The organism is Saccharopolyspora sp. NPDC047091, from assembly GCF_040643635.1.
GTDB lineage: Bacteria > Actinomycetota > Actinomycetes > Mycobacteriales > Pseudonocardiaceae > Saccharopolyspora_C.
In genome coordinates, this window is sequence record NZ_JBEYUS010000025.1 from 1 (window position 1) to 56,211 (window position 56,211).

53 protein-coding genes (1 of these 53 only partly in view) are annotated in these 56,211 nt (G+C 72.7%); 24 read left to right on the forward strand and 29 right to left on the reverse strand.

Annotation, left to right across the window (positions count from 1 at the left end):
- Nucleotides 1–108 precede the first annotated feature (108 nt).
- Entirely contained in the window at nt 109–672 is a 564-nt protein-coding gene (locus tag ABZ805_RS13450) for a TIGR03086 family metal-binding protein (protein WP_358438893.1), read from the reverse strand.
- Between the two features lie 278 nt (nt 673–950).
- On the opposite strand from ABZ805_RS13450, the gene ABZ805_RS13455 reads away from it, so the two are divergent.
- A complete protein-coding gene (locus tag ABZ805_RS13455) occupies nt 951–2,147 on the forward strand; it encodes a macrolide family glycosyltransferase (RefSeq protein ID WP_358438896.1) in 1,197 nt (398 codons plus the stop codon).
- Between the two features lie 73 nt (nt 2,148–2,220).
- Here ABZ805_RS13455 and ABZ805_RS13460 read toward each other — a convergent pair whose 3' ends face one another.
- From ABZ805_RS13460 to ABZ805_RS13470, 3 genes are read right to left on the reverse strand one after another with little or no spacing between them, the layout of a single operon-like run.
- Nucleotides 2,221–2,421, reverse strand: coding sequence for a DUF397 domain-containing protein (locus tag ABZ805_RS13460; RefSeq protein ID WP_358438899.1), 201 nt, complete (start codon nt 2,419–2,421; stop codon nt 2,221–2,223).
- 5 nt (nt 2,422–2,426) lie between these two features.
- Nucleotides 2,427–2,639, reverse strand: coding sequence for a DUF397 domain-containing protein (locus ABZ805_RS13465; RefSeq protein ID WP_358438902.1), 213 nt, complete (start codon nt 2,637–2,639; stop codon nt 2,427–2,429).
- Nucleotides 2,614–3,468: a helix-turn-helix transcriptional regulator gene (locus tag ABZ805_RS13470; protein ID WP_358438905.1), complete on the reverse strand. Its 855-nt coding sequence runs from the start codon at nt 3,466–3,468 to the stop codon at nt 2,614–2,616. The genes ABZ805_RS13465 and ABZ805_RS13470 overlap by 26 nt, the downstream gene beginning before the upstream one ends.
- A gap of 197 nt (nt 3,469–3,665) precedes the next feature.
- Between ABZ805_RS13470 and ABZ805_RS13475 the strand changes: the two genes are divergently transcribed.
- Nucleotides 3,666–4,016 (forward strand): hypothetical protein, encoded by a 351-nt coding sequence (locus ABZ805_RS13475; protein ID WP_358438908.1) that lies wholly within the window; start codon nt 3,666–3,668, stop codon nt 4,014–4,016.
- A gap of 207 nt (nt 4,017–4,223) precedes the next feature.
- Here ABZ805_RS13475 and ABZ805_RS13480 read toward each other — a convergent pair whose 3' ends face one another.
- From ABZ805_RS13480 to ABZ805_RS13490, 3 genes are all read right to left on the reverse strand, one after another.
- The gene (locus ABZ805_RS13480) at nt 4,224–4,811 is read right to left on the reverse strand and encodes a nucleotide exchange factor GrpE (protein WP_358438910.1); all 588 of its coding nucleotides are present in this window, start codon (nt 4,809–4,811) and stop codon (nt 4,224–4,226) included.
- Nucleotides 4,812–4,814: 3 nt separating this feature from the next.
- Nucleotides 4,815–6,701, reverse strand: coding sequence for a molecular chaperone DnaK (gene dnaK, locus ABZ805_RS13485; RefSeq protein ID WP_358438913.1), 1,887 nt, complete (start codon nt 6,699–6,701; stop codon nt 4,815–4,817).
- A gap of 132 nt (nt 6,702–6,833) precedes the next feature.
- Nucleotides 6,834–7,379: a DUF1697 domain-containing protein gene (locus ABZ805_RS13490; RefSeq protein WP_358438916.1), complete on the reverse strand. Its 546-nt coding sequence runs from the start codon at nt 7,377–7,379 to the stop codon at nt 6,834–6,836.
- A 191-nt stretch (nt 7,380–7,570) separates the two neighbouring features.
- Between ABZ805_RS13490 and ABZ805_RS13495 the strand changes: the two genes are divergently transcribed.
- Both ABZ805_RS13495 and ABZ805_RS13500 read left to right on the forward strand, forming a co-directional pair.
- Nucleotides 7,571–8,335 carry a crotonase/enoyl-CoA hydratase family protein gene (locus tag ABZ805_RS13495; protein ID WP_358438919.1) on the forward strand — a complete coding sequence of 255 codons (765 nt, stop codon included), beginning with the start codon at nt 7,571–7,573 and terminating at the stop codon, nt 8,333–8,335.
- Complete coding sequence (locus tag ABZ805_RS13500; protein WP_358438922.1) at nt 8,332–9,078, forward strand: PaaI family thioesterase; 747 nt, start codon at nt 8,332–8,334, stop codon at nt 9,076–9,078. The genes ABZ805_RS13495 and ABZ805_RS13500 overlap by 4 nt, the downstream gene beginning before the upstream one ends.
- Before the next feature lie 51 nt (nt 9,079–9,129).
- Here ABZ805_RS13500 and ABZ805_RS13505 read toward each other — a convergent pair whose 3' ends face one another.
- Nucleotides 9,130–10,704 (reverse strand): long-chain-fatty-acid--CoA ligase, encoded by a 1,575-nt coding sequence (locus tag ABZ805_RS13505; RefSeq protein WP_358438925.1) that lies wholly within the window; start codon nt 10,702–10,704, stop codon nt 9,130–9,132.
- A gap of 546 nt (nt 10,705–11,250) precedes the next feature.
- Here ABZ805_RS13505 and ABZ805_RS13510 point away from each other — a divergent pair.
- Nucleotides 11,251–12,015 (forward strand): 3-hydroxyacyl-CoA dehydrogenase, encoded by a 765-nt coding sequence (locus ABZ805_RS13510; protein ID WP_358438928.1) that lies wholly within the window; start codon nt 11,251–11,253, stop codon nt 12,013–12,015.
- A 291-nt stretch (nt 12,016–12,306) separates the two neighbouring features.
- On the opposite strand, the gene ABZ805_RS13515 is transcribed toward ABZ805_RS13510, so the two are convergent.
- A complete protein-coding gene (locus ABZ805_RS13515) occupies nt 12,307–13,341 on the reverse strand; it encodes an aldehyde reductase (RefSeq protein WP_358438931.1) in 1,035 nt (344 codons plus the stop codon).
- A 134-nt stretch (nt 13,342–13,475) separates the two neighbouring features.
- Here ABZ805_RS13515 and ABZ805_RS13520 point away from each other — a divergent pair, with 134 nt between their 5' ends.
- A complete protein-coding gene (locus ABZ805_RS13520) occupies nt 13,476–14,312 on the forward strand; it encodes a helix-turn-helix transcriptional regulator (RefSeq protein WP_358438934.1) in 837 nt (278 codons plus the stop codon).
- 231 nt (nt 14,313–14,543) lie between these two features.
- On the opposite strand, the gene ABZ805_RS13525 is transcribed toward ABZ805_RS13520, so the two are convergent.
- A complete protein-coding gene (locus ABZ805_RS13525) occupies nt 14,544–15,194 on the reverse strand; it encodes a helix-turn-helix domain-containing protein (protein ID WP_358438937.1) in 651 nt (216 codons plus the stop codon).
- A 181-nt stretch (nt 15,195–15,375) separates the two neighbouring features.
- Between ABZ805_RS13525 and ABZ805_RS13530 the strand changes: the two genes are divergently transcribed.
- The 4 genes from ABZ805_RS13530 (at nt 15,376) to ABZ805_RS13545 (ending at nt 20,975) form a co-directional block, all read left to right on the forward strand.
- The gene (locus tag ABZ805_RS13530) at nt 15,376–16,911 is read left to right on the forward strand and encodes an acyl-CoA synthetase (protein ID WP_358438940.1); all 1,536 of its coding nucleotides are present in this window, start codon (nt 15,376–15,378) and stop codon (nt 16,909–16,911) included.
- 69 nt (nt 16,912–16,980) lie between these two features.
- Entirely contained in the window at nt 16,981–18,126 is a 1,146-nt protein-coding gene (locus ABZ805_RS13535) for an acetyl-CoA C-acyltransferase (RefSeq protein ID WP_358438942.1), read from the forward strand.
- Between the two features lie 191 nt (nt 18,127–18,317).
- Nucleotides 18,318–19,190, forward strand: coding sequence for an enoyl-CoA hydratase-related protein (locus ABZ805_RS13540; RefSeq protein ID WP_358438945.1), 873 nt, complete (start codon nt 18,318–18,320; stop codon nt 19,188–19,190).
- A 129-nt stretch (nt 19,191–19,319) separates the two neighbouring features.
- Nucleotides 19,320–20,975, forward strand: a complete 1,656-nt coding sequence (locus ABZ805_RS13545) for a class I adenylate-forming enzyme family protein (protein ID WP_358438948.1) — start codon at nt 19,320–19,322, stop codon at nt 20,973–20,975.
- Between the two features lie 66 nt (nt 20,976–21,041).
- Here ABZ805_RS13545 and fdxA read toward each other — a convergent pair whose 3' ends face one another.
- Entirely contained in the window at nt 21,042–21,359 is a 318-nt protein-coding gene (gene fdxA, locus ABZ805_RS13550; RefSeq protein ID WP_358439090.1) for a ferredoxin, read from the reverse strand.
- A 312-nt stretch (nt 21,360–21,671) separates the two neighbouring features.
- On the reverse strand, nt 21,672–23,051 hold the full coding sequence (locus ABZ805_RS13555; protein ID WP_358438950.1) for an NAD(P)/FAD-dependent oxidoreductase: 1,380 nt from the start codon (nt 23,049–23,051) through the stop codon (nt 21,672–21,674).
- A gap of 143 nt (nt 23,052–23,194) precedes the next feature.
- Between ABZ805_RS13555 and ABZ805_RS13560 the strand changes: the two genes are divergently transcribed.
- From ABZ805_RS13560 to ABZ805_RS13570, 3 genes are all read left to right on the forward strand, one after another.
- Nucleotides 23,195–23,419, forward strand: a complete 225-nt coding sequence (locus ABZ805_RS13560; protein ID WP_358438952.1) for a hypothetical protein — start codon at nt 23,195–23,197, stop codon at nt 23,417–23,419.
- A gap of 393 nt (nt 23,420–23,812) precedes the next feature.
- Nucleotides 23,813–24,469, forward strand: coding sequence for a response regulator transcription factor (locus tag ABZ805_RS13565; protein ID WP_358438954.1), 657 nt, complete (start codon nt 23,813–23,815; stop codon nt 24,467–24,469).
- Complete coding sequence (locus ABZ805_RS13570; RefSeq protein WP_358439092.1) at nt 24,466–28,059, forward strand: HAMP domain-containing protein; 3,594 nt, start codon at nt 24,466–24,468, stop codon at nt 28,057–28,059. The genes ABZ805_RS13565 and ABZ805_RS13570 overlap by 4 nt, the downstream gene beginning before the upstream one ends.
- Here ABZ805_RS13570 and ABZ805_RS13575 read toward each other — a convergent pair whose 3' ends face one another.
- Nucleotides 28,060–28,197, reverse strand: coding sequence for a hypothetical protein (locus tag ABZ805_RS13575; protein WP_358438957.1), 138 nt, complete (start codon nt 28,195–28,197; stop codon nt 28,060–28,062).
- A 234-nt stretch (nt 28,198–28,431) separates the two neighbouring features.
- On the opposite strand from ABZ805_RS13575, the gene ABZ805_RS13580 reads away from it, so the two are divergent.
- A complete protein-coding gene (locus ABZ805_RS13580; protein WP_358438960.1) occupies nt 28,432–30,375 on the forward strand; it encodes a cellulase family glycosylhydrolase in 1,944 nt (647 codons plus the stop codon).
- 34 nt (nt 30,376–30,409) lie between these two features.
- On the opposite strand, the gene ABZ805_RS13585 is transcribed toward ABZ805_RS13580, so the two are convergent.
- Nucleotides 30,410–31,477 carry a tartrate dehydrogenase gene (locus ABZ805_RS13585; protein ID WP_358438962.1) on the reverse strand — a complete coding sequence of 356 codons (1,068 nt, stop codon included), beginning with the start codon at nt 31,475–31,477 and terminating at the stop codon, nt 30,410–30,412.
- A 68-nt stretch (nt 31,478–31,545) separates the two neighbouring features.
- The gene (locus ABZ805_RS13590) at nt 31,546–32,481 is read right to left on the reverse strand and encodes a LysR family transcriptional regulator (RefSeq protein ID WP_358438965.1); all 936 of its coding nucleotides are present in this window, start codon (nt 32,479–32,481) and stop codon (nt 31,546–31,548) included.
- A gap of 81 nt (nt 32,482–32,562) precedes the next feature.
- Here ABZ805_RS13590 and ABZ805_RS13595 point away from each other — a divergent pair, with 81 nt between their 5' ends.
- Nucleotides 32,563–33,519: a PHP domain-containing protein gene (locus ABZ805_RS13595; protein WP_358438968.1), complete on the forward strand. Its 957-nt coding sequence runs from the start codon at nt 32,563–32,565 to the stop codon at nt 33,517–33,519.
- 131 nt (nt 33,520–33,650) lie between these two features.
- Here the strand turns inward: ABZ805_RS13595 and ABZ805_RS13600 are convergent, their stop codons facing one another.
- Nucleotides 33,651–34,442, reverse strand: a complete 792-nt coding sequence (locus ABZ805_RS13600; protein WP_358438971.1) for a class III extradiol ring-cleavage dioxygenase — start codon at nt 34,440–34,442, stop codon at nt 33,651–33,653.
- An 83-nt stretch (nt 34,443–34,525) separates the two neighbouring features.
- Between ABZ805_RS13600 and ABZ805_RS13605 the strand changes: the two genes are divergently transcribed.
- Nucleotides 34,526–35,014 (forward strand): MarR family transcriptional regulator, encoded by a 489-nt coding sequence (locus ABZ805_RS13605; protein ID WP_358438974.1) that lies wholly within the window; start codon nt 34,526–34,528, stop codon nt 35,012–35,014.
- Nucleotides 35,015–35,364: 350 nt separating this feature from the next.
- On the opposite strand, the gene ABZ805_RS13610 is transcribed toward ABZ805_RS13605, so the two are convergent.
- Entirely contained in the window at nt 35,365–37,227 is a 1,863-nt protein-coding gene (locus tag ABZ805_RS13610) for an ABC transporter ATP-binding protein (protein WP_358439095.1), read from the reverse strand.
- A 475-nt stretch (nt 37,228–37,702) separates the two neighbouring features.
- Here ABZ805_RS13610 and ABZ805_RS13615 point away from each other — a divergent pair, with 475 nt between their 5' ends.
- From ABZ805_RS13615 to ABZ805_RS13625, 3 genes are all read left to right on the forward strand, one after another.
- Nucleotides 37,703–38,539 (forward strand): GPP34 family phosphoprotein, encoded by an 837-nt coding sequence (locus ABZ805_RS13615; RefSeq protein WP_358438977.1) that lies wholly within the window; start codon nt 37,703–37,705, stop codon nt 38,537–38,539.
- A 220-nt stretch (nt 38,540–38,759) separates the two neighbouring features.
- A complete protein-coding gene (locus ABZ805_RS13620) occupies nt 38,760–40,295 on the forward strand; it encodes an APC family permease (protein WP_358438980.1) in 1,536 nt (511 codons plus the stop codon).
- Entirely contained in the window at nt 40,285–40,854 is a 570-nt protein-coding gene (locus ABZ805_RS13625; protein ID WP_358438983.1) for a GNAT family N-acetyltransferase, read from the forward strand. The genes ABZ805_RS13620 and ABZ805_RS13625 overlap by 11 nt, the downstream gene beginning before the upstream one ends.
- 10 nt (nt 40,855–40,864) lie before the next feature.
- Here the strand turns inward: ABZ805_RS13625 and ABZ805_RS13630 are convergent, their stop codons facing one another.
- Nucleotides 40,865–41,092 carry a hypothetical protein gene (locus ABZ805_RS13630; RefSeq protein ID WP_358438986.1) on the reverse strand — a complete coding sequence of 76 codons (228 nt, stop codon included), beginning with the start codon at nt 41,090–41,092 and terminating at the stop codon, nt 40,865–40,867.
- Nucleotides 41,093–41,380: 288 nt separating this feature from the next.
- On the reverse strand, nt 41,381–42,118 hold the full coding sequence (locus ABZ805_RS13635; protein WP_358438989.1) for an IclR family transcriptional regulator: 738 nt from the start codon (nt 42,116–42,118) through the stop codon (nt 41,381–41,383).
- Nucleotides 42,119–42,256: 138 nt separating this feature from the next.
- Between ABZ805_RS13635 and ABZ805_RS13640 the strand changes: the two genes are divergently transcribed.
- The 5 genes from ABZ805_RS13640 to ABZ805_RS13660 all read left to right on the forward strand — a co-directional run bounded on the left by ABZ805_RS13640 (nt 42,257) and on the right by ABZ805_RS13660 (nt 48,168).
- The gene (locus ABZ805_RS13640) at nt 42,257–43,576 is read left to right on the forward strand and encodes an MFS transporter (protein WP_358438991.1); all 1,320 of its coding nucleotides are present in this window, start codon (nt 42,257–42,259) and stop codon (nt 43,574–43,576) included.
- Between the two features lie 46 nt (nt 43,577–43,622).
- Nucleotides 43,623–44,645 carry an alcohol dehydrogenase catalytic domain-containing protein gene (locus ABZ805_RS13645; protein WP_358438994.1) on the forward strand — a complete coding sequence of 341 codons (1,023 nt, stop codon included), beginning with the start codon at nt 43,623–43,625 and terminating at the stop codon, nt 44,643–44,645.
- Entirely contained in the window at nt 44,642–45,856 is a 1,215-nt protein-coding gene (gene manD, locus ABZ805_RS13650) for a D-mannonate dehydratase ManD (RefSeq protein WP_358438997.1), read from the forward strand. The genes ABZ805_RS13645 and manD overlap by 4 nt, the downstream gene beginning before the upstream one ends.
- Nucleotides 45,857–45,918: 62 nt before the next feature.
- Nucleotides 45,919–46,845, forward strand: a complete 927-nt coding sequence (locus ABZ805_RS13655; protein WP_358438999.1) for a sugar kinase — start codon at nt 45,919–45,921, stop codon at nt 46,843–46,845.
- Nucleotides 46,846–47,133: 288 nt separating this feature from the next.
- Nucleotides 47,134–48,168 (forward strand): DUF3616 domain-containing protein, encoded by a 1,035-nt coding sequence (locus ABZ805_RS13660; protein WP_358439001.1) that lies wholly within the window; start codon nt 47,134–47,136, stop codon nt 48,166–48,168.
- Nucleotides 48,169–48,175: 7 nt separating this feature from the next.
- Here the strand turns inward: ABZ805_RS13660 and ABZ805_RS13665 are convergent, their stop codons facing one another.
- The 10 genes from ABZ805_RS13665 to ABZ805_RS13710 form a co-directional block, all read right to left on the reverse strand.
- Nucleotides 48,176–49,177, reverse strand: a complete 1,002-nt coding sequence (locus ABZ805_RS13665) for an LLM class flavin-dependent oxidoreductase (protein WP_358439004.1) — start codon at nt 49,175–49,177, stop codon at nt 48,176–48,178.
- Nucleotides 49,174–49,680, reverse strand: coding sequence for a MarR family winged helix-turn-helix transcriptional regulator (locus tag ABZ805_RS13670; RefSeq protein WP_358439007.1), 507 nt, complete (start codon nt 49,678–49,680; stop codon nt 49,174–49,176). The genes ABZ805_RS13665 and ABZ805_RS13670 overlap by 4 nt, the downstream gene beginning before the upstream one ends.
- 99 nt (nt 49,681–49,779) lie before the next feature.
- Nucleotides 49,780–50,577: an IclR family transcriptional regulator gene (locus ABZ805_RS13675; RefSeq protein ID WP_358439010.1), complete on the reverse strand. Its 798-nt coding sequence runs from the start codon at nt 50,575–50,577 to the stop codon at nt 49,780–49,782.
- Between the two features lie 83 nt (nt 50,578–50,660).
- The gene (gene pcaC / locus ABZ805_RS13680; RefSeq protein WP_358439013.1) at nt 50,661–51,044 is read right to left on the reverse strand and encodes a 4-carboxymuconolactone decarboxylase; all 384 of its coding nucleotides are present in this window, start codon (nt 51,042–51,044) and stop codon (nt 50,661–50,663) included.
- Nucleotides 51,041–51,802 (reverse strand): 3-oxoadipate enol-lactonase, encoded by a 762-nt coding sequence (pcaD, locus tag ABZ805_RS13685; protein ID WP_358439016.1) that lies wholly within the window; start codon nt 51,800–51,802, stop codon nt 51,041–51,043. The genes pcaC and pcaD overlap by 4 nt, the downstream gene beginning before the upstream one ends.
- On the reverse strand, nt 51,799–53,124 hold the full coding sequence (pcaB, locus tag ABZ805_RS13690) for a 3-carboxy-cis,cis-muconate cycloisomerase (RefSeq protein ID WP_358439019.1): 1,326 nt from the start codon (nt 53,122–53,124) through the stop codon (nt 51,799–51,801). Before pcaB ends, pcaD begins: the two co-directional genes overlap by 4 nt.
- 7 nt (nt 53,125–53,131) lie before the next feature.
- Entirely contained in the window at nt 53,132–53,701 is a 570-nt protein-coding gene (gene pcaG, locus ABZ805_RS13695; RefSeq protein ID WP_358439022.1) for a protocatechuate 3,4-dioxygenase subunit alpha, read from the reverse strand.
- Nucleotides 53,701–54,423 (reverse strand): protocatechuate 3,4-dioxygenase subunit beta, encoded by a 723-nt coding sequence (gene pcaH, locus ABZ805_RS13700; protein WP_358439025.1) that lies wholly within the window; start codon nt 54,421–54,423, stop codon nt 53,701–53,703. The genes pcaG and pcaH overlap by 1 nt, the downstream gene beginning before the upstream one ends.
- A gap of 13 nt (nt 54,424–54,436) precedes the next feature.
- Nucleotides 54,437–55,618 carry a thiolase family protein gene (locus ABZ805_RS13705; protein ID WP_358439028.1) on the reverse strand — a complete coding sequence of 394 codons (1,182 nt, stop codon included), beginning with the start codon at nt 55,616–55,618 and terminating at the stop codon, nt 54,437–54,439.
- Nucleotides 55,615–56,211: the 3' portion of a CoA-transferase subunit beta gene (locus ABZ805_RS13710; protein WP_358439030.1), read on the reverse strand. The gene runs 165 nt beyond the window's last position; only the last 597 of its 762 coding nucleotides appear in the window; its start codon lies beyond the right edge, outside the window — the gene reads right to left on this strand; it ends in the stop codon at nt 55,615–55,617. The genes ABZ805_RS13705 and ABZ805_RS13710 overlap by 4 nt, the downstream gene beginning before the upstream one ends.

A 56,211-nucleotide genomic window follows, 5' to 3' on the forward strand; every position in this document is an offset into this window, starting at 1 on the left:
GGGCTGGACGCGGTGATCGTGCGGCTGCGTGCGTGGTCGCTGCTCAGCGGCTTCGCCGCTGACAGGAAGGAGCCATGGCCCGCCGGGCGGGTTTTCGGCGTCGGGCGGTCAGGCGCGGCGGCCGAGGAGGGCGAGGAGCTGCACGGCCGGGTCGGGGCTGTTGGTGGGGACGGGGGTGGCGATGATGCCGAGGCCCGCCATCCGGTCGGCGTTGGGCCGCGCGTAGGCGAGGCCGAGGTCGACGGCGGCCGGGTCGAGGTCCTCGGGCTGCCCGGTGGCGCGCGCCAGGTCCCAGCCGTGCACGGTGAGGTCGATGAGCATCTGCTCGGCGTAGGTGGTCATCGGCGCTTCGCCGAAGGAGAACCGGGCGGTCCCGGACAGGTCGGCGGCCTCCCACGCCGCGCGGGAGTCGCGGGCGGCCGCGTCCCACGCGCGCACCGGGTCGTCGCCGAGGAGGTCGCCGTCGTAGCGGTCGCCGACCTGCTCCATGGTCTCCCCGGCGAGCAGGTGCGGGGCCCACCGGTGTTCGCCGACGAGATGGCCGACGAGGTCGCGGACGGTCCACGCGGTGCACGGCGTCGGGCCGCGCCACTGGTGGTCCTCGATCGCGTGCACCCGGGCGCCGAAGCGCTGCAGGGCGCCGGGGATCAACTGCTGGGCTGGTGTCGGCATGCCGGAACGCTACTCCGCGATCATGTTCCCGCCCGGGCGAGCCGGGTCGCCGTCCGGTTCGTCCGGCCTCGTCCGGGCAGCGGCGCGGATCACACCAGCCGCTTGAGGCTGGGTATTCTCGCAGGTCAACGGCTCACTGTCGCACTCCGCGCCGCGCCGTGAAAGTAATTGGTTGCGGAAAACACCTTTTTTCACCGGCGCGTTCGGAGGACCATGGGGTAGGTCGATCGGGCGCGGCGGTGATGGGCCGGTCCGGGCAAGCTTCATCCGAGGGGAACATGAGCAAGCACTTCGCGTTCGTCAGCATGACCGCGCACGGACACGTCAACCCGACGCTGCCGCTGGTGGAGGAACTGGTCCGCCGCGGCCACCGCGTCACCTACGCCATCGGTCCCGAATTCCACGACGCCGTCCAGGCCGCCGGCGCCACCCTGTTCGACACCGGCACCGTGATGCCCGAGATGCCCACCAACTTCGCGAAGTTCACGCCCGAGGCGATGGCCCCGATGCTGGAGTTCCGCATCGAGGACATCCAGCGGTCGTTCCCGAAGCTCGTCGAGCACTTCCGCCAGGACCTGCCGGACGCGGTGTGCTTCGACCAGGCCGAGGCCACCGGCCCGATGCTCGCCGAGAAGCTGGGCGTGCCCGAGGTGTCGCTCATCCCGCACTTCGCGGGCAACGAGCACTTCTCGCTGCGCGACCTGATGGTGAAGAAGGACGACGAGAACCCCTTCGACCCGAACCACCCGGTGCTCCAGGACTTCGCGAAGCGGATGAAGGAGCTCACCACCGAGTTCGGCGTCACCTTCGACCCGTCCTCGTTCGGCCAGGCGAAGCCGTCGCCGCTGAACCTGGTGTTCCTGCCGAAGAAGTTCCAGCTGCGGGCTGAGACCTTCGACGACCGCTTCGAGTTCATCGGCCCGTCCGTCGGGCAGCGCGGCATCGTCGACTGGAAGCCGAAGCACGGCGACCAGCCGCTGCTGTTCATCTCGCTGGGCACCGTGTTCAACCAGCGCCCCGAGTTCTTCCGGCTGTGCATCGAGGCGTTCCGCGACTCCGGCTGGCAGGTCGCGATGTCCATCGGCAAGGTCGTGCAGGAAGCCGACCTGGGTGAGATCCCGGAGAACTTCGAGGTGCGCAAGAGTTTCCCGCAGCTCGCGGTGCTCCAGCACGCCACCGCGTTCCTCACCCACACCGGCATGAACTCGACGATGGAGACGCTGTACTACGGCGTGCCGCCGATCGCGTTCCCGCAGATGCCGGAGCAGGAGGCCAACGCCGACCGCGCGCAGGAGCTCGGGCTCGGCAAGCGGTTGCAAGCCGACGAGGTCACGCCGGAACTGCTGCGCGCCACGGTGGACGAGGTCGCCGCCGACGAGCGGATCCGCGCCAACCTCGCCGAGATGCGCGAAGCCGTCCTCACCAGCGGCGGAGCCCCCGCGGGCGCCGACGCCCTGGAGCGCTTCCTCTCCTGATCACCGCCACCACCGCAGGTGAATGGCCCATTCGCCCAGTCTGCTGGGGCGGGTGGGCCATTCACCTGGTGGATCAGGGGGTGGGGTAGCGGTCGGACTTGAGCGCGGTGAGGAAGCTCGACCAGCGGTCGGGATGCACCGCGAGGTGTCCCGCGCTGCGGTCCTTGCTGTCGCGCACCGCCGCGAGATCGCCCGATCGGCCCACCTCCACGCAGTTCGTCTGTGCACTGCTGTAATTGGACTTCCGCCAGTTCGTCGACGGAGAGCTCGGCATGCTCGTCACTCCTGGCCGGTGCGTCGGCCGTCGAGCGAGCCGCGCTTGAGCGCGGTTCGGAACGCGGCGAACGCGGAGGGGGCGAAGATCAGTGGTGCTGCGCCGGGGTTCTTGCTGTCGCGGATGGCGCGGGTGCCGGGGACGTTGAGGGCGACCTCGACGCAGGTGCCGCTGGCGCCTCCGGTGCTGTAGCTACTCTTGCGGAACTCGAAGACCATGATCCTGCTCCTTCAGGTAGCTGGTGATCAGCTCGTTCGATTCATCCTGATCGAGGGCGACGTTGTCCAGATTGTTCAGGACTTGCTGGTAGACGTCCGTAGCTTCGCCGTCGATGAAAACGCCACTCGACTGGTTTTCATGGTATGCCACGTGGTGATCGTTCAATGCGTACAAGATGAAGGGACCTTCGCAGCCCCAATAAGCGCCTGCGGAGAACGGGATGACGCGAACCGATCTTCCGGGGCAAGCTGCTACTGCGAGCAGGTTGTGGAACTGCTGTGACATGGTCTTCTCGTCGGTCGTGACCTTGCGGCGCAGCGCGGTCTCGTCGAGAAAGGCGTTGTAGCTCCGCAGCGTCGACCTCCTGAGCGTGGCTTGCCGCTCCACGCGGTAGAACACGCCGCGTTCACGCTCGGCTGAGCCCAGCGGTGTGCTGCCGAAGAGCGCCCGCGCGTATGACGCTGTCTGGAGCAACCCCGGGATGACCGACACCTGGAACTCGTGAATCTCGTGGGCTTCCGCCTCGTAGGAGGAAACGGCGCTCAGTTGCGAGGTCACCGCACTCCCGACCCCCACCCACGTCTCCGACGTGTCACCCGCCAGCCGCAGCAGGCGTTGTTTGGCGGGGCCGGTGACGGCTAGGGCGGTGAGGATGGAGGCGACTTCGCCGACGTCCGCGCGGCGTGCGCCCGTCTCGATGCGGGACAGGGTGGATCGCGATATGTCCGTCGCCGCCGCCAACGTCTCCAAGGTCCATTCGAGTGAATCTCGGGCTCGGCGCATCTCAGCTCCGATCGCCCTTGCCTGGGAACCGGCGAACTTCGGCACTGCTGACCTCCCTCGGCGACCCGGTCGCGCGTGCAACCCCTGAACGTGTCGTGGTGATCTGCGATTTCCCGGCCGGTTCCGGCATTGCTACGTTCCCGGCGTTCCAGAAGCGGTGATCGTATCCGCGGCGCATCCCTCCCGATCGGGCGATATGTCCACAGTGGAAACGATGCACCGGTGTCCAGCTGAGGAGAAATGTGGAATCGACGAGCACGACCACCCCGACCGTCGAGGAGTTCCGGCGGGAGTTGGGGGAGTTGGTGGCCGCACACCGGCCGCGGTTGTTCGCGGTGTGCGAGGAGATCGGCGTGCGGGAGGACGGGTTCGTGCGGTGCTGGGGTCTCGACTTCGGCGACGCGGCCGAAGTGTTCAGCGCCGAGGACGGGCGCGGCCGCGCCCGGTTCCGGTCCGCCGACGCCGCGCGGGCCCACCTGGCCCGACACGACCAGGTGCACCTGATCTGGGCGGACGAACTCGGCTCTACCCGCTGCGCGGGGAACGACGGCGACGAGTCGGCGCACCACCCGCGCACCCGCGGACGCGAGTGAACGGACCGTTCGTCCGACCGGACGGGACGAACGGTCCGTTCACCCCGCCCGCGTCTGAGACCGTCGCACCGGCGCTCGGAGTGAACGGACCAGCCGTCCGGCCGGACGGAACGAACGGTCCGTTCACTCCAGCAGCCGGTGAGATCGTCTCGGGGTTGAGGCGGGTGAACGGACCGTTCGTCCGGTAGAGCTGGACGAACGGTCCGTTCACTCGGCAGCCGGGGCAGGGGCGAGGCGGACCAGCGCCGGGCGCAGCAGGTGGCCGTGCACGCGGTAGCCGGGCCGCAGCACCTCGGCGACCACGGCATCCGGTTCCGGTTCGCCGGGGCGCAGCGGCACGACGGTGGGCGGTTCGTCCGGCGCCACCGCCTCGTGCATGGCCGGGTCGAACGGCTCGCCCAGCGGGTCGAACCGGTGCAGGCCCTCGGCGGCGAGGGTGTGCTGCAGCTGCTCGTGCACCGGGCCCAGCGCCTCCGGGTTGTGCCGGGCGCCGATCTCCACCGCGTCGACCACCGGCAGCAGCTGGCTGAGCACACCTTCGGCGGCCCGGTCCAGGTGCGTGGTCTGCTCCCGCAACATCCGCTTGCGGTAGTTGTCGAACTCGGCCGTCACCCGGCGCAGCATCTCCAGGTGCGCGTCCCGCTCACCCTGCAACCGGACGATCTGCTCCGCCGGATCGGGTTCGGCGGCGGGCCGCTCGGGCTCGTCGGCGACGGGGGAGGAGGGCACCCCGCGCGGACGGCCGCCGCGCGGTATCGCGGGCACCGGCAACGAGTTCCGGCGATCGTCGTCCATCGCTCACCTCTTGTCGTCCGGATCGTCGACGATCTCCGCGTCCACCACGTCGTCGTCCCCCGATCCGGCACCGCCGGAACCACCTGAGCCGGAACCCGCGTCCGAGCCGCCCGCACCGGTCGCGCCCGCCGAGGGGTCCGCGCCGCCGCCGGCGTTGCCGTAGATCGCCTGGCCCAGCTCCTGCGACTCGGATGCCAGCTTGTCCACCGCCGCCCGGATCGCCGACACGTCGTCGCCGCGCAGCGCCTCCTTCGCCTCGCCGACCGACGACCGCACCCGCTCCTTCAAATCCGCGGGCAGCTTGTCGTCGTTGTCGGTGAGGACCTTCTCCGTCTGGTAGACGAGGGTTTCGGCCTGGTTGCGGGTCTCGGCCTCCTCTCGGCGGCTGCGGTCCTCGTCGGCGTGCGCCTCGGCGTCGGAGACCATCCGGTCGATGTCCTCCTTCGGCAGCGCCGAACCACCGGAGATCTGGATGGACTGCTCCTTGCCGGTGCCGAGGTCCTTCGCGTTCACGTGCACGATGCCGTTCGCGTCGATGTCGAACGACACCTCGATCTGCGGTACCCCGCGCGGCGCGGGCGGCAGGCCCGTCAGGTCGAAGCTGCCCAGCTGCTTGTTGTGCGCGGCGATCTCGCGCTCGCCCTGGAAGACCTGGATCTGCACCGACGGCTGGTTGTCGTCCGCCGTCGTGAACGTCTCCGAGCGCTTCGTGGGGATCGTGGTGTTGCGCTCGATCAGCTTGGTCATGATGCCGCCCTTGGTCTCGATGCCCAACGACAGCGGCGTCACGTCCAGCAGCAGCACGTCCTTGACCTCGCCGCGCAGCACACCGGCCTGCAGGGCGGCGCCCACCGCCACCACCTCGTCCGGGTTCACGCCCTTGTGCGGTTCCTTGCCGCCGGTCAGCTCCTTGACCAGCTCGGTGACCGCGGGCATCCGCGTCGACCCGCCCACCAGCACCACGTGGTCCACGTCCTGCACCGAGATCCCCGCGTCCCGCACGGCGTTCTCGAACGGCTTGCGGGTGCGCTCCAGCAGGTCCGAGGTGATGCGCTGGAACTCCGCGCGGGACAGCGTCTCGTCCAGGAACATCGGGTTCTTCTCGGAATCCACCGTGATGTACGGCAGGTTGATGTTCGTCGTCGACGAGCTGGACAGCTCGATCTTCGCCTTCTCCGCGGCCTCCTTGATGCGTTGCAAGGCCATCTTGTCCTTCGTCAGGTCGATGCCCGAGGACGCCTTGAACCGCTCCACCAGCCAGTCCACGATCCGCTGGTCCCAGTCATCGCCGCCCAGGTCGGTGTCGCCCGAGGTCGCCTTCACCTCGACCAGGCCCTCACCGACGTCCAGCAGCGACACGTCGAACGTCCCGCCGCCGAGGTCGAACACCAGGATCGTCTGCTCCTTCTCGCCCTTCTCCAGCCCGTAGGCGAGGGCGGCCGCCGTCGGCTCGTTGATGATGCGCAGCACGTTGAGGCCCGCGATCTGGCCGGCCTCCTTCGTCGTCTGCCGCTGCGCGTCGTCGAAGTACGCCGGGACCGTGATCACCGCGTCGGTGACGTCCTCGCCCAGGTAGGTCTCCGCGTCGCGCTTCAACTTCATCAGCACGCGGGCGCTGATCTCCTGCGCCGTGTACGCCTTGTCGTCGATCTCCGTCTTCCAGTCGGTGCCCATGTGCCGCTTCACCGACCGGATCGTGCGATCCACGTTCGTGACCGCCTGGTTCTTCGCGGGCTGGCCGGTCAGCAACTCACCGCTGCGGGCGAACGCCACCACCGACGGCGTGGTGCGCGCGCCCTCCGAGTTCGCGATGACGGTCGCTTCGCCGCCCTCCAGCACCGCCACCACGGAGTTCGTCGTGCCCAGGTCGATGCCCACCGCTCGCCCCATTGCGCCCTCCTCGCTCGGCTGCGCCGCAGCCCGGCCGTGCGGCGCCACCACGTGGCTCCCGCAGCCCAGCGTCAGACGTCGCCGCGGCACATCGGTAGGGGACAACGTCCCGGCCGACATCCCGAGACGAGCTCACCCGCCGGAATCGGCGAGGTCCAGCAGGCGGGTCACCGTCGACCAGTTCCGGGAGGTGGCGCGCAGGCCGAGGCGGCGTTCCCACCAGGACTGCGGGACCCGCGAGTTCCGCACGCCCTCCGGGCACCACACGTAGACCTCGCGCTCGCCGAACCGCACCACGTCCGGCGCGCAGCCCGCCACGTCCAGCTCCGCCAGCGCCGCCGGATCGGGGCACGCGGACAGGAACGTCACCAGGTACTGCGCCGGGATGCTCGCCACCTCGCCCAGCGGATCGGCCGCCACCACCGCCGCCAGCTCGTCGCGGGTGCGCACCAGCACCGGCACCTCGAATCCGAACTCCGCGGCGATGTCCGCCGCCACCAGCCGCTCCGACTCGGCCGGCGGGCAGGACGCGGTGAACACCGCGTTGCCGCTCTGCAGCAGCGTGCCGACCTCGCCGAAACCGCGACCGGCCAGCACCTCCCGCCACCGCGCCATCGGAATCCTGTTGTGCCCGCCCACGTTCACCCCGCGGAGCAGGGCGATCTGCCGTTGCCGCACCGCGCACCTCCTCCGGTCACGACACAGCATGCCCGCCACCACCGACGATCCGGTCCCGCGTGGGAGCATCGCGAGGTGGCCGACCGCACAGTGACCCGCGACGGTCTGCCTTGACCGTTTTTTCGTGGGCGAGTAACACTGCCAGGGAGAACGCCACCGCCAGGCGGCGCGGAGCAGGAGGAGAGCAGCACGTGAGCGAGAGCGTCCGCACCGAATTCGGCGACGGCATCGCCGTGATCACCATCGACCGGCCCGAAGCCCGCAACGCCGTCGACGCCTCCGTCGCCGAAGGCATCGCCGCCGCCGTCGACGAACTCGAAAGCCGCAGTGACCTCGTCATCGGCATCATCACCGGTGCGGGCGGCACGTTCTGCGCGGGCATGGACCTCAAGGCCTTCACCCGCGGCGAACGGCCGCACGTGCCCGGCCGCGGCTTCGGCGGGCTCACCGAACGGCCGCCGCAGAAACCGCTCATCGCCGCCGTCGAAGGCTGGGCGCTGGCCGGGGGCTGCGAACTCGCGCTGTCCGCCGACCTCGTCGTCGCCTCCCGCGAAGCGAAGTTCGGGCTGCCCGAGGTCAAGCGCGGACTCGTCGCCGCCGCGGGCGGGCTGCTGCGGCTGCCGAAGGCGCTGCCGTACCAGCTGGCCATGGAGATCGCCCTCACCGGCGACCCGCTCACCGCCGAGAAGGCGCACGCCCACGGCCTGGTCAACACCCTCACCGAACCCGGCGGTGCCCTCGACGGGGCGAAGGAACTCGCCGCGCGCGTCGCCGCCAACGGGCCGCTCGCCGTGCGCGCCACCAAGCAGATCGTCTCCGGTGCGCTGCGCTGGACCGACGCCGACGCGTTCGCCGAGCAGTCCGAGATCGCCGCACCCGTGTTCGCCTCCGCCGACGCGCAGGAAGGTGCCCGCGCGTTCGCCGAGAAGCGCGCCCCCGTGTGGCGCGGCGAGTGACCGCACCGCAGCACCGGAACGACCAGGAGACACCCGTCATCAGCGAATACCGCCAGTCCGACGCCGAACGCGAGCCCGACGGCTCCGGCGAGGACCACGCCCAGGACCGAGCCCGCGCCGCGCGCGAACTCGGCGACGCGCTCCGCGAACTCGTCCAGGCCGCCACCGGCACCGAAGTGGACGCGGCCACGCTGCGCAAGACCGCCGACCAGGCCCGCGATCTCGTCGGCCCGCTCACCGAAGCGAGCCGCACCCGGCACGTGCCGCCGACGCTCGACGAGGCCAAACCCGGCAGGCGGATGTACAACCCCGCCAGCGGGCCCGGAAACCCGATCGCACCACCGATGCGAGTGCGGGTCGCCGACGGCGTCGCCACCGGCACCTGCACGCTCGGGCTCGCCTACGAAGGCCCGCACAGCTACACCCACGGCGGGGTCAGCGCGATGCTCATCGACCAGATCCTCGGGCACGCGCACGCCGCCCAGGGGCGGCCCGGCATGACCGTGTCGCTGTCGCTGCGCTACCGCAGGCCGGTGCCGCTGGAAACGCCGCTGCGGCTCACCGCCTGGGTGCCGGAGGACTCGATCACCGAACGGCGCACCGGGCCGAAGGCCACCATCACCACCGAGGACGAGCCGGACCGGGTCCTCGTGGAGGCCAGCGGGATCTTCGTGATCCCCACCGCCGAGCAGGCCAACCGGATCTTCGGCGACAACCCGCCGCCACGGTGGTCCGAGGAGTAGCTCCCGCAGGTGGACGCCCCGCCCGACCCGCGAGCGGGCCGTCCACCCGGATCAGGTGTCCGGGAGTTCGCCGTCCGCGCGGGCGGTGCGCAGCTTCGTCTTGAGGATCTTCCCGCTCGGGTTCCGGGGCAGCTCCGCGATCACCGAGATGTGGCGGGGGCGCTTGTAGCCCGCCAGGTGCTCGCGGCAGTAGGCCTCCACGTCCGCGGGCGTCGGCGGATCCGCCGGATCGCGGGCCACCAGCACCGCCAGCGGGGTCTCGCCCCACCGCTCGTCCGGCACGCCGATCAACGCCACCTCGCCGACCTTCGGATGCCCGGCCAGCACGTCCTCCACCTCGGCGCAGTAGATGTTCTCCCCGCCCGAGATGATCATGTCCTTCTTGCGGTCGACGACGAAGTAGTAGCCGTCCTCGTCCTCCCGCACCAGGTCGCCGGAGTGGAACCAGCCGCCCGCGAACGCGTCCGCGGTCTCCGCCTCCTTGCCCCAGTACCCCTGCATCACCGTCGGGCCGCGGTACACGATCTCGCCGACCTCGCCGCGCGGGACGTCGTTCATCTCCTCGTCCACCACGCGGACCTCGACGTTGAGCATCGGCGTGCCCACCGACCCGATCTTGCGCAGCGCGTCCTCCCCGCGCAGCAGCGTCGTCACCGGGCTGCACTCGGTCTGGCCGAACGAGGTCACCACCTCGGCGTCCGGGAACAGCTCGATCATGCGGCGCAGCAGCGGAGTCGACGCGGGCGCCGCGCCCCACGACAAGCGGTGCAGCGCCGACCAGTCCCGCTCGCCCACGCCCGGCACCGAGCAGATCGCCTGCCACTGCGCCGGGACGAAGAAGCAGTCCGTGACGCGCTCGCGCTCCAGCACGTCCACCACCTCCGCCGGGTCGAACCGGCCCGAACGGGAGAGCACCGTGCAGCCCCCCAGCAGCACGTTCGGCATCATCCCGGAGACCCCGGCGATGTGGAACAGCGGCGCACCCGAGATCCCCACCCGCTCCCCGGCGGGCGTGCCCAGGTGCGCCATCATGCTGAACGAGTGCATCAGCAGGTTGTGGTGCGTCAGCACCGCGCCCTTCGGGCGGCCCGTCGTGCCCGAGGTGTACATGATGAACGCGGGCGACTCCTCGGCCACGTCGATACCGGGCGAGTCCGGGTCGGCCGCCGCCAGCGCCTCCTCGTAGCCCTCCGCGTCGGCGTCGGCCTCGCCGATCACCAGCACCGCGCGCAGCTCCGGCGCCTGCTCGCGCGCCTTGGCCAGCACCGGGGCCAGTGCCGCGTCCACCACCACCGCGACCGCGCCGCTGTCGGTCAGCGCGTACGCCACCTCGTCCGCCACCAGCCGGAAGTTGATCGGCACGCAGATCGCGCCGAGCCGGCCGCACGCGTGGTAGGCCTCCACCACCTCGATGCCGTTCAAGCCCAGCACCGCGACCCGATCGCCCGCCGACACCCCGCGTGCCAGCAGTGCGTTCGCCAGCCTGCTCAACCGCTCGTCCAGCTCCCGGTAGGTGCGGCTCGCGTCGCCGAACCGCAACGCCATCGCGTCGGGGATCTTGCGGGCGTGCCGCGCGATCTGGTCGCTGCTGGTCATTCCGGTACCGGTGGGGCGTGTGCTGTGCATCGGCGATTCCTCGGCGTTGACGACGGGTCCGGGTGACCTGAGAACAACGAGACGCCACCCCGAAATGTGTCGCCCCACCCCGCGGATCGGAGTGAACGGACCGTTCGTCCGATCTAGCTGGTTCAACGGTCCGTTCACCCGAACCCCGCCGGAGACCGTCTCGGCGGCGGGGTGGGTGAGCGGACCGTCCGTCCGATCTGGTTGGCAGAAGGGCCCGTTCACTCCAGTACGAGGGGGAAGTGGAGTGAACGGACCGTTCGTCCCATCTAGTTGGTCGAACGGTCCGTTCACTCAGCGAGCGGTTGAGATCATCTCGGCGATGGGGTGGGTGAGCGGACCGTTCGTCCGATCCAGTTGGTCGAACGGTCCGTTCACTCGTGCCTGGCGGGCTGGGTGAGCGGGCCGCTCGTCCGATCTGGTCGGTTCAACGGTCCGTTCGCCTCGGTTCGCGGCGGGTTCTTGCGGTCGGCGTGCCGGGTGCCGTAGAAAACGGTCATTGCTGACTGGTCGGGGCTCGGGTGGCCTCGCCGGGACGAGGAGGAGCGCATGGACATCGCCGGCGGCGTCGCAGTCATCACCGGAGGAGCGTCCGGGCTCGGGCTGGCCACCGCGAAGCGGCTGGTCGCAGCCGGTGGCAGCGTCGTGCTGCTGGACCTGCCCACCTCGGCGGGCGAGCAGGTCGCCGCCGAGCTCGGCGAGCGGGCTCGGTTCGCCGCCGCCGACGTGACCGACGAGGACCAGGTCGCCGCGGCGCTCGACGCCGCCCAGGAGCTCGGGCCGCTGCGGGTCGTCGTGAACTGCGCGGGGCTCGGCAACGCACTGCGGGTGGTGAGCCGCAAGCACGGCGCGTTCCCGCTCGCCGCCTTCACGAAGATCATCAACATCAACCTGATCGGCACCTTCAACGTGCTGCGCCTCGGCGCCGAACGGATGATCGCGCACGACCCGGTGGGGGAGGAGCGCGGCGTCATCATCAACACCGCCTCCGCCGCCGCCTTCGACGGCCAGGTCGGGCAGGCCGCCTACTCCGCGTCCAAGGGCGGCGTCGTCGGCATGACCCTGCCGATCGCCCGCGACCTCGCCGAGCACCACATCCGGGTGGTCACCATCGCGCCCGGCCTGTTCAACACGCCGCTGCTGGCGGGCGCTTCCGAAGAGGTCAAGGCCTCGCTGGGTGAACAGGTCCCGCACCCCTCGCGACTCGGCGAACCCGACGAGTTCGGCGCGCTCGCCGAGCACATCGTCGCGAACCCGATGCTCAACGGCGAAGTGATCCGCCTCGACGGCGCCATCCGGATGGCCCCGCGCTGAGCGAACGACCGTTCGCCAAAATACGGGCTGAACGGTCCCGTCACGCCGGACAGCGGGTCGTGCACGTCCGGTTGCGCCCGGGGTGGGGTGAACGGTCCGTTCGACCGACGGGAGTGGATGAACGGTCCGTTCACCCAGGTGCGCGGCGGGAGAGGGAGCGGGCCGCTCACCGGGCATCGGGTGAACGGGCCGTTCGAACAACCGGACGGCACGAACGGTCCGCTCACTCCGAGCCGAGCCGAGCCGAGCCGAGCCGAGCCGAGCCGAGCCGAGCCGAGCTTGATGTGCGGATCAGGGCTTCACCAGCGACTTCGCCACCAGGCTCTCCGCCGCCGCCACGATCGCCTCCTCGGCGCCGCGCGCCCGCCAGCCGAGCACGCGGCGGGCCTTCTCGCCGGACGCCTGGCGGGCGTAGCCGAGGTCGGCCAGCGCCGGCCGCAGCCCGGGGGAGAACACCGCGGCGAACCGCAGCAGCCCGCTCGGGATGCGGTGCCGCGGCACGTGCCGCGCCGCGTCGCCGAGGTGCTCCCGCAGCACCGCGCCGACCTGGGCGAGGGAGATCGGCGGATCACCGGCGAGCAGGAACCGCTCGCCCGCGGCGTCGGGCGAGGTCATCGCCGCGACGTGCGCGGCGGCCACGTCCCGCACGTCGACGAACGGGATCCACTGGTCCGGGAAGCCGCGCAGCGCCCCGTCCAGCACGCGCTTGATGATGTGGTTCGGTCCGGAGATCGCCTCGCCCAGCACCGGCCCCACCACGGCGACCGGCAGCATCGTCACCAGCTCCGTCGCCCCGCCTCCGGTGGCGATGAAGTCCCAGGCCGCCCGCTCGGCGAGGGTCTTGCTCCGCCCGTAGGCGTCCACCCCCGGCCCGTCGAGGACCGTCCAGTCCTGCTCGGTGAAGGTGCGCCCGGTCCGCGGATGTCCCCAGCCGACGGCGTGGAACGCGGAGGTGAGCACGACCCGCCGCACCCCGGCGTCGCGGGCGGCCCGCAGCACCCGCACCGCGCCCTCGCGGGCGGGGACGATCAGGTCGTCCTCGTCGGCCACCGGGCCGGGCCGCACCGGGGAGGCGACGTGCAGCACGAAGTCGCACCCGGCGACGGCCTCGGCCCAGCCCGCGTCGGAGGTGAGGTCGGCTTCGGCGAAGCTCAGCGCCTCGTCGTGCACCGCACCGGCCTCGGCGAGCACCGCGCGCACCGCCCGCTCCCGCCGCACCGACCGCACGGTGGTGCGCACCAGGTAGCCGTGCCGCAGCAGCTGGAGGATGCAGTGCCCGGCGAGGAAACCGGACCCGCCGGTGACGAGGACGCGTTGCTGAGTCATGTCGTTCGCTCCGAAGGTCGTGGAGTTGCCACCGACCACTATCCGACCGGTCCCGGTACCGGACCAGAGCCCTGCTCAGCGGGGGGACCGGCAGGACCCCGGCTGCGGTCCGGCCTGCGGCCTACGGTGGGGGAATGAGCGACCAGAACCTGCTCGGCGCGTTCCTGCGCGCCCGCCGCGAACTCGTCACCCCGGCGGACGCGGGCATCCCGGTGCTGGGCGTGCGGCGGGTGCCCGGGCTGCGCCGCGAGGAGGTCGCGATGCTGGCCGGGATCAGCGCCGACTACTACCTGCGCCTGGAACGCGGCCGTGACCGGAATCCGTCGGTACAGGTCCTGGAGTCGCTGGCCCGCGTGCTGCAGCTCGACGAGGACGCGCGGCAGTACCTGCTGGGCCTGGCCGCGGACAAGCCGCGCCGCACCCGCCGCCGCAAGGAGGTCGTCCCGGCGAGCACTGCGAAGCTGGTGGACTCGCTGCCGCTGCCCGCGTTCGTCGAGGGCCGCTGCTGCGACGTGCTCGCCGCGAACCCGCCCGCCACGGCGCTGTCCCCGTTCCTGACGGCGGGCCGCAACCGGTTGCACGACGTGTTCCTGGAACCGGGGGAGCAGGCGCTGTTCCCGGATTGGGAGGGTGCGGCCGCCGCGCTGCTGGCCGGGTTCCGCGAGGCCGTCGGTGGCGACGCGGACGACCCGCGCTGCGTCGAACTGGTCGGGGAGCTGTCGCTGGCCAGCCCGCTGTTCCGGCGGCTGTGGGCGCGGCACGACGTGCGGCCGCGGGCCGGGGCCGCGGTGCGGTTCACCCACCCGCAGGTCGGGGAGCTCACGCTGAACCGGGAGAAGCTGCTGATCAGCGGCACCGACGGGATCATGCTCGTGGTGTACCACCCGGACGCGGGCACCGACTCGGCCGACAAGCTGACCCTGCTCGCCGCCGCAGCACTCCCACCAGCCCCCTCCCGAGCCGAACCCTGATTCGCGGCCCGCGAACGCGCGCGCCGGTTCGTGCCGTCTTCCTGTCGGCGGCGAAGCCGCTGAGCCGACGACCACCGAAGACACCGGCATCGCCGCGCGTTCTCAGCGGGATTCTCGCGAGGGCGGCTTTTCCCTCATGGCGGAGCCACTCGGGAAAAAGATCCCGCAGCGCGAATCCCGCTGAGGTTCCGCCATCCCACCCCTACGCAACAGGATGGGCATCCCCGAAACTCAGTCCTCGTCGAACAGCAGCCTGCGCGCCAAGTCCTTCCAGAGCGCCAGATGCGGATCCGTGGCGGGCGACCGGTCCTCGAAGGCATAGGGCATCGCCGCGCCGCGCATGCTGGTGAACAGCAGTTCCCGCAGCAGCTCGTACCGCGGGTGCGCGCGCACCGCGGGGCCCCAGATCTCGTCGGTGGCGGTCCGGATCGCGGCGCGCAGCCCGCGTTCCTCCGGCAGCAGCGCCGCGCCGAGCGCCGGGTTCGTGCGTGCCGCCGTCCACAGCTCCATGGCCGCCCAGAAGTGCGGTTCCTGGAACGTCTCCCACAGCAGCTCGATGCACCGGTCCACCCGCGCGGGACCGTCCGGTTCGTCGGCGAGCTTCTGCTCGGCGTGCACGCTGGTCTGGGCGAGCCGCGTGTTCGCCAGGTGCTGCGCGGCCGCCACCAGCAGGCCGTCCCGGGACGGGAAGTGGTGCAGCAGCCGCCCGCGCGACACCCCCGCCTTCGCCTGGATCACCAAGGTGGAGGCGCCCGCGTAACCGTGCTCGATGAGGCAGTCCACCGCGGCATCGAGGATCAGCGCTCTGCTGTCGGCGGTGCGCTCCTCGCGGGTGCGCGGTGCGCCGGGAGCCGTCGTCTTAGCCGTATCGGACCGAACCACCCGGTCAGCGTACCCGGCGGGGAAACCGTCCCGTAGTCGTAGCAGTCGGCATTGACCGTCGTGGTGCGGCGGTGCCAGGCTCGGGCCGGGCCCGGTGCCCGCACCGGGTTCCGCCGTGGCCTCCGCCGCTTCGCCGGGTGGCGGAGGCCCGCGGCGTGGTCGAGGTTCGAGGAGGAACCGCATGTACCCAGGTGCCCACGCCGCGACCGACCCGGACCGGCCCGCCGTGATCATGGCGGGTTCGGGCGAGCGGCTGACCTACGGGGAGCTGGAGGAGCGGTCGATCCGGCTGGCGCACGCGCTGCGCGGTGCCGGGCTGCGCCGCGGCGACGTGGTGGCGCTGCTGACCGACAACACCCCGCCCGCGTTCGAGGTGTACTGGGCCGCGGTCCGCTCCGGGCTCTACATCACCGCCGTGAACAGCCACCTCACCCCGTCCGAGGTCGCCTACGTCGTCGAGGATTCCGGCGCCGACGCGCTGGTCGTCTCGGCCGCCCTGGCGGAGGTCGCCGCCGAGGTCGGCGCGTTGGTGCCGGGGGTGCGGGTGCGGCTCGCCTTCGGCGGCGAGGTCGCCGGATTCGCGGACTACGAGGCGGTGCTGGCCGCATCCTCGCCGCGCCCGCCGGACGATCAGCCGCGCGGCGCCGACATGCTCTACTCCTCCGGAACCACCGGGCGTCCCAAGGGGATCCGGCCCGAGCTGCCCGACCGGCAGGTGCACGAGGAAGGCGACGTGCTCACCCCCGTCGTCGCGCAGCTGTACGGGATCGGGCCCGGCTCGCGGTACCTGTCGCCCGCTCCGATCTACCACGCGGCACCGCTGCGCTACTGCGCTTCGACGCACGCGCTCGGCGGAACCGTGGTGCTGATGGAGAAGTTCGACCCGGAGCACGCGCTGCGCGCCATCGAACGCCACCACGTCACGCACAGCCAGTGGGTGCCGACGATGTTCGTGCGGATGCTGAAGCTGCCCGCGCAGGTGCGCAACCGCTACGACCTCTCCAGCCACCGCGTCGCGGTGCACGCGGCCGCGCCCTGCCCGGTGGCGGTGAAGCAGGCGATGATCGACTGGTGGGGACCGATCCTGCTGGAGTACTACTCCTCGACCGAGGGCATCGGCATGACGTTCATCGATTCCGCCCAGTGGCAGCGGAAACCGGGTTCGGTCGGCCGCGCGGTGCTCGGCGAAGTGCGGATCTGCGACGACGAGGGCCGCGAGCTGGCGCCCGGCGAGGTCGGCACGGTGTTCTTCGCGCGCGACGAGCAGGCCTTCGAGTACTGGGGCGACGCGGAGAAGACGCGTTCCGCGCGGCACCCGGCGCATCCGGGCTGGGCGACGGTCGGCGACGTCGGCTACCTCGACGACGAGGGCTTCCTGTTCCTCACCGACCGCAAGGCCTTCATGATCATTTCAGGTGGGGTGAACATCTACCCGCAGGAGGTCGAGGACCTGCTGGCGCTGCACCCGCGCATCGCCGACGTGGCGGTGATCGGTGTGCCCGATGCGGAGATGGGCGAGGCGGTGAAGGCCGTGGTGCAGCCCGCGATCGGCGCCGAGCCGGGTCCGGAGCTGGAGCGGGAGCTGCTGGAGTTCGTGCGCGCCCGGATCGCGCACTACAAGGCGCCCAGCAGCGTCGACTTCCTCGCCGAACTGCCCCGCACGCCGACCGGGAAGTTGGTGAAGGGCGCCCTGAAATCCCGGTACGCGTCCGCGTGACCGTCACGCCGGACCGTGCCACGTCGTTGACGGTCAGAGTTGACCGTTTTTATCGGTGGGAGGAACACCATGCGTGACGCGGTGATCGTGGCAGCCGTCCGCACCCCCGTCGGCAAGCGCGGTGGCGCGCTGTCCGGCGTGCACCCCGTCGACCTGTCCGCCCAGGTCCTCGGCGGACTCGTCGACCGCGCGGGCCTCGACCCCGGCGAGGTCGACGACGTCATCTGGGGCTGCGTCGGCCAGGTCGGCGAGCAGACCCTCGACATCGCCCGCAACGCCGTGCTCGCCGCGGGCTGGCCGGACACCGTCACCGGCGTCACCGTCGACCGGCAGTGCGGCTCCTCGCAGCAGTCCGTCCACTTCGCCGCCGCCGGGCTCATCGCCGGGCACTACGACGTGGTCGTCGCGGGCGGCGTCGAATCCATGAGCCGCGTCCCCATGGGCACCTCCGCGCAGGGCGCCGACCCCTTCGGACCCCGGCTGCTCGACCGCTACCAGGGCGACCCGCCGAACCAGGGCATCGGCGCCGAGATGATCGCCGAGCGCTGGGGGCTCAGTCGCACCCGGCTCGACGAGTTCAGCCTCGCCTCGCACGAGAAGGCCGCCGCCGCGCAGGACGCCGGTGCCTTCGACGCGCAGATCCTGCCCGTCACCGCACCCGACGGCAGCATCGTCGACCGCGACGAAGGGATCCGCCGCGGCGGCACCACCGACAAGCTCGCCGGGCTCAAACCCGCCTTCCGCGAGGACGGCGTCATCACCGCCGCCAACAGCTCGCAGATCAGCGACGGTTCGGCCGCCCTGCTCATGACCACCAGCGAGAAGGCCGCCCAGCTCGGGCTGCGCCCACTCGCGCGCGTGCACACCGCCTCGCTCGCCGGGGACGACCCGGTCATCATGCTCACCGCACCCATCCCCGCCACCCGCAAAGCGTTGCGGCGCAGCGGGATCGAGCTCGACCGGATCGGCGCCTTCGAGGTCAACGAAGCCTTCGCGCCCGTCCCGCTCGCCTGGCTCGCCGAGATCGGCGCCGACCCGAAGACCCTCAACCCGCTCGGCGGCGCCATCGCGCTCGGGCACCCCCTCGGGGCCAGCGGGGCCCGGATCATGACCACGCTCGTCCACCACATGCGGGACACCGGGACGAGGTATGGACTCCAGACCATGTGCGAAGGAGGCGGCCAGGCCAACGCGACTGTTCTGGAGTTGGTCTGAGGTCGTTCTGCTTCGGGGGTCGGGTGGCGGAACCTCAGCCGACTTCTCGCTGCGGGATCGATTTCACCGGTGGCTCCGCCACAGGAGAAATCGCTGTCCTCGCGAGAAGTCGGCTGAGAACCCGCGGCGGTGCGGGTTGATCAGGTGGTCGCTGCTCAGCGGCTTCGCCGCTGACAGGAAGGCGTTGCGGGGTGGGTGGAGGGTTGGTCGTGGAGTACTCGGAGATCTCGTACTCGGTGGTGGAGCGGGTGGCGACCGTGCGGTTGGCGCGGCCCGCGGCGCTGAACGCGTTCACCGACGTGATGCGGCGGGAGCTGATCGACGCGTTCGACCGGGCCGACGCCGACGACGACGTGCGGGTCGTGCTGCTCACCGGGGAAGGCCGCGCGTTCTGCGCCGGAGCCGACCTCAGCGGCGGCGCGGGCACCTTCGACGCGCGGGAACGCGCCGACCTGCCCGAGAACACCCCGGACGGCGTGCCCCGCGACGGCGGCGGCACCTGCGCACTGCGCATCGCCGCCGCGAAGAAACCCGTCATCGCGGCCGTCAACGGGGCCGCCGTCGGCGTCGGGGCGACCATGCTGCTGCCCGCCGACATCCGCATCGCCGCCGAATCCGCCCGCTTCGGCTTCGTGTTCGCCCGTCGCGGTCTCGTCCCGGAAGCGGCCTCCAGCTGGTTCCTGCCCCGCATCGTCGGCATCTCGCAGGCGATGGAGTGGGCCGTGACCGGTCGCGTCTTCGATGCCGCCGAAGCGAAGGCGGGCGGCCTGGTCTCCCGCGTCGTCCCCGACGGCGAACTCCTCGACACCGCGCACGGCATCGCCGCCGAGATCGTGCGCGGCACCGCGCCCGTCGCCGTCGCCGCCACCCGCCGACTGCTGTGGAGCATGCTCGGCGCCGCGAGCCCCTTCGACGCGCACCGCCTCGACTCCCGCACCATCCACCACCTCGGCGCCGGACCCGACGTCGCCGAAGGAGTCCGGGCGTTCCTGGAGAAGCGCCCCGCCGACTTCCCCGGCTCCGTCTCCGCCGACTACCCGGAATTCCTCCCGCCCTGGCCGTGATCGTCCCGTTCGCCCGGAGGTGCCCGCCGCTGCGGCGGTTCGGGGGCTGGTCCCGAGACCGGCCGGTACCGCAGACTGGATCCGATCGTGGAGTCGACCGGTCGGCGTGGACCGGGGAGGAGTCGCGGCATGGCGGATCGGGAGCGGTTGCTGGCGGAGCTCACCGGGCCGGGCGGCGAGTTCGAACTCGTCGACGCCGAGGTGCGCGGCATCCCGATGCGGGTCTACGCCACCGGACCGCAGACCCTCCGCGACGTGCTGATCAGCACCGCGGCCCACGGCGACGCCGACTACCTGGTGTTCGGCGAGCAGCGCTGGAGCTACGCCGAACACCTGCGGACCGCCGCCGGACTGGCCCGCAGCCTGCGCGCCGACTTCGGCCTCGACGCGGGCGACCGCGTCGCCATCGCGATGCGCAACTACCCGGAATGGGCGCCGATCTTCTGGGCCGTGCAGGCCGCCGGCCTCGTCGCGGTACCGCTGAACGCGTGGTGGACCGGGCCCGAACTGCGCTACGCGCTCGCCGATTCCGGGGCCCGCGTGCTGTTCGCCGACGCCGAACGGGTCGCCGAGCTGGCCCCCGACTTCGGCGCCCTCGAAGTCGTGCAGGTGCGCGGCGACAGCCCGCCCGAAGGGGTGCGCTGCTGGGCGGAACTGCTCGCAGGCCTCGAACTCGCGGACTCGCTGCCCGACGTGGTCGTGGCGCCCGACGACGACGCGACCATCATGTACACCTCCGGCACCACCGGACGCCCCAAGGGCGCCGTCGCCAGCCACCGCAACCACTGCACGAACCTGTGGAACATGGCGCTCGGCCGCCGCGCCGGGCAGCTCGCCGCCGGAATCGAACCCGACCCCGACGCGCGGATCGGGGTGCTGCTCACCTTCCCGATCTTCCACATCGCGGGCCTGTCCGGGATGTGCTCGGCGACCCTGGCCGGGGCGAAGCTCGCGACCCTGTACCGCTGGGACGCCGGAGCGGCCATCGACCTGGTGCGGCGGGAAGGGCTGACCACGCTGGCCGGGGTGCCGACCGTGCTGCGCGACCTAGCCCGGCACGCCGGCGGCGATCTGTCCACAGTGGAAGTCGTGAGCATGGGCGGGGCGCCCATCCCGCCGGACCTGGTGGGGCTGGTGCACACCGCGTTCGCCCCGGACGTCGCGCCCGGCAACGGCTACGGGCTCACCGAGACCACCTCGGCGGTGGTGAACAACACCGGGCCCGAGTACGTCGAGCACCCCGACAGCGTCGGCCGCTGCGTCCCCGGCGCGCAGCTGCGCGTCGTCGACCCCGGCACCGAGCAGGACCTGCCCGACGGGGAGATCGGCGAGCTGTGGTTCCGCGGACCCAACGTGGTGCGCGGCTACTGGAACGACCCGGAATCCACCGCGGCCGCGTTCACCGACGGCTGGTTCCGCACCGGCGACCTCGGCCACGTCACCGACGGGCGGGTGCACGTGGTGGACCGGATCAAGGACATCGTCATCCGCGGCGGCGAGAACGTCTACTGCGCCGAAGTGGAGGCCGCCCTGTTCGAGCACCCCGACGTCGCCGACGCGGCCGTCGTCGGCGTGCCGCACCGCGAACTCGGCGAGCAGGTCGCCGCCGTGGTCCGGCTGCACGAGGGCGCGAAGGCCGATGCGGACGACCTGCGCGCGCACGTCGGGGAACGCCTCGCCGCGTTCAAGGTGCCCGAGCACGTGCACCTGCGCACCGGCCCGCTGCCGCGCACCAGCACCGGCAAGGTCCTCAAGCGCGACCTCCGCCGCGAACTCGCGCCCTGACACCGGCAGGTGAATGGCCCACTCGCCTTGGCCGACGGGGTGAGTGGGCCATTTACCTCGGAGGGGTCAGGCCATCGGCGGCAGCCCCGAGACCGGGGGGACGTCCCGGTCGACCTTGCCGACGGACGCCGCCCCGCCGGGGGAGCCGAGCTCGGCGAAGAACTCCGCGTTCGCCTGCGTGTAGGCCGCCTGCTCCTCCGGGACGTCGTCCTCGTAGTAGATCGCCTCCACCGGGCAGACGGGTTCGCAGGCGCCGCAGTCGATGCACTCGTCCGGATGGATGTAGAGCATCCGGCCGCCTTCGTAGATGCAGTCCACCGGGCACTCGTCCACGCAGGAGCGGTCCAGCACGTCCACGCACGGTTCGGTGATCACGTAGGTCACAACGGGGCCTCCGAACATCGGTTCCACCTGGCGGCCTCCCCGGTGCCGCGCTCGCTCAAACCTCCGGCCCCGGTCCGACCCGGCCACGTCCCCCACCCCGAAGAGATCACCGGGTGAGTGGCCCATTCGACCAACGAGAGTGGGCGGATGGCCCACTCACCTCGAAGAGGTCACCAGGTGGGTGGCCCATTCGACCAACGAGAGTGGGCGAATGGGCCACTCATCTCGGAGTGGTCACCAGGTGAGTGGGCCGCTCGGCCGACTCGGGTGGGCCGAGGGGGCGCCCGGGCCTGGTGAGCCCGTCCGGCGAGCTCAGCTCGTCCCCAGCGCCTCCAGCGCCGCCGAGATGGCTCGGTGGAACGTCGGGTACGCCCAGATCTGCTGCCGCAGCACCGGGATCGGCACCTCCGCGTGCACCGCCACCGACAGCGCCCCCAGCACCTCGCCGCCGCCCGGGGCCACCGCGGTCGCCCCGACCAGCACGTCCCGGTCCGCGTCCGCCACCACCTTGACCAGCCCGTCGCCGCCCGGCCCGTGGATGAAGCCGCGCGGCGTCGAGGAGAGCTCGGCGAGCCCGGTGCGCACCCGCACCCCCTGCTGCCGCGCGGCGGACTCGGTGAGCCCGACCATGCCCACCTCCGGATCGGTGAACGTCACCGACGGCACCGCCCGGTAGTCGGCCGCGGGACCGCCGGTGCCGAGCACGTCGGCCGCCGCGATCGGCGCCTGGTAGACGGAGGTGTGGGTGAACGCGCCGTGCCCGGTGACGTCGCCGATCGCCCACACCCCGTCGGCGGCGCGCAACCGCTCGTCCACCGGGATCGTGCGGGCGTTCTCGTCGAGCCCGACCGCGCCGACGCCGAGCCCGGCCAGGTCGGTCCGCCGCCCGGTCGCCACCAGCAGCCGCCGCACCCGCACCGGCTCGCCCCGGTCGAACTCGACGCGGAACAGCTCCCCGTCGTGCGAGACCCGCCGCACCGCGGTCCCCGTGCGCACGTCGACGCCGTCGGCGCGCAGCACCCGCTCCAGCACCGCGGAGGCCTCCGGTTCGGCCGGGCCGAGCACCCGCTCCCCGTTGTCGGCGAGGGTGACGGCGCTGCCGAACCGCGCGAACACCTGGGTGAACTCCAGCCCCACCGGCCCCGCGCCGAGCACCAGCAGCGAATCCGGTGCCTCCCGCGCCGCCACCGCTTCCCGGTTCGTCCAGTACGGCGTGTCCGCGAGGCCCTCCACCGGCGGCACCAGCGGCTCGGTGCCGGGGTTGAGCACGATCCCCTTGCGGGCGTGGAACGTCCGCGGCTCCGGACCGCCGGTCACCACGACCTCGCCGGGGGCGGTGATGCGGCCGCGACCGCGCACCAACCGGCCGCCGGTCTTCTCGAACCGCTCCACCGCGGCCGTGTCGTCCCAGCCGGTGGTGGCCTCGTCCCGGATGCGGTCCGCGACCGGGGTGAAGTCGGGCCGCACCGTCGCCGAACCGGCCAGCCGCGGCACCCGGCGGGCTTCGCCGAGCGCGTCGGCGGCGCGCACCATCATCTTCGTCGGGATGCACGCGTAGTACGGGCATTCGCCGCCGACCTGCCGGGCCTCCACGGCCACCACGTCCAGACCGGCCGTGGCCAGGCGCCCGGCGACGTCCTCCCCACCGGGCCCCATGCCGATCACGACCACGTCGACCTCTTCGGCTGCCATCCGTCGCTCCTCGTCCGCGTCGTCGTCCCGAGATCCGCCGTCCCGGTCACCTCTCCGGCCCCCAGCGCACCACTGCCGCGCCATCGCCGCACGCGCCTCGCCGCTGGCCTGCGGCGGCGCCCGCGGGTGACTACAACGGAAGCATGGCCGACACCGACACCACCGCACTCGTCCCCGGGCAGAGCATCTCGCGGGACAACGGCGAACGGCTGGGCCGGTCCGCGGCGGGGCACCTCGTGCAGCTGCGCCGCCGCGTCGCCGAACCCGGTTTCGTCGTCACCTCCGGCTCCACCCGCGGCGACGCGGTGCTCACCGCCGAATGGGCGCACGCCAACGCCGCCTTCGACCGCATGATGCGGGAGGACTGACCCCGCCCGGCATCGCCCGCTGCACCGCGCAGGGGCCGCCGTTCCGTGACCTGGGCGCAACCGCGGTGGAACAACCGGGGCGTGCACTGGGGTGCACGAACCTTGCCACGGTGCCCTCCAGAGGAGGCGGTGCAGCGATGATGACCTGTGCGAGTTGCCGCGAACCGATCCCGTCCTCCAGCCCGTCCGATGACTTCTGCCGCGAGCAGTGCCAGCTGTCCTGGTACGCCCGCCGCCTCAGCCCGGGGCTGAGCGGAACGGCCGTCGCCCCGATGTCCCCGCTCGAACTGCGAGATCGACGCCACGCCGCCCCGGGCGCATAACGCCCGCTCGTGCCTATGCTGGTCGATGCCCTGGTGTCCGCGGTGATCCACGAGGGAGGCCGGCGAGCGAATGGTGATGCGCGTGTTCGTGGTCGACGACCACGAAGTGATCCGGCGGGGCGTGGCGGCCCTGGTGAAATCCGATCCCGATCTCGAGCTGATCGGTGAGGCGGCGTCGGCGACCGAAGCCCTGGCGCTGGTGCCGCAGCACGACCCGGACGTCGCGGTGCTCGACGTGCGGCTGCCCGACGGCAACGGCGTCGAGCTGTGCCGGGAACTGCGGTCGCGGCAGCCGGACCTGCGGTGCCTGATGCTCACCTCGTTCGACGACCACGAGGCGCTGCTGGACGCGATCCTGGCCGGGGCGTCGGGATTCGTGCTCAAGGGCGTGGTGAGCGAGGAGCTGCTCAGCGCGCTGCGCACCGTCGGTTCCGGGCGGTCGCTGCTGAGCCCGAAGAAGACCGAGGCGATGCTGGCGTGGCTGCGCCGCGAGCAGGAGCGGGCCGATCCGCTGCGCGAGCTGACGTCGCGGGAGCGGGAGGTGCTGGAGCTCATCGGGGAAGGCCTCACCAACCGCGAGATCTCGCAGCGGATGTACCTCGCGGAGAAGACCATCAAGAACTACGTGTCGCAGATGCTGGCGAAGCTGGCGATGCGCCACCGCAGCGAGGCCGCCGTGCTGGCCACCGAGCTGCGGCTGGACCGCGGCACCCGGGACAAGGGCTGACGGTGACCGCCGACCCCGGGCGGGAACGGCTGCTCGCCGGTCTGCGGGACCTGCGGGACGGCAACTTCCGCCGCAGGCTCGCGGTCGCGGGCCCGGACGCGGAACTGGCCGCCGCGTTCAACGACCTCGCCGAGCGCAACCAGCGGCTCATCGCCGAACTGCGCCGGGTCACCGGCGTGGCGGCGCGCGGCGAATGGCCGCACCCGGCGGTCGCCTTCGGCGGCACCGGCGGCTGGCGGGAGGCCGAGCGGGCCGTGGAGGAGCTGCTGGAGTCGCTGTTGCGGCCCGTCGGCGAGCTCAGCCGGGTGCTCGGCGCGGTCGCCGCCGGAGACCTGTCGCAGCGGATGCCGCGCCGTTCCGGGGAGCGGCTGCCCGGCGGGCTCGGCGACGTGGCCTCCCGGTTCAACGACCTGCTCGACCAGCTGTCGCTGTTCGCCTCCGAGGTGACGCGAGTGGCGCGCGAGGTCGGCAGCGAAGGCAGGCTCGGCGGTCAGGCGCAGGTTCCGGGTGTGGCGGGGACGTGGCGCGGGCTGACCGACTCGGTGAACCTGATGGCCGACAACCTCACCGCGCAGGTCCGCAACATCTCGCAGGTCGCGGGGGCGGTGGCCCGGGGCGACTTGAGCCAGAAGATCGACGTGGACGCGCGCGGCGAGATCCTCGAGCTGAAGAACACGCTGAACACGATGGTCGACCAGCTCTCCGCGTTCGCCGACGAGGTCACCCGGGTCTCCCGCGAGGTCGGCACCGAGGGCAAGCTCGGTGGTCAGGCGCGGGTGCCGGGGGTGGCGGGGACGTGGAAGGACCTCACCGACAACGTCAACCTGATGGCGGACAACCTGACGGCGCAGGTGCGCAACATCGCCGTCGTCGCCTCCGCGGTGGCGGGCGGTGACCTGTCCAAGAAGATCACCGTGCAGACCAAGGGCGAGGTCGCCGCGCTGGCCGAGACGATCAACGGCATGGTCGAGACCCTCGGTGCCTTCGCCGACCAGGTCACCCTGGTGGCCCGCGAGGTCGGCACCGAGGGCATCCTCGGTGGTCAGGCGCGGGTGCCGGGGGTGGCGGGGACGTGGAAGGACCTCACCGACAACGTCAACCTGATGGCCCGCAACCTCACCAACCAGGTGCGCAACATCGCCCAGGTCACCACCGCCGTCGCCCGCGGCGACCTGTCCAAGAAGATCGACGTGGACGCGCAGGGCGAGATCCTGGAGCTCAAGACCACCATCAACACGATGGTGGACCAGCTGTCCGGTTTCGCCTCCGAGGTGACGCGGGTGGCGCGCGAGGTCGGCACCGAGGGCAAGCTCGGCGGGCAGGCCGAGGTCGCCGACGTCTCCGGCACCTGGCAGCGGCTCACCGAGAGCGTGAACCGGCTCGCCGGGAACCTCACCACCCAGGTCCGGGCCATCGCCGGGGTCGCCAACGCCGTCACCAGCGGCGACCTCACCCGGCAGATCACCGTGGCGGCCAGCGGGGAGGTCGCCGAGCTCAAGGACGACATCAACGCGATGATCTCGAACCTGGCCGAGACCACCCGCACCAACGAGGAGCAGGACTGGCTCAAGACCCACCTGACCCGGCTGTCCGGCCTGCTGCGCGGCAGCCCCGAGCTGCACGCCCTCGCCTCGCTGATCATGACCGAGCTGGTGCCGCTGGTCTCCGCCCAGTACGGCGCGTTCTACCTGGCGCGCCCGGGCGCGGACGGCGAGCCGGAGCTGACCCGCACCGCCACCTACGGGCTGCCGCACCCGGGCACCCCGCAGCGCTTCGAACTGGGGCAGTCGCTGGTCGGGCAGGCCGCCGCGGACCGCACCACGATCCTGGTGCGCGAAACCCCGCCGGACTACCTGCGGATCAGCTCCGGGCTGGGCGCGGCGCCCCCGGTCGGCGTGGTCGTGGTGCCGGTGCTGTTCGAGGACGAGGTGCTGGCGGTGCTGGAACTGGCCTCGGTGCACGAGTTCAGCGCCCTGCACCTGGACCTGCTGCAGCGCCTGCAGGAGACCATCGGGGTGGAGGTCAACACGATCCTCGCCAACACCCGCACCGAAGAGCTGCTGGCGGAGTCGCAGCGGCTCGCGCGGGAACTGCGGGCCCGTTCCGAACAGCTGGAGCAGCAGCAGAACGAGCTGCAGCGCTCCAACTCCGAACTCGCCGAGAAGGCCGAGCAGCTGGCGGCCCGCAACCGGGACATCGAGATCAAGAACAGCGAGATCGAGCGGGCCCGCCAGCAGCTGGAGGAGCACGCGGGCGAGCTCTCCCAGGCCTCGGCGTACAAATCGGAGTTCCTGGCCAACATGTCGCACGAACTGCGGACCCCGCTGAACAGCTCGCTGCTGCTGGCGAAGTTGCTCGCCGACAACGTGGACGGCAACCTCACCTCGCAGCAGGTGGACCTGGCCCGCACCATCCACGCGGCGGGCAGCGACCTGCTGGCGCTGATCAACGACGTGCTGGACCTGTCCAAAGTGGAGGCAGGTCGGATGACGGTGCTGCCGGAGGACGTGCCCACCGCCGAACTCGTCCGGCACCTGGACGCCCAGTACCGGCCGGTCGCCGCCGACAAAGGACTCGAATTCACCGCCGTGGCGGCGGATTCGGTGCCCGCGACGATCCGCACCGACCAGAGCAGGCTGGAGCAGATCCTGCGCAACCTGCTGTCCAATGCGGTGAAGTTCACCGAACGCGGCTCGGTGCGGCTGCGCATCGACCGGGCCCACCACTCGGGCCAGGTCGCGTTCTCCGTCGAGGACACCGGGATCGGGGTGCCCGCGGGCAAGCTCGGCCGGATCTTCGAGGCGTTCCAACAGGGCGACGGCACCATCGTGCGCGAATTCGGCGGCACCGGGTTGGGCCTGTCCATCAGCCGGGAACTGACCGCGCTGCTCGGTGGCAGGCTCTCGGTGGACAGCGAACCCGGCCGCGGCAGCACGTTCACCCTGCTGCTGCCGCTGGAATGCCCCGACGCCGAGCCGGAGCCCGACGACCCGGCGCCCGCGGCGATCGCCGACGTCACCGCGCCGCAGACTCCCGCGATCGCCCCCAGCAGCGCCGAAGTCCACTTCGACGTCGCCGCCGAAGGCATCGATCCGCCGCTGCTGGACCGGGAATCCACCGCGTCCTTCCGCGAGCTCACCGCGGACGGCGCCGAAGCGGGGAACGGCCGGAACCCGGTGCCGCGGTTCACCGGCCAGCGCGTGCTGGTGGTCGACGACGACCCGCGCAGCGTCTACGCGCTCACCGCCCTGCTGGAGCAGCGCGGCCTGCGGGTGGTGCACGCGGACAACGGGATCGCCGGCCTCGGCGCGCTGCAGGAGCACGACGACGTGGCGATCGTGCTGATGGACGTGATGATGCCCGAGCTGGACGGGGATTCCACGATCCGCACCATCCGCCGGATCCCGCGGCACCAGCACCTGCCGATCATCGCGGTGACGGCGAAGGCCATGCCGGGGGACCGGGAGCGCAGCCTCGAAGCCGGGGCGACCGAGTGCGTCACGAAACCGGTGGACGCGGAGCGGCTGCTGCGGCTGCTCGCCGAGCAGCTGGGGCTCGATCCGGGACCGCGGAACGGGCCCGGCGCGTGATCAGCGCTCGTCGCCGTCGGTGGTGGGGAGTTCGGCGAGCTGCTCGCGCAGCCGCTGCGCCCACATCAGGTCGCGGGCGAAGGTCGCGTCGTGGTGGTCGACGCCGTGCGGGTACCGAGGTTCCGGTCCGGTGCTCATGGGTGCGTCCTGCGGTTCGGGGGAGGGGCGCCCGGGTTCGGGGATTCCGGCCCCGCTCGGGGGACAGACGAGGCCGGAAACCCCCAGCCTAGGCGCTCCGGTCCCGGTGCCGGGACTCGGGGTCGACGGTGCTCCGGGGGTCTCGCGGTGCGCGTTGCGCCGAACGTATGAAAGATGAATAGCGTTCACGTTGGCTGGTTGTGGCTGGACCGCGGGATTCGTAGCTTGTGGCGCATGATCCGCTCGCTCGGCATCGCCTGCGCGCTGTCGCTGGCCGCGCTCCCGCTCCCGCCCGCGCACGCCGCACCGGCCGAGGTATCCGGCGGGGGTGCGTTCGCCGAGGTGTCCGGCGGGGGAGCGCCTGTCGCGATGCCCGGCGCGGGAGCGCCTGCCGAGGTGTCCGGCGCGGGAGCGCCTGCCGGGGTGTCCGCCGCCGCGGCGCCCGCGGACGCGACGCTCACCCTCGTGCCCTCCCCGAACGGCGCGTCCTACCGCGACGGCCACGGCCGGGAGGTCGTGCTGCGCGGCTTCAACGTCTCCGGCGAGGTCAAGCTCGCCGAGAACGGCAACCTGCCCTTCGCCACCACCGCCGACGCCCGCGAGTCCGCCGCCGCGCTGCGCGAGAGCACCGGCGCCAACGCCGTCCGCTTCCTGCTGTCCTGGGAACGGGTGCAGCCCGCACCGGACCGCATCGACCAGGACTACCTGCGCCAGGTCACCGAGCAGATCGCCGCGTTCGCCGACGCCGGGTTCTGGGTGCTGCCCGACTACCACCAGGACCTCTACTCCCGGCACCTGTTCCGCCCCGACAGCTGGTACACCGGCGACGGCGCACCGGACTGGGTCGTCGACGGCGGCGACTACCCGCCGGAGAGCTGCGGGATCTGCGTCCACTGGGGGCAGAACATGATGAACAACGAGGCGGTGAAGCAGGCCAAGGCCGACTTCTGGCACGACCGCCGCATCCCCACCGGAGCGGGCCCGGTCGGCGTGCGGCAGGCGTTCCTCGCCCAGGCCGAGAGCACGCTGCGCCACCTGGCCACCCACCTCACCCCGGCCCAGTTCCAGCGCGTCCTCGGTTTCGACCCGATGAACGAACCGCACGCCGGGGAGCTCGACGACGGCCAGGACGCCGCCGAGTGGGAACGCGACCTGCTGTGGCCGTTCTTCCAGGAGTTCCGCGCCGTCATGGACCGCGCCGGCTGGCAGGACAAACCGGCCTACGTCGAACCCACCCTGTTCTGGAACAACAACGTGCCGTTCGTGCGGGAGCCGGGCGGGTTCACCGAGCTCGACGCGCTCGGCACCCGGTACGTGTTCAACGCGCACTTCTACCACGCACTCGCCCAATCCGGGCTGTACGGGAAGGCACGTGACGGGGAGAACTCCGCGGACTTCGCCGAGATCCGGGACCGCGCCGCCGACCTCGGCACCACCGGGTTCGTCTCCGAATTCGGGCACCCGCTCGGTGGCGGCACCGCCGACAGGTTCCCGACCGTCCTCAAAGGACTGTACCAGGGCATGGACTCCCGGCTGCCCGGCGCCGACTGGTGGCAGCGGCCCGCCGAATCCGGACCGGTGCTCTCCGGAACCCAGTGGCAGTGGGACGTCTACCACGGCAGGCACCACGAGGAGATGAACGGGAACCCGGAGAAGGTGCAGACCGCCGCCGACGGGTGGAACGGCGAGGACTTCTCCGTCGTGCACCGCGACGACACCGGCACCCTCGGGCTGCGCGCCGACCCCCGGGTGCTGGACCGGCTGTACCCGCGGGCGGTGGACGGCAGCACGCTCGCGTTCAGCTACGAGGACCGCTCCCGCGACGGCGACACCACCCTCACCTGGAACCGGATCCCCGCCGAACTGCCCGCACTGCGCGAGGTCGTCGGCGACGGGCAGTTCGGCGCGCTCGTGTGGCGGGACGGGCCGGGGACCGCGCCGACCGAGCTGCACCTGCCCGCGACCTTCGGCGAGCGCACCACCACCGTGCTCTCCGACCTCGACGCCGACGCCATCGGCCGCACCGCGGACTCCCGGCTGCTGCTGTCCGCCCCCGACGAACCGGGCGCGGTGCACGTCGCACTCATCGCCAACGGTCCCGGCGCACCCGCCCCGGAGCGGCTCGCCGCGGCGCGCGCGGAACTCACCGGCTGGCTCCAGCACCACTTCTCCGGCTGAGCCGCGCACCTCGCGGGTGCGCGGCCCGCCGCGGTCACGCCGCGCCGATCTCCGCGGCGATCGCCTTCCCGAGCTCCGCGGTGCTCGCCGACCCGCCCAGATCCGGGGTGCGCACGACACCCGCCGCCAGCACCGACTCGATCGCCCGCACCACGTCCGCGGCCGCCTCCTGCTCGCCGAGGTGGTCCAGCATCATCGCCGCCGACCAGACCTGCCCGATCGGATTCGCCACCCCGCGCCCCGCGATGTCCGGCGCCGAACCGTGCACCGGCTCGAACGTCGACGGGAACCGCCGCTCCGGATTGATGTTGCCCGACGGCGCCACCCCGATCGTGCCCGTCACGCCTGGCCCCAGATCGGACAGGATGTCGCCGAACAGGTTGCTCGCCACCACCACGTCGAACCGCTCCGGCGACATCACGAAGCGGGCGCACAGGATGTCGATGTGGTCCTGGTCCACCGCTACCTGCGGGTACTCCGCCGCGATCGCCTGGAACCGCTCGTCCCAGTACGGCATCGAGTGGTAGATCCCGTTCGACTTCGTCCCCGACGTCACGTGCGGTTTTCCGATGCGCTCGGCGAACTCGAAGGCGTAGCGCAGGATGCGATCGGTGCCGTGCCGGGTGAACACCGCCGTCTGCAGCACCATCTCGGTCGGCGTGCCCTCGCCCTGGCGGCCGCCGAGCCGCGAGTACTCGCCCTCGGTGTTCTCCCGCACCACCCAGAAATCGATGTCGCCCGGCGCCTTGTCCCGCACCGGCGGCGTCACCCCCGGCAGCAGCCGCACCGGGCGCAGGTTCACGTACTGGTCGAACTCGCGGCGGATCGGCAGCAGCAGGCCCCACAGCGACACGTGGTCCGGCACGCCCGGATAGCCGACGGCGCCGAGCAGGATCGAATCGTGGTCGCGCAACCGGTCGAGGCCGTCCGCAGGCATCATCCGGCCCGTCTCCCGGTAGGTCTCGCAGCTCCAGTCGAAGTGGCGGTAGTGGAAATCGATGCCGTACTCGCCGCGCACCGCGTCGAGCACCCGCAGCGCCTCCGGCATCACCTCGGTCCCGATGCCGTCACCGGGCAGGACCGCGATCTCGTAGCTGGACATGCCGCCATCCAACGCGGCTCGGGCGGCGGCGTCCAAGACCGGCTGCGCATCCGCTAGATAGGCGATGCCTATCTCCCCAGTTCCTCTCGCCCTAGCGCCGGTTCCTCCCTAGCCCGCGCGAGCTCCTCCCTCGCCAGCGCCAGGTCCAGGAAGCGCTGCGCGGCCGGAGTGAGCGGTGCCGGGCGGTGGATCAACGAGATCCGCAGCTCCGCCGCCGGCTCCAGGTCCAGGACGCGGGCGCCCGCCGCCCGCGCGAACTCCGCCCACCCCGCGGTGAGCACGGCGATGCCCGTCCCGGCCAGCACCAGCGGCAGGATCGCCTCCCGGTGCGCGGTCTCGACCACGATCCGCAGGTCCACGCCCTGCGCGATGATCTCGTCCACCACGTGCCGCATCCGGTTCCCCTCCGGCGAGGTGATCACCCGTTGCCCCGCCAGGTCCGCGCGGCGCAGCACCGCGCGATCCGCCTCCCACGGCCCGCCGGGTGCGGTGACCACCACGAACCGCTGCCGCTCCACCAGGCGGGAGCGCAGTCCCGGCAGCGCGAAGTCCTCCGCCGCCCCGATCAGCCCCAGCTCGCTGCGGCCACCGCGCACCAGGTCGGCGGCGTCCGACGGGGTGAACGCGGGCTGCACCGACACCAGCACGTCCGGGCACTCCGCGTGGAAGCGGCCGATCATCGCGGTCAGCGGCTGCACCGACTGCGACGGCAGCACCGCCAGCTGCACCCGCCCGGAACGCAGGCCCTGCACCGATTCGACGCTCGCCCGAGTCGTGTCCAGGTCGCGCAGCACTTGGCGGGCCGGTTCGAGCATCGCGCGGCCCGCCTCGGTGAGCACCGCCCGCCTGCCCAGGCGGTGGAACAGCGCCACGCCCACGTCCCGCTCCAGCGTCCGCACCGCCTGCGACAGCGAGGGCTGCGCGACGTGCAGGCGCTCCGCGGCCCGGTGGAACCCGCCCTCGTCGACGATCGTGACGAAGTACTCCAGCTGCCGCGCGTCCACCGTGCCTCCCGTTCCCGTCCTGACCCGTGCGCATCCTCCCTCCGCAGTGCGCCCGCGGCGAGGACCGGCTACCAACGGGGGATGGACCCCGGTACCGCGCTGCGGGAGATCGCGTTCCTGCTGGAACGCGCGGACGAACCCGCGTTCCGGGTGCGCGCGTTCCGCCGCGCCGCCGACGTCGTCGCCGAGCACGACGACCTCGAACGCCGCGCCGCCGACGGCCGGTTGACCGAACTGCCCGGCATCGGCCGCACCACCGCGGGCGTCATCGAGCAGGCGGTGCGCGGCCGCACCCCGGACTACCTGGAGCGGCTGCGCGCCGCCGCGCCCGAACCGGAGGAGGGCCGCGAGCTGCGGGCCCGACTGCGCGGTGACTGCCACACCCACTCCGACTGGTCCGACGGCGGCAGTCCCGTCGCCGAGATGGCCCGCACCGCGCGGGACCTCGGTCACGAGTGGATCGCGCTCACCGACCACTCGCCGCGGCTGACCGTGGCGCGCGGGCTGGGCTCCGAGCGGCTGCGCGCCCAGCTGGAGCTGGTGGCCGAGCTGAACGCCGAACTCGCCCCGTTCCGCATCCGTCCCGGCATCGAGGTCGACATCCTCGACGACGGTGGCCTGGATCAGGACCCCGGGCTGCTCGCCGAACTGGACGTGGTGGTGGCGAGCGTGCACTCCAAGCTGCGGATGCCGCGCCGCGAGATGACCCGCCGGTTGTGCGCGGCGGTGGCGAACCCGCAGGTCGACGTGCTGGGGCACTGCACCGGCCGGTTGCGCTCGAAGCGGCCGCCGTCCGAGTTCGACCCCGCCGAGGTGTTCCGCGCCTGCCGCGACCACGGCGTCGCCGTCGAGATCAACTCGCGGCCCGAGCGGCTGGACCCGCCGCTGGAGCTGCTCGGGCAGGCCGCCGAGCTGGGCTGCTCGTTCGCGATCGACTCCGACGCGCACGCCCCGGGGCAGCTCGACTGGCAGATCCACGGCTGCGCCCGCGCGGAACGCTGCGGCATCCCGGTGGAACGGATCATCAACGCGCGCTGAGGTCGTGCCGAGGCGCTCGGCGGGCTCGTTCCTCGGTGCGCCGGTACTGGTCCGCGGGATGCGCGGATCTCGGCGGCGAGGGCGGCAGGTGCGTTCGCCGCGCGGACCGGACCGACCTCCGCCGCGGACGGTCAGGCCGCTTGGAACGAGCGTTTGGCCAGGCCCATCCAGTAGCCGTCGATGAGCTGCTCCGGCGGGGCCGCCGGATCGGTGGCCGCGCCGAGGGTGACGAACAGCGGCGCGAAGTGCTCCGCCGTCGGATGCGCGTAGGGCATCCCGGGCGCCCGGTCGGCGTACGCGGCCAGCTCGTCCACGGCGCCGCGGGCCAGCGCCTCCCCGGCCCACAGGTCGAACTCCTGCGACCAGGACGGTGCGGCGGCGCGCGGGCTCGGATCGGTGAGGAACGGCAGCCCGTGCGTGGTGAACCCGGAACCGATGATCAGCACGCCTTCGTCGCGCAGCGGCTGCAACCTGCGCCCGACCTGGAGCAGGCGGTCCGGGTCCAAGGTGGGCAGCGACATCTGCAGCACCGGGATGTCGGCGTCCGGGTACATCACCGTCAACGGGACGTACGCCCCGTGGTCGAGCCCGCGTTCCGGCAAGTGCGCAACGGGTTCGGTATCGGGCATCAACGCGGCGACCTGGGCGGCGAGCTCCGGGGCTCCCGGGCTGCGGTATTCCGTGCGGTAGTAGCGCTCGGCGAACCCGGTGAAGTCGTAGGTCAGCGGCACCCCGGTGTCGGTGGCACCGAGCATCAGCGGTGCCGCCTCCCAGTGCGCGGAGATCACCAGGATCGCGCGCGGCCGCGGCAGGTCGGCGCTCCACGCGGCGAGCTGGCCGGTCCACAGGTCGTCGTCGACCAGTGGCGGTGCGCCGTGGCTGAGGTAGAGGGCAGGCATCGGCCCGGGGTGCGCTGCGGCCATCGCCGCCTCCTTTTCTTGAAGCTTCAAATATTAGGATAGGCAAAGCCGCTGGTCGACTCAACCGGTCTGGTTAGACTGGTCCGGTGGACGAGCCGCGCTGGTTGACCGACGAAGAGCAGAAGGCATGGCGTCAGCTCGCGATGCTCATGACCCTGCTGCCGCCCGCGCTCGACTCCCAGCTGCAGCGCGACTCCGGCGTCACGCACTTCGGCTACTGGGTGATGGCGATGCTGTCCGAACGCCCCGACCGGTCGCTGCGGATGAGCGACCTCGCCGCCCGCGCCAGCGCCTCGCCGTCCCGCGTCTCGCACGTGGTGGCCAGGCTGGAGAAGAACGGGTGGGTGCGCCGCGCCCGCTCGAGTTGCGATGGCCGCAGCAATCTCGCCGAACTCACCGACGCCGGCTACCGCAAGGTCGTCGACGCCGCGCCCGGCCACGTCGAACGGGTCCGCGACCTGGTGCTCGACGCGCTCACCGGCCCGCAGCTCCAGGAGATGGGGGAGATCTGCGGAGCGATGCTCCGCCGCATCGACCCGGACGGCCGCAAGGGCACCCGCCCGCTCACCGACTGACTGCTGGTCGTCGCCGCTCCTGCTGCTAACGGGGGCGGTGGCGTGCGTGGTCGTCAGGTCATCGGCTTCGCCGCTGAGAGAAGAAACCGCAACCGCCGCTGGGCAAGATCAACGGTGGGTGGCCGGTGGTTCGGCTCGGCGGACCACCGGTCACCGATCGGTGGTGTTCGTTCGCGTCACCTGCCTGTCGTGGAACGTGGTGGCCGTTGCCTGGGTCGGGGCGGGCCTCGAAGGTGCTGAGGGGTCGGTACCGGTCGCGGGTCGAGCTGGAATCGGTCGGGGAGGCGCGCTGGTCGCGCTGGTCGCGGTGGGCGGGCCGCTGGATGCGGCGGTCCGCCCACCGGGGTGGATCAGGTGGCTGAGACGGCCTCCGCGGAACCGGCGAACTGGGTGCGGTGGAGCTCGGCGTAGAGGCCGTCGCGGGCGAGCAGATCGGCGTGGGTGCCCTGTTCGGCGATGCGGCCACCGGAGATCACCAGGATCCGGTCCGCCTCGCGGATCGTGGACAGCCGGTGCGCGATCACCAGCGCGGTGCGGCCCGCCAGCGCGGTGGACAGCGCCTGCTGCACCGCCGCCTCCGACTCGGAGTCCAGGTGCGCGGTGGCCTCGTCCAGCACCACCACCGGCGGTGCCTTCAGCAGCAGCCGCGCGATCGCCAGGCGCTGCTTCTCCCCACCGGAGAGCCGGTAGCCGCGGTCGCCGACCACCGTGTCCAGCCCGTCCGGCAGGTCGTCGACCAGCTCCTGCAGCTGCGCGGTGCGCAACGCCGCCAGCAGTTCGGCGTCGGACGCCCCCGGTCGGGCGTAGGCCAGGTTCGCCCGGATCGAGTCGTGGAACAGGTGCGGGTCCTGGGTGACCACGCCGACCGTCGAGTACAGCGAGCGCAGCGTCACGTCCCGCACGTCGTGCCCGGCGACCCGGACGCTGCCGGCGTCCACGTCGTAGAGCCGGCCCGCGAGGTGCGTGATCGTCGTCTTCCCCGCGCCGGAATGTCCCACCAGCGCGACGGTCTGGCCCGGCTCGGCCCGGAAGCTGATGTCGTGCAGCACCTCGTGCGCCGGAGCGCTCTCCGGGCGGGCGACCGATTCCAGCGAGGCCAGCGACACGTCCGCGGAGGCCGGGTACCGGAACGACACCCGGTCGAACTCGACGGCGGCCGGTTCGGCGCGGGCGTCGAGCACCACCGCGTCCGGCTTGTCCTCGACCATCGGCCGCAGGTCCAGCACCTCGAAGACCCGGTCGAAGCTGACCAGCGCCGTCATCACGTCCACGTGCACGTTCGACAGTGCGGTGAGCGGGCCGTAGAGCCTGCTCAGCAAGGTCGCCAGCGCCACCAGCGTGCCCAGCTCGAACGCCCCGGAGATCACCAGCCCGCCGCCGAGGCCGTAGACGACGGCGGTGGCCAGCGAGGCCAGCAGGGTCAGCGCCACGAAGAACACCCGGCTGTACATCGCGGAGACCACGCCCAGGTCGCGGACCCGCGCGGCCCGCGAGGAGAACATGCCGGCCTCCTCGTCGGCGCGCCCGTAGAGCTTCGCCAGCATCGCGCCGCCGACGCCGAACCGCTCCGTCATCAGCGAGCTCAGCTCCGCGTCGGTCTTCATCTGCTCGCGGGTGATCCGCTGCAACCGGCGGCCCACCCAGCGCACCGGCAGCAGGAACAGCGGCAGCAGGACCAGTGCGATCAGGGTGATCTGCCAGGACAGCGTGAACATCGTCGCCAGCACCAGCACCAGGCTCAGCACGTTCGACACCACCGAGGACAGCGTGCTGGTCAGGGCGCGCTGGGCGCCGATCACGTCGGTGTTGAGCCTGCTGACCAGGGATCCGGTCTGCGCCCGCACGAAGAACGCGACCGGCATCCGCTGCACGTGGTCGAACACCTCGGAGCGCAGGTCGTAGATCAGGCCTTCGCCGAGCCGCGCGGAGTACCAGCGCTGCAGCAGCGACATCCCGGCCTCCAGCACCGCGACCAGGGCGACGGCCAGCGCCAGCCACAGCACCACGCCCGGGTTCCGCGGCAGGATGCCGTGATCGATGATCGCCTTGAACAGCAGCGGGGTCACCACGCCGAGCACCGCCGCCACGGCGACCAGCACCAGGAACGGGACGATGTCGCGCAGGTACGGCCGGGCGTAGCGCGCGATCCGCCGGGCGAGCCCGGGTGCCAGGCGCTGCCTGGTCACCGAGTCGTCGCTGGCGAAGGAGCGCATCGTCTCCCAGCTGGTCATGTGGTGGTTCCTCTCGGTGTGGCGGCTCCGCGGCCGGTTCGGGTCGGTCGCGGGCCGGTGCGGTGCGCGGCCGGTGCGGGCGCCGTCCTGGGACGGGACCGCGGGTCGGGCCGGGCGCGGCACTGCTCGTGGTGGGTCGGTGCCGATCGTGCTAGTTCGCGTTAACTCGAAGTCAAACGCCGGGGCGCGGCCGGGTGTTCCGGCGCGCCCCGCCCTCGTGCCGCGAGCGCCTCGCTGTCGAAGGGGAAGTCGTTCCACGTCAAGGGGTTTCCGACGCCCGATCGCCGATGACCACTCGAACGAGCGAAGTGGCGTCGGCTTGATCACAGTGAACATCGCGCTTCTGGAGGATCTTGGCCTGGACCGGGAACGATTACGCTGTGTCCCGGGCTGGAAACGCTACGGAGTCATCGTCGCGAGGGCGTTTCCCGGGGGAAACCGAGTCACTGGGGTGTTCATGTCGATCCACGAGGGTGCGGTGAACGGGCGCCGGACGCGCCGGTTGTCCCGAGCCGTCCTGACCACGTCACCGGACCCGCCGGACGAAGGAGTCCCGGACGCGGGGGCACCCGACCCGCGCGCGGAGCGGGCGTCCCGGGAACGGGCCACCCGCACCGGGCGGATCCCGCTGCGGCTGGCGGACCGCTACTTCCTGGTCGCGCACACCGGCTCGGACCGGCTCGCCGCGCGGGTGGACCCCAAGCTGGTCGCGCTCGGCTGCGCGGGCGGCCTGCTCGCCGAACTGCTGCTGGAGGACGAGATCGGCGTGCTGCCCACCGTGCGCCCCGCGGGCAAGGGCATGCCGCCGGACTTCCTGTCCTGGTCGGTGCTGCGCGAGATCCGGTCCGAACCGCAGCACTCGGTGCGCACCTGGATCCAGTACCTGTCGGGCACCGCGGCGGAGAAGGTCCGCGCCCGCCTCACCATCATCGACGTGGTCCGGGAGGTGCCCGTCGCGGGCGGGTGGCGCACCGGGCCCGCGGTCGCCTGGCGCCCGGTCCGGCTGGACCAGCGCACCCCGGTGGAGGGCGTCGTGGACACCTTCACGCACGACGAATCGGCCGCGATCCGATCCGGGATGATCACCGTTCCGGACGCCCAGGCCGAGGTGGCGCTGGCGTTGCTGGTCACCGGTACCGGCATCGCCGGTCGGCTCGGCCTGTCCCGCCAGGTGCAGCGGCAGGCGGAGCAGCGCGCCGAGAGCTGGCTGCCCCGGCTGCCGGCGAGCTTGCGCACCGTCGTCGCGGAGGTCACCGCCGCCCGCGAGCAGTGGGCCATGACGCCACGGAGATGACCCGGGCGGCCGCTCCCGGTCGCACCCACGCACGGGCGGCCGACCCGGCGGCTTCCCCGGCGCCGCCGCACGGTGCGGAGAGCGTGCCGCCGATGGCGACTCGCACCCGATCCCGACACCGGACCGCGCGGAACCCCGCGCACCTCCGAGCCGTACCCGACCAGTCCCGAGCCGTACCCGACCAGGCCCGACCAGCCCCGAACAGCGAGGAGAACCGATCGTGCCACCGTCCACCCTGCCCAGATCGGCGGAGCAGTCCCCCCGGCCGGGCCCGGTCGCGAACTCGCTCGCCGCCTCCCGGCTCGGCATGTGGTCGATCATCTTCTTCACCGTCGCCGCGGCGGCCCCGGAGACCGTCGTCGGCGGGGGAGCGGTGAGCGGGTTCGCCGTCTCGGGCGTGAACGGCATCCCCGTCGGCTACCTGGCGGTCGCGGTCGTCCTCGGCCTGTTCGCCGTCGGCTACGTGGCGATGTCCCGGCACGTGGAGAACGCGGGAGCGTTCTACGCCTACATCGCGAAGGGCCTCGGCCGGGTCACCGGCACCGCCGCGGGCGGGGTCGCCGTGCTCGCCTACGTGATGGTGCAGGTCAGCCTGGTCGGCGGCTGCGGCGTCGGCGCGGCGGACCTGCTGCACCAGGCAGGTGGCCCCGCGGTGCCGTGGTGGGTCTTCTCCGGGGTGGGCACCGCGCTCGTCGCGGTGCTGGGCGTGCTGCGCATCGACGTCAACGGGCGCGTGCTGGGCGTGCTGCTGCTCGCCGAGATCGCGATGATCCTGTTCTACGACCTGGCGTTCGTGACCGATCCCGCCGAACCGGGGGTCACGCTGACCACCTTGAACCCGCTGCAGCTCGGCACCGCGGCGTCCGGGGTGATCCTGGTGATCGCGTTCACCGGGTTCATCGGGTTCGAGAACTCCACCGTGCTCGCCGAGGAGGCCCGCGATCCGCGCACCGTCGGGCGCGCCACCTACCTGTCGCTGGCGTTGATCGGGGGGATCTACGGGCTGTCCACCTGGGCGTTGACCGTGGCGACCGGCCCGGACCGGATCGTGGCCGCCGCCGAGGAGCACTCCACCGAGCTGATGTTCGTGCTCGCCGCGGAACGGCTGCCCGCCGCGCTGGTCACGCTCGGCTCCGCGCTGTACGTGACGAGCCTGTTCGCGGGCATGCTCTCGTTCCACCACGTGTGCGCCCGCTACCTGTTCGCGCTCGGCCGCGAGGGCATCGGACCGCGCGCGTTGGGCGTCACCAGCCCGCGCACCTCGGCGCCCACCGCGGGGTCGGTGACGCAGAGCGCGGTGACGGCGCTGGTGATCGCGGTGTTCGCGATGACCGGCTGGGACCCGATCGTCCACCTGTTCTTCTGGGGAGCCTCCGGCGGGGCGCTCGGAGTGCTGTGCCTGGTCACCGCGACCTCGTTCGCCGTCGTCGGCTACTTCCTGCGGACGCCGGGGCACGGGTGCGGGCGGTGGCGGACGCTGTGGGCGCCGGGTGCCGCGGCGGTGGTGCTCAGCGGAATCCTGGTGCTGACGCTGCGGTCGTTCGGGACCGTGCTGGGACTACCACCGGGATCGGCGGCGGCGTGGGCGTTGCCCGGCGCCTACCTGGTGGTCGCGCTCGCCGGGCTCTGCTGGGGCGTGGTGCTGCGCCTGCGCCGCCCCGACGCCTACGCCCGGATCGGCATGGGAGCGCGATCCGCCCTGATCGACCGAGCCGACCCCGGTCGGCCGAGCGAGGAGCTCCACGATGCGAACTGATGTCGACCTGCCCGTCCGGACGCTGGTCAGCGCGTTCGTCCACGACGCGGTGTCCTGCTGGCTGGTGCCGGACCCCGCGCTGCGAAAACCGCTGTACGAGGCCTGGTTCGAGCTGACCGTGGCGCACGCCGAACGCACCGGCGCCGTGGTCACCACCGGCTCGGCGGTGCAGGTGTGGTTCCGCGGCGACGGGCGGGAAGCCCCCCGGACGCTGGACGCCGAGGGGGAGCGGCGGCTCGCCGACCTGGTCGGGCCGTTCGCCGACCGGTTCGCCACCTTCGACGAGCTCACCGAGCAGCGGCACCCGCGGGTCGAGCACTGGTACCTGGCGCTGATCGGCGTGCCACCGCACCGGCAGCGCGCCGGGAAGGGCACGGCGGCGTTGGCCGCGAGCCTGCGCGAGTGCGACCGGGCCGGGCTGCCGACCTACCTGGAGGCGAGCAGCACCGCCAGCCGTGCGCTGTACCAGCGGCTGGGCTTCGCCGATCTGGGCGACCCGATCGAGCTGCCCGGTGGCCCGCTGCTGCACCCAATGTGGCGCGGGGTGGCCGGCCGGTGAGCACGTCGGCTCAGGTCTGGGACTCGGCACCGACGTAGTCGAAGTCCCAGGTGCCGGTGTGCTTCGACCCGGACCGCTCGTAGACCAGCAGCGGCGGCGGGGTCGCGCAGCGGCGCTGCTCCGGCAAGCGGACGGGCACGGTGATGCGCGGAACGGGATGGCCGGTGGGATCGGCGGGGACGCTGACCTCGCGGCCGTCCTCGGGCCCGCCGCGCAACCGGGCGCGGACTTGGTCCACTGCAGTGACTCCCTTCGCCGACTCCTGACGGCAACCGGTTCCGACTCCGGCCCGGCCGACGCGGTTCCCGGACTCACCGGATCGAGGGATCATCGGATTCGGGAACCGGGGTGTGGTGCGCCCCTTCCGCACGGCCGAGGGTCACCGTCGTCGCCGGTGTGGTGACCGAGCGTACTCCGATCCGGTTGCCCGGTGGTTGCGATTCGGTGGCGGTGTGCGTGCCCGCGATGACCGGTTTTTCCCATCATCCGGGGGAAAGGCGCGCGGACGCGGGATGCCCGGCGGGCTTCAGGTGTAGAGCGGGGCGAGCAGCGCGGCCGTCTCGGTCAACCGGGCCGAGTGCGCCAGCAGCGCGTCCTTCGGCGTCTGGAAGGTGATCGTCGAGATGCTCACGCCGCCGATGGGCCGACCCGCGCCGTCCAGCAGCGGCGCGGCGAGGCAGCGGATCGTCGGTTCGTTCTCCTCGTCGTCGAGCGCGCAGCCGTCCGCCCGCACCCGGGCCAGTTCCCGTTCCAGCACGTCGGGGTCGGTGGTGGTGCGCTCGGTGCGGGCCGGTAGGTCGCGCAGCAGCGGCGCCCGCTCGTCCGAGGGCAGGTGCGCGAGGATCGCCTTGCCGATCGCGGTGCAGTGCAGCGGCAGCACGCCGCCGATCCGGGAGGCCATCCGGTAGGGCCCGTCGCTGTCCACCTTGCGCACGTAGATCGCGTGATCGCCGCTGTGCAGCGCCACGTGCACGGTCTGCTCGACCTCGGACTGGAACCGGCGCAGCACGGTGTCGCCGCCGGTGTCCTCAGCGGAGGCGATGGTGGCGGACAGCGCGTAGGTCCGCGGGCCGAGCCCGTAGGCGCCGTCGCCGTCGCTGATCACGTATCCGGCGCCGCTGAGGCCGCTGAGGATGCGGTGCGCGCTGGGCTTGGCGAGCCCGGTGCTGCTCGCGATCTCGCCGAGCCGGTGCGGGCCGCCGGTGCGGGCCACTGCTTCGAGTACGCGCAGCGTGCGCAACGCGCTGCCTTCGGTGGCGCTCATGGGGGCTGCACCGCTTCCTCGGCCGTTGATTTTCCGGTGATCTCCCGCTTACGCTACCGTTCGCATCAGCAGAACGGTATTCCGCGGAACGGAACGATACAGCGTCGACGTGGAGGCCGGGCGGCTCGAGGAGGAGCGATGACCGGGCGAACCGAGGTCGCGGCCGGGGCGACCCGTCCCCGCGGCCGCGCGAACAACCTGCGGTGGGGCATGGCGCTGCTGTGCTTCGTCGGCCTCTCGGTGAACTACGTGGACCGCTCCGCGCTGAGCGTCGCGCTGCCGTCGATGAACCACGACCTGGGGTTCGACCCGGGAGTGCAGGGCCTGATCCTCGGCACGTTCTTCCTGGCGTACGCGGGATTCCAGCTGCCCGCGGGGGCGCTCATCGACCGCATCGGGGCGAAGCGCGCGTTCGCGCTCGGCGCCGTGGTGTGGGGCGTGGCGACGATGCTGACCGGTCTGGTCGCCGGTCTGGTGTCGCTGCTGGTGTTCCGGTTCCTGCTGGGCATCGGCGAGTCCACCGGGTATCCGGGTTCGGCGAAGGTGGTGTCCCGCTGGTTCCCGCGCCGGGAGCGCGCGCTGGCCAACAGCATCTGGGACAACGGCGCGCGGGCGGGTACCGCGGTGGCGCTGCCGGTGGTGACCGCGATCATCGCGTGGGAGGGCTGGCGGGCCGCGTTCATCGTGGTCGGCGTGCTCGCCCTGCTGTGGGCGGGCTGGTGGTGGCTGGCCTACCACGAGCCGGAGGACCACCCGCGGGTGACGGACGAGGAACTCGCCTACATCCGGGCAGGCGGGGCGCGCGAGGAGTCCACTTCGGACGAAGCGGCGAAGGTGCGCTGGCGGGACCTGTTCCGGTACCGCGCGGTGTGGGCGATGATGCTCGGCTTCTTCTGCCTGAACTACATCATCTTCTTCTTCATCACCTGGTTCCCGAGCTATCTGGTGCAGGCGCGCGGTTTCGACCTGCTGGAGCTGGGCACGGTCGGGGCGATCCCCGGCGTGGTGGCGATCGGGGGCAGCCTGCTCGGCGGCTGGGTGTCGGATTCGCTGGTGCGGCGGGGGTGGAGCCTCACCCGGGCCCGCAAGACCTGCTTGATCCCGGGCATGCTGCTGAGCTCGGTGATCGCGCTCGCGGTGGTGGTGCCGAACGCGGCGACGGCGCTGGTGCTGCTGTCGATCTCCTACGCGAGCCTGGCGTTCAGCGCGGCGTCGGTGGCCTCGTTGCCCGCGGACATGGCGCCGCAGCCCGGTCAGGTGTCGTCGCTGGCGGGCATCCAGAACTGCGCGGCGAACATCGCCGGGTTCGTCGGCCCGATCGTCACCGGTGTGCTGCAGGGGGCGACCGGCGGGTCGTTCGTGGCGCCGCTGGTGCTGTCCGGGGTGCTGGGGCTGGTGGGTGCGTTCTCGTACGGGGTGTTGATCCGCGAGGTGGGGCCGCTGCCGGCCCGGAGCTGAGGCCGCAGCGGGAACCGCCTGGTACGCCGACGAAGTGGAGGTAGTGGTGAGCGAACGAGCGGCCGTGCTGCACGGCGCCCGGGACCTGCGGGTGGAACAGGTGGAGCCGGAGCCGCTGCGGCCCGGCGCGGTGCGGGTGGCGGTGCGCGCCACCGGGTTGTGCGGCAGCGACCTGCACTACTACGCCGACGGCCGCAACGGGTCGAACGTGCTGCGCGCCCCCACGGTGCTCGGGCACGAGGCGTCCGGGGTGGTCGTCGAGCTGGGCGAGGGGGTCGACCCGGGCCTGCTCGACGCGGCCGTCGCGGTGGAACCGGCGCGGCCGTGCCGCCGCTGCCCGACCTGCGCGGCGGGCCGGTACAACCTGTGCCCGGCGGGGCGCTGCTTCGGTTCGCCGCCGGTGCACGGCACGATCCGCGGCACGCTTGTGGTGGACGCTGAGCTGGTGCACCGGGTGCCCGCCGAGACGGATCCGGCGGTGGCCGCGCTGGTCGAACCGCTCGCCGTGGCCTGCTGGGCGGTGCGCCGCGCCGGGGTGCTCAGCGGGGCGTCGGTGCTGGTGACCGGGGCGGGGCCGATCGGTCAGCTGGCGGTCGCGGCGGCCCGCTCCGCCGGGGCCGCGCGGATCGTGCTCACCGACGTCGACCGGCGGCGACTCGATCTCGCCGCCGGGGCCGGGGCGGACGAGGTCCTGGACACCACCACCGCCGACCCCGAGCCGGGGGCGTTCGACCAGCAGCTGGAGTGCTCCGGGGCGCCGGAGGCGGTCCGCCCGGACGCGCTGGTGCCCGGCGGGGTCGTCGCCCTGGTCGGCATCCCCGCGAACCGGCCCGCCGCTCCGGACCTGCTGGCGGCGGCGCAGCGCTGGGAGATCGACGTGCGCGGCTGCTTCCGCTACGGGCCGGGAGCGTTCGCCACCGCCGCGGCGCTGCTGCGCTCCGGACGAGCGGAGCTGGACCGGATGGTCACCGCCCGGTTCCCGCTCGCTGAGGCCGATCGGGCGCTGCGCACCGCACTGACCGAACGCGATCATCTGAAGATCGCCGTGCTCGCCGAGGAGACCCCGTGAAGATCACCGCCGCCGACGTCGTCGTCACCTGCCCCGGCCGCAACTACGTCACCCTGAAGATCACCACGGAGGACGGGCTGACCGGGCTCGGCGACGCCACGCTCAACGGGCGCGAGCTCGCCGTCGCCTCCTACCTGCGCGACCACGTGTGCCCGCTGCTGATCGGCCGGGATTCGGGGCGCATCAACGACATCTGGCAGTACCTGTACCGCGGTGCCTACTGGCGGCGGGGTCCGGTGACGATGACCGCGATCGCCGCGGTGGACGTCGCGCTGTGGGACCTGCTCGGCAAGGAGACCGGGCTGCCGGTGCACCGGTTGCTCGGCGGCGCCGCCCGCGACGGCGTGCTGATCTACGGGCACGCCAGCGGGCAGAGCGTCGAGGAGCTGCTCGACGACGTCGCCGCCTACCGGGAGCGCGGCTACCGGGCGATCCGGGTGCAGGCGGCCGTGCCCGGTCTGGAGAGCACCTACGGGCTGCACCACCCGGGCACCGGTTCCACCTACGAACCGGCCGATGCGGCGATGCCCTCGGACAACGTGTGGCACACCCCGGCGTACCTGGAGTTCGCGCCGGAGCTGATGCGCGCCGTGCGCGAGCGGTTCGGCTACGACTTCCACCTGCTGCACGACGTGCACCACCGGCTGTCGCCGCTGGAGGCCGCGCAGCTGGGCAAGTCGCTGGAGCCGTACCGGATGTTCTGGATCGAGGACCCCACCCCGGCCGAGGACCAGGAGGCGTTCCGCACGATCCGGCAGCACACCACCACGCCGATCGCGGTCGGCGAGGTGTTCAACTCGATCTGGGACTGCAAGCACCTGATCAGCGAGCGGCTGATCGACTACATCCGCGCCTCGGTGTCGCACACCGGCGGGATCACCCACCTGCGGCAGGTGTTCGACCTGGCCGCGCTGCACGGGGTGCGCACCGGTTCGCACGGCGCGGGCGACCTGTCGCCGGTGTCGTTCGCCGCGGCGCTGCACCTGGACCTGACGGTGCCGAACTTCGGCGTGCAGGAGTACATGGGGCATCTGGACCCGGCGGGCGAGGTGTTCAAGGTGAACTACTCGTTCCGCGACGGCTACATGCACCCGGGCGACGCTCCCGGCCTCGGCGTGGAGCTGGACGAGGAGGCCGCGGCCCGCTATCCGTACTCGCCGAAGTACCTGCCGGTGAACCGGTTGCGGGACGGGTCGATGCACGACTGGTGAGCGTGGTGGAATCGGATGATCACCCGGCGCCGCCGGGCGGGACGAGACGGGGAGGACCGGGCGTGATCCGGGTACTGGCCATCGGCGAATGCATGATCGAACTGACCCACCGGGAAGCGGACGTGCTGTCGCTGGGGTGCGCGGGGGACACGTTCAACACCGCGACCTACCTGTCCCGGCTCACCGGCTCCGCGGAGCTGCAGGTGGACTACCTGACCCTGGTGGGGGACGACCACTACAGCGACCGGATCCTGGCGGCGATGCGGGCGGAGGGCGTCGGCACCGACCGGATCGGCCGGGTCGCCGGGGCGCAGCCGGGGCTGTACCTGGTGCGCACCGACGAGTTCGGCGAGCGGTCGTTCACCTACTACCGCTCGCAGTCCGCGGCGCGCGGCCTGTTCGCGGCCGAGGAACCGGACTTCGACGGCTACGACCTGGTGCACCTGTCGGCGATCAGCCTGCAGATCCTCGCGCCGCCCGCGCGGGCGCGGCTGCGCGCGGCGCTGCGGCGGTTCCGCGATGCCGGGGGACGGGTGTCCTTCGACAGCAACTACCGGCCGGCCGGGTGGGGCGGTGCCGCGGCGGCGGCCGAGCAGGTGCGGGAGCTCTGGTCGCTGACGGCGGTCGGGCTGCCCACGTTCTCCGACGAGCAGGCGCTGTTCGGCGACCCCACCGCGGAGTCCACAGTGGACCGGCTGCGGGCGGCCGGGGTGGCGGACGTGGCGGTGAAGGACGGCGCGGCGGGCTGCGTGGTCTTCGACGGGGAGCGCGGCGTGCGGGTGCCGCCGGTGCCGGTGGAGTCCGTCGTGGACTCCACCGCCGCCGGGGACGCGTTCGACGCCGGCTACCTCGCGGCCCGGCTCACCGGCGCCGACCCGGTCGCGGCCGCGCATCGCGCGCAGCAGCTGGCCGCCACGGTCATCCGCCACCGCGGCGCGATAGTCGCGGATTCCGTGCTCCCCCGGCGATCCGCGGCACCGGTCGGGTGACCGCCTGTCGTTGAACTCGGTTTGCGTCGTGCTCGGGTGGCGGAACCTCAGCGCCCGAACCCGTCGGCGGGTCTTGTCCGTTCCTCGTCAGCGGCGAAGCCGATGAGCAGCGACCACCCGAGCAACCGGACCACCCGCGGGTTCTCAGCGGTTCCCTCGTGAGGACGGCGATTTCCCTCGCGGCGGAGCCACTCGGGACATCGATCCCGCAGCGTGGGAACCGCTGAGGTTCCGCCACCCCCGTTGCCACGCACAACGAGCGAGGAGGCACCCGTGTAGAAAAGGCGCATGGGCACCACTCGTTCGGCCGCGCTGCGCTTCCACTCCGACGCGGTGCGCGCGGAGACGCACGTCAACCTGTCGGCGGTCCGGACCGACGGCCACCACCTGTGGGTCGGCGGCGACGAGACCGCCACGGTGGAGCGCTTCACCCGCACCGGCGCGCGGCGCCCGGAGTACGCCGAGCACGTCTCGTTCGACCTCGCCGAGGTGCTGGACCTGCCCGGCGACGCCGACGACGAGGTCGACGTGGAGGGCCTGGCCCGCCGCGGTCCCTACCTGTGGGTCGTCGGTTCGCACAGCGCCAAGCGCAAGAAGCCGAAGGCGCACCACTCGGACGCGAAGGCCGCGAAGCGCCTCGCCACCGTGGTGCCGGAACCGGCCCGCCGGGTGCTGGCGCGGGTGGCGCTCGCCGACGGCGTCCCGGTGCGCCGCACCCGCGACGGGGCGCGCAGCGCGGCGCTCGGCGAACCGGGGCTGCGCGAACTGCTGGCCGACGACCCGCACCTGGCGCCGTTCCTGCCGATTCCCGGCAAGGACAACGGGTTCGACGTCGAAGGCATCGCGGTGCACGGCGAGGCGGGGGCCGAGCGGGTGCTGCTGGGTCTGCGCGGCCCGGTGCTGCGCGGCTGGGCCGTGGTGCTGCGGCTCGCGCCGCGCGAGGAGGACGGGGAGCTGGTGCTGCGCAAGGTCGACGGGCCGCGGCGCTACGCGAAGCACTTCCTGGACCTCGACGGCCTCGGCGTCCGCGACCTGTGCCCGCACGGCGACGACCTGCTGGTGCTCGCCGGCCCGTCGATGGCGCTGTCCGGCCCGGTCCGGCTGTACCGCTGGCCCGGCGCCGCCCGCGCCGACCTGCCGGAGGTCGTGCGCCGCGACGAACTGGTCCGGGTGGCCGACCTGCCGCACGGCGACGGCCGCGACCATGCCGAGGGCATCACGGTGCTGCCCGGCGGCGACCTCCTCGTCGTCCACGACAGCCCCGCCCCGGCGCGCCTGCCCGAACCCGGCACGGTCCTCGCCGACGTCCTCACCCTGGACTGACCGGACCTCAGAACCAGGCGTCGGCGAGGAGCTTCAGGGAGCGGAGGCGGTCGGCGGGGTCGTGGCAGTAGGTGACGGTGATCAGCTCGTCGGCGCCGGTGCGGGCGACCAGTTCCTCCAGCCGGCGCACCGCGGTCTCCGGGGAGCCGACGGCGTTGATGCCGAGCATCGCGTCGGCGAAGTGCCGCTCCCGCTCGTCCACCGCGCCGGGGTCGACCGGTGCTTCGAGGGCGCGCCGGTTGCCGCTGCGGACGTTGACGAACATGCGCTGCACCGTTGTCCACAGCCGCGCCGCCTCCTCGTCGGAGGGGGCGACCACGACGTTGACGCCGACCATCAGGTGCGGCTCGGTGAGCTGCGCGGTCGGTGCCTCGGTGGAGAACGCGGAGCGGTACACCTCGACGATCTCGTCCAGGTCGGCGGGCGCGAAGTGCGAGGCCACCGCGAACGGCAGGCCCAGCTGCCCGGCGATGGAGGCCCCGTTCACCGTCGACCCCAACACCCACAGCGGGACGTGCGTCCCGGTCGCCGGGCCCGCGGTGACCGGTGCGCTGTGCGCGCGGCCTTCATCGCCGAACCACCCGGTGAGGTCGTAGATCGAGTTGGCGAAGCTCTGCGCGTCCGCTCCGGACCGGCTCAGCAGCTGCGCGGTGATCTGGTCGGTCCCGGGCGCCCGGCCCAGCCCGAGGTCGATGCGCCCGGGGTGCAGCTGGGCGAGGGTGCCGAACGATTCGGCCACCTGCAGCGGCGCGTGGTTGGGCAGCATGATGCCGCCGGAGCCGACGCGGATCCGCTCAGTGCGGTCGGCGGCCTGTGCGATGAGCAGCGCGGTCGCGGTGGCGCCGAGGTACGGGGTGTTGTGGTGCTCGGCGTACCAGACCCGGCGGTAGCCGAGCTCGTCGGCGAGTTCGGCGGCGGCCATCGACGAGGCGATCGCGTCGGCGATGGTGGAGCCCTCGCTGACGGAGACGAGGTCGAGGACGTCGAGCGGGACGTGCGGTGCGGTCACGAAGCCCCTCCGGGCGGGTCGGTTTCCAGGAATTCGGCGGCGATGGCGTCGTTGTAGCGGCTGACCATCTCGGACAGCAGGCGCAGGTCCTGCTCGCTCCAGCCGGACAGCAGGGCCGCGGTGCGTTCGCGGCGGCGTTCGCACACCGCGCGCACCGCGGCCTCGCCGGAGTCGGTGATGGCCAGGACGCTGCGGCGGCGGTCGGCGCCGTCGGGGCTGCGGGTGAGGTGCCCGGCGCGTTCCGCGGCGAGCACCTGCCTGCCGGTCGTGGACGGGTCCAGGCCGAGCGCGGCGGCGAGTCCGCCGATGTCGGAGGGCCCGCGCGCGATGAGGGTGCGCAGCAGCAGGTACCCGGCGCGGTCCACCTCCTGGTGCAGCTCGCCGCGGCGGCACAGCATCTCCAGGTTGCGCATCAGCACCGCGGTCTGGAACTCGACGGTGTCGATCGCGTCGCAGCCCTGCTCGGTGCCGGTGGTGGCGCGGGGGAGTCGCGCGTCGGTCACGGTCTCGTCCCTCCTCGGCGTTCCGGCGATACCGGTACGATACCGATATCGGGTGGACGGGTGCCGGGCAGGTCCGTTCGGGGACCGAGCCTCAGCGGCTCACCGCGCGGTCGCGGCCGAACCGGGCGCCGAGCGCAGGTCCGCGCCGATCGCCCCGGTCGTCTCCAGCAGCGTCGGCAGCAGGTTCTCCCGCGCCTGCTCGGCCGTGGTCCGGCTGGCGTGCGAGGAGATGTTCGCCGCCGCCACCACCCGGTCCGCGCGGTCCCGGATCGGGGCGGCGATCGACCGCAGCCCCGCCTCCAGCTCCTGGTCCACCAGCGCCCAGCCCTGCTCGCGGATCCGCGCCAGCTCGGCGCGCAGCTCCTCGGCGCTGCCGACGGTGTGCGGGCCCAGCGGGTCCAGCCGCACCCGCGCGAGGAAGTCGTCCAGCCGCTCGGCGGGCAGGTTCGCCAGCAGCACTCGGCCCATCGAGGTCGCGTAGGCGGGGAACCGGGTGCCGATGTTGATCGACACCGTCATGATGCGGCTGGTGGGCACGCGCGCGATGTAGACGATGTCGTCGCCGTCGAGCACCGACACCGACGCCGACTCGTGCACCCGCGACACCAGGCGCTCCAGGTGCGGCTGGGCGATCTCCGGCAGCGACACGCTGGACAGGTAGGCGAAGCCGAGCTCCAGCACCCGCGGCGTCAGCGCGAACAGCCGGCCGTCCGTCCACACGTACCCCAGCTGCACCAGGGTGTGCAGGAACCGGCGGGCGGCGGCGCGGGACAGGTCGGTCGCGCGCGCGACGTCGCTGAGCGTCATCTCCGGCCGCGTCTCGTCGAACGCGCGGATCACCGCGAGGCCGCGCGCCAGCGACTGCACGTACCCGCCGGATTCCGAAGCCGGTTCCATCGCTCTCCTCGCTCGCCCGGGACGGCCGTCGCCCCGCGCACCTACCGTTCCACATGCGACGCCCGGGGCGACCGCGGCACCCGTCAGCCGTCCTCGGCGGCGAGCACGTCCCTGGCCAGGGCGAAGGCCCGGTTCGCCTTCGGCACCCCGGCGTAGATCGCCACGTGCATCAGCACCTCCCGGATCTCCTCGGTGCCGACGCCGTTGCGGCGGGCGGCGCGCACGTGCATCGCGAACTCCTCCTCGCAGCCGGTCGCCGCGAGGATCGCGAGCGTCAGGCAGCTGCGGGTCGGGCGCGGCACGCCGTCGCCGGTCCACAGCTCGCCCCACGCGTAGCGGGTGATGAAGTCCTGGAACCCGGCGGTGAACTCGGTGGTGGCGGCGACGGCGCGGTCCACGTGCGCGTCGCCGAGCACCTCGCGGCGCACCGCCATGCCCTCGGCGTGCCGGGTCTGGTCGTCGGTCATCGCGCGCTCCTCGTGAAGTGGTCCAGCAGCAGGGCGTTCACCGCGTCCGGCCGTTCCGCGACGGCCAGGTGCGAGGCGTCGTCGAGCACGTCCAGGCGCGCGCCGGGCACCGCGGCGGCGATGCGCTCGGCGTGCGGCGGGGGAGTGGCCGGGTCCTCGCGCGCGGCGAGCACCAGCGTCGGCGCGGTGATCCGGGGCAGTCCCTCGACGAGGTCCAGCTCGGCGATGGCCTCGGCGCAGCTCGCATAGCCCTCGTCGTCGCAGGCGCTGAGCGCGGCGCCGAACGGGACCGCCGCGTCGGTGGCCGCGAACGCGGGCGTGAACCAGCGCTCCAGCGAACCCGCGACCATCGAGGTGGTGCCGTCCCGGCGGGCCTGCGCGGCCCGATCCCGCCACGCCTGGCGCGGGGTGAGCTCCGCGGACGTGCAGATCAGCGCGAGCCGCCCGATGCGCTCCGGCGCGTGCTGCGCCAGCCACATGCCGGTCATGCCGCCCAGCGACACCCCCGCGAAGTGCGCGCGAGCCACGCCGAGCCGGTCCAGCAGCTCCAGCACGTCGGTGCCGAGCTCGCCCAGCCGGTACGGGCCGGGTGGCGCGGCGGTGCCGCCGTGCCCGCGCTGGTCGTAGCGCAGCACCCGGAAGTGCTCGGCGAGCGCGGGCACCTGCCCGTTCCACAGCCCCAGGTCGGTGCCCAGCGAATTGGACAGCACCAGCACGTCGGCGTCGTCCGGTCCGGTCAGGTCGTGGTGCGGGATCATCGGTTCCCTCCGAGGTCGTGCCGGGCCAGGGCGCGGTCCACGAACGCCTCGGCCGAACCGAGCCGCCCGGCGGGGTCGGTGGCCGCGACGACGTCCGCCTCGGACAGCACCGCCCGCACCCGCTCGTCGGCGAGCAGCGCGGCCCGCAACGTGCCGCCGCGTTCGGCGACCTGCTCGCACAGTTCGGCGACGAGCCGCCGCGCCTCGGTGCCGCCCAGGGCGCCGCGCAGGGCGGCGGACGCGCTCTCGGCCAGCACCAGCCCGCCGGTGAGCTCCACGTTCGCCGCCATCCGGTCGGCGCGCACCCGCAGCCCGGCCAGCAGCCGGTCCGCGCCCGCGGCGGCCGCGGCGACCAGGCGCAGCAGTTCGGTCAGCGGCTCCCACTCGGCCTGCCAGGTCCCGGCGGCGCGCTCGTGCGGCTGCGGCATCGCGGCCAGCAGCGTCGCCACCAGGCCGGGGACCCGGTGCGCGGCAGCGGTGATCAGCACCGAGCCCGCCGGGTTCTGCTTGTGCGGCATCGCCGACGAGCCGCCGGAGCTGCCCTCGGCGAGTTCGCCGACCTCGGTCTGCGCGTGCAGCTCCACGTCCAGCGCGATCTTGCCGAGCGCCCCCGCCACCGCGCCCAGCGCGCCCGCGAGCTCGGCGACGCGGGTGCGGTCGGTGTGCCACGGCAGCACCGGTTCGGCCAGGCCCAGCTCGGCGGCGAGGTGGCCGAGCACGGCCGTGCCGCGATCACCGAGGGAGCCGAGCGTGCCCGCGGGCCCGCCCAGCTGCACCGCGAGCCGCTCGTCGACCACCCGCTCCAGCGCGGCGGTCGACTCATCCAGCGCCGTCAGCCAGCTCGCGCAGCGGCGGCCGAACGTCGTCGGCAGCGCCTGCTGCAGCAGCGAACGCCCGATCATGAGCGTGCCGCGGTGCTCCCGAGCCAGCTCGGCGCACCGGTCGGCGGCGCCGCGCAGGTCGGCGAGCACGCCGCGCAGGGTGCGGCGGACCACCAGCATCGCGGCCGTGTCGAGCACGTCCTGGCTGGTCGCGCCCACGTGCACGTGCGGCCGGGCCGACGGGTCCACCAGCTCGCTCAGGTCCGCGACCAGCGCGATCACCGGGGTCGCCGAGCCGACGGCGCGCCGCGCGATCGAGTCCAGATCGAACTCCTCGGCCCGGCAGTGCGCCGCGATCAGGTCGGCGGCCTCCGGCGGGACCACTCCGGCGCGGGCCTGCGCACGGGCGAGGGCGGCCTCGAAGTCGAGCATCGCCTGCGCCCACGCGGCCGGGCCGGTGCGCCGCTGCGCGTCCGGGGTGCTGAACATGGGGGTGAACACGGCGGCCTCAGAGCGCGAAGAAGACGGTCTCGCCGTCGCCCTGGAGCCGGACGTCGAAGCGCAGCCCGTCCGGTTCGGCGGTGGCGATCAGCGTGCCCCGGCGCTCTTCTTCCACAGTGGACAGAACGGGGTCGGTGGCGTTCGCGGCGGCCTCGTCCGGGAAGTACACCCGGGTCACCAGCCGCTGCAGCATGCCGCGCGCCAGCACCGTGACGTCCAGGTGCGGCGCCTCGGTGCGCCCGTCGGGCGTCGGCAGCGGGCCCGGTTTGACCGTGCGGAACCGGAAACCGCCCTGCGGATCGGTGCCGCAGCGCCCGAAGCCCTGGAAGGAACCGGCAGCGCCGCGCGGGTCGGCGTGGTGCGCGAACCGGCCCCGTTCGTCGGCCTGCCAGATCTCGAGGACCGCGTCCGGCACCGGCTCGCCCGCGCCGTCGAACACCGTTCCGCGCAGCACGATCGCGCCCGGCGCGCCGTCCGCGACGACGTCGGGACCGTCCGGCCACAGCAGCCCGTCCGGCAGCGCGTAGAACGGGCCGACGGTCTGCGACGGCGTGGTGAGCTCGTCCTGCTCCGGCATCAGTCGTCGTCCTCCTCGTCGTCCTCGAACGGGGTCGCGTCCGCGCCGCGCAGCACGATGTCGAACTTGTAGCTCAGCGCCCACTCCGGCACGGTGCTCGCCAGGTCGAACCGGCTGATCATGCGTTCCCGCGCCGCCGGGTCGCGCACCGAGTTGAAGATCGGGTCCTGGCCGAACAGCGGATCGCCCGGGAAGTACATCTGCGTGATCAACCGCTGGGTGAACGCCTGCCCGAACAGCGAGAAGTGCAGGTGCGCGGGCCGCCACGCGTTGTCGTGGTTGCGCCACGGGTAGGCGCCCGGCTTGATCGTCACGAAGCGGTAGTTCCCGTCCGCGTCCGTCATCGCCCGCCCCACGCCGGTGAAGTTCGGGTCCAGCGGCGCCGGATGCCGGTCCCCGGAGTGCCGGTAGCGGCCCGCCGAGTTCGCCTGCCACAGCTCCAGCAACGTGTGCGGCACCGGCTTCCCGCCGGAGTCGAGGACCCGGCCGCTGACGACGATCCGCTCGCCGAGCGGTTCGCCCGCGTGCCCGGCGGTGAGGTCGTGGTCGTGCTCGCCGACCCGGTCGTGGCCGAGCAGCGGCCCGGTGACCTCGGTGAGGTACTGCGGCAGCAGCCGCAGCGGCTGCTTCGGGTAGCGCAGCGCCGAGGAGCGGTAGCCCGCGCTGTCCAGCGGCGGGTGCGAGGCGTCGTCGGGCCGGTAGTGCGGCAGCAGCATGCTCATCGTCGGCTCCTCCTCACGCCTGCAGGACCACGGCCAGGCCCTGCCCGACCCCGATGCAGATCGCGGCCAGGCCCCAGCCGCCGCCCGCGGCGCGCAGCTGGTGCGCCAGGGTTCCCAGGATGCGCGCGCCCGACGCGCCCAGCGGGTGGCCGAGGGCGATGGCGCCGCCCTGCACGTTCACGATCTCCGGGTCCAGGTCCGGCCAGTCGGCGAGGCAGGCCAGCGACTGCGCGGCGAACGCCTCGTTGAGCTCCACCGCGGTCAGGTCGCCCCAGCCGATGCCCGCGCGGCGCAGCGCGGTTTCCGCCGCCGCCACCGGGCCGATGCCGAACACGTCCGGGTCGACGCCGGCGACGCCGCGCCCGGCGATCCGGGCCAACGGGGTGACACCCAGGTCGGCGGCGACCGCTTCGGAACCGATGAGCAGCGCGGCGGCGCCGTCGTTGAGCGGGGAGGAGTTGCCCGCGGTGACGGTGCCGCCCTCGCGGAACGCGGGCTTGAGCTTCGCCAGCTTCTCCACCGAGCTGTCCGCCCGCACGCCCTCGTCCGCGGTCAGCTCGGTGCCCGGCACCGCGACCACTTCGCGCTCGAACGCCCCGGCCTCCCATGCGGTGGCGGCGCGGCGGTGGCTGCGCACCGCGAACTCGTCCTGGGCCTCGCGGCTGATGCCGTAGCGGTCGGCGAGCAGTTCGGCGGAGGAACCGAGCCCGATGGTCCAGCGCTCCGGCATCAGCGGGTTCGTCATCCGCCAGCCGAGCGTGGTCGAGTGCAGCGTCTCGTGCCCGCGCGGGAAACCGGCTTCCGGCTTCTGCAGCACCCACGGCGCGCGGCTCATCGATTCGACGCCGCCGGCGATGGTGAGTTCGTGGTCGCCGGTCTCCACGGCCCGGCTGGCTCCGATGGCGGCTTCCAGCCCGGAGCCGCACAGCCGGTTGACGGTGGCGCCCGCGACGCCGGTCGGCAGTCCCGCGAGCAGGGCGGCCATCCGCGCGACGTTGCGGTTGTCCTCGCCCGCGCCGTTGGCGTCGCCGAACGCGACGTCCTCGATCCGCGCCGGGTCCAGGCCGGGGGAGCGGTCCACGAGGGTGCGCACCACGTGCGCGGCCAGGTCGTCCGGGCGCACCTCGGCGAGGCCCTTGCCGTAGCGGCCGAAGGGGGTGCGCACCGCGTCGAGGATGTGAGCTCCGTTGCTCATGCTGCTGCTCCGATCGTGGCCTTGAGTTCCCGCAGCACCCGCAGTTCGGTGTCGCTCGGGGGTTCCTGGACGGTGGGCGAGTCGGCGACCCGCAGGTCCCAGCCGGTGGCGGCCCGCACCTGTTCGACGGAGACGCCGGGGCTGAGCCGGGTGAGGGTGAGCTCGCAGGTCTGCGGGTCGGGTTCGAGCACCCCCAGGTCGGTGATCACCTTCACCGGTCCGCGCCCGCGCAGCCCCAGCCGCTCCCGATCGCCCGCGCCGCGGCCGTAGCCGACGGAACTGGTGAAGTCGACGGAGTCGACGAAGCTGCGGGTGCTCTGCCGCATCACCACCAGCACCTCCTTGCAGGAGGCGGCGATCTCCGGGGCACCTCCCGCGCCGGGCAACCGCACCTTCGGGTTCGCGTAGTCGTCGCCGATCACGGTGGAGTTGATGTTGCCGAACCGGTCGATCTGCGCGCCGCCGAGGAACCCGAAGTCGATGCGGCCCGGCTGCAGCCAGTAGTTGAAGATCTCCGGCACGCTCACCACGGAATCCGCGGTGTCGGCGAGCACCCCGTCGCCGATGGACAGCGGCAGCCGGTCCGGTTTCGC

Coding starts and splice junctions, on each gene's coding strand:
- ABZ805_RS13535 (WP_358438942.1), top strand. CDS start 16,981: ATGCGTGACGCGGTGATCGTGGCAGCCGTCCGCACCCCCGTCGGCAAG.
- ABZ805_RS13610 (WP_358439095.1), bottom strand. CDS start 37,227: ATGCGCTCCTTCGCCAGCGACGACTCGGTGACCAGGCAGCGCCTGGCA.
- ABZ805_RS13450 (WP_358438893.1), bottom strand. CDS start 672: ATGCCGACACCAGCCCAGCAGTTGATCCCCGGCGCCCTGCAGCGCTTC.
- ABZ805_RS13580 (WP_358438960.1), top strand. CDS start 28,432: ATGATCCGCTCGCTCGGCATCGCCTGCGCGCTGTCGCTGGCCGCGCTC.
- ABZ805_RS13510 (WP_358438928.1), top strand. CDS start 11,251: ATGGACATCGCCGGCGGCGTCGCAGTCATCACCGGAGGAGCGTCCGGG.
- ABZ805_RS13600 (WP_358438971.1), bottom strand. CDS start 34,442: ATGGCCGCAGCGCACCCCGGGCCGATGCCTGCCCTCTACCTCAGCCAC.
- ABZ805_RS13625 (WP_358438983.1), top strand. CDS start 40,285: ATGCGAACTGATGTCGACCTGCCCGTCCGGACGCTGGTCAGCGCGTTC.
- ABZ805_RS13530 (WP_358438940.1), top strand. CDS start 15,376: ATGTACCCAGGTGCCCACGCCGCGACCGACCCGGACCGGCCCGCCGTG.
- ABZ805_RS13560 (WP_358438952.1), top strand. CDS start 23,195: ATGGCCGACACCGACACCACCGCACTCGTCCCCGGGCAGAGCATCTCG.
- ABZ805_RS13585 (WP_358438962.1), bottom strand. CDS start 31,477: ATGTCCAGCTACGAGATCGCGGTCCTGCCCGGTGACGGCATCGGGACC.
- pcaC (WP_358439013.1), bottom strand. CDS start 51,044: ATGACCGACGACCAGACCCGGCACGCCGAGGGCATGGCGGTGCGCCGC.
- ABZ805_RS13565 (WP_358438954.1), top strand. CDS start 23,813: ATGGTGATGCGCGTGTTCGTGGTCGACGACCACGAAGTGATCCGGCGG.
- ABZ805_RS13480 (WP_358438910.1), bottom strand. CDS start 4,811: ATGGACGACGATCGCCGGAACTCGTTGCCGGTGCCCGCGATACCGCGC.
- ABZ805_RS13660 (WP_358439001.1), top strand. CDS start 47,134: ATGGGCACCACTCGTTCGGCCGCGCTGCGCTTCCACTCCGACGCGGTG.
- ABZ805_RS13675 (WP_358439010.1), bottom strand. CDS start 50,577: ATGGAACCGGCTTCGGAATCCGGCGGGTACGTGCAGTCGCTGGCGCGC.
- ABZ805_RS13465 (WP_358438902.1), bottom strand. CDS start 2,639: ATGGTCTTCGAGTTCCGCAAGAGTAGCTACAGCACCGGAGGCGCCAGC.
- ABZ805_RS13595 (WP_358438968.1), top strand. CDS start 32,563: ATGGACCCCGGTACCGCGCTGCGGGAGATCGCGTTCCTGCTGGAACGC.
- pcaG (WP_358439022.1), bottom strand. CDS start 53,701: ATGCCGGAGCAGGACGAGCTCACCACGCCGTCGCAGACCGTCGGCCCG.
- ABZ805_RS13515 (WP_358438931.1), bottom strand. CDS start 13,341: ATGACTCAGCAACGCGTCCTCGTCACCGGCGGGTCCGGTTTCCTCGCC.
- ABZ805_RS13575 (WP_358438957.1), bottom strand. CDS start 28,197: ATGAGCACCGGACCGGAACCTCGGTACCCGCACGGCGTCGACCACCAC.
- pcaH (WP_358439025.1), bottom strand. CDS start 54,423: ATGAGCATGCTGCTGCCGCACTACCGGCCCGACGACGCCTCGCACCCG.
- pcaD (WP_358439016.1), bottom strand. CDS start 51,802: ATGATCCCGCACCACGACCTGACCGGACCGGACGACGCCGACGTGCTG.
- ABZ805_RS13505 (WP_358438925.1), bottom strand. CDS start 10,704: ATGCACAGCACACGCCCCACCGGTACCGGAATGACCAGCAGCGACCAG.
- ABZ805_RS13635 (WP_358438989.1), bottom strand. CDS start 42,118: ATGAGCGCCACCGAAGGCAGCGCGTTGCGCACGCTGCGCGTACTCGAA.
- ABZ805_RS13455 (WP_358438896.1), top strand. CDS start 951: ATGAGCAAGCACTTCGCGTTCGTCAGCATGACCGCGCACGGACACGTC.
- ABZ805_RS13640 (WP_358438991.1), top strand. CDS start 42,257: ATGACCGGGCGAACCGAGGTCGCGGCCGGGGCGACCCGTCCCCGCGGC.
- dnaK (WP_358438913.1), bottom strand. CDS start 6,701: ATGGGGCGAGCGGTGGGCATCGACCTGGGCACGACGAACTCCGTGGTG.
- ABZ805_RS13460 (WP_358438899.1), bottom strand. CDS start 2,421: ATGCCGAGCTCTCCGTCGACGAACTGGCGGAAGTCCAATTACAGCAGT.
- ABZ805_RS13615 (WP_358438977.1), top strand. CDS start 37,703: ATGTCGATCCACGAGGGTGCGGTGAACGGGCGCCGGACGCGCCGGTTG.
- ABZ805_RS13545 (WP_358438948.1), top strand. CDS start 19,320: ATGGCGGATCGGGAGCGGTTGCTGGCGGAGCTCACCGGGCCGGGCGGC.
- ABZ805_RS13520 (WP_358438934.1), top strand. CDS start 13,476: ATGAGCGACCAGAACCTGCTCGGCGCGTTCCTGCGCGCCCGCCGCGAA.
- ABZ805_RS13555 (WP_358438950.1), bottom strand. CDS start 23,051: ATGGCAGCCGAAGAGGTCGACGTGGTCGTGATCGGCATGGGGCCCGGT.
- ABZ805_RS13705 (WP_358439028.1), bottom strand. CDS start 55,618: ATGAGCAACGGAGCTCACATCCTCGACGCGGTGCGCACCCCCTTCGGC.